The sequence below is a fragment of the Arthrobacter sp. SDTb3-6 genome (assembly GCF_013376095.1).
Taxonomy (GTDB): domain Bacteria; phylum Actinomycetota; class Actinomycetes; order Actinomycetales; family Micrococcaceae; genus Specibacter.
Genome location: NZ_JAAMFN010000002.1, coordinates 1 through 57,671 on the forward strand (window position 1 = coordinate 1; position 57,671 = coordinate 57,671).

The 57,671-nt window shown below is 68.0% G+C and carries 45 protein-coding genes (1 of these 45 running past the window's edge); 23 read left to right on the plus strand and 22 right to left on the minus strand.

Going from position 1 to position 57,671, the window contains the following annotated elements:
• The 4 genes from G6035_RS01005 to G6035_RS01020 form a co-directional block, all read right to left on the minus strand.
• Window positions 1-945 (minus strand): LLM class flavin-dependent oxidoreductase (locus tag G6035_RS01005; RefSeq protein ID WP_176615213.1); only part of this gene is annotated, 945 nt, incomplete at its 3' end.
• A 99-nt stretch (window positions 946-1,044) separates the two neighbouring features.
• The gene (locus G6035_RS01010) at window positions 1,045-1,185 is read right to left on the minus strand and encodes a hypothetical protein (protein ID WP_176615214.1); all 141 of its coding nucleotides are present in this window, start codon (window positions 1,183-1,185) and stop codon (window positions 1,045-1,047) included.
• A 230-nt stretch (window positions 1,186-1,415) separates the two neighbouring features.
• Complete coding sequence (locus G6035_RS01015) at window positions 1,416-3,161, minus strand: ABC transporter ATP-binding protein (protein WP_176615366.1); 1,746 nt, start codon at window positions 3,159-3,161, stop codon at window positions 1,416-1,418.
• Window positions 3,161-4,981: an ABC transporter ATP-binding protein gene (locus G6035_RS01020; protein ID WP_176615215.1), complete on the minus strand. Its 1,821-nt coding sequence runs from the start codon at window positions 4,979-4,981 to the stop codon at window positions 3,161-3,163. Before G6035_RS01020 ends, G6035_RS01015 begins: the two co-directional genes overlap by 1 nt.
• 282 nt (window positions 4,982-5,263) lie before the next feature.
• On the opposite strand from G6035_RS01020, the gene G6035_RS01025 reads away from it, so the two are divergent.
• Window positions 5,264-6,226, plus strand: a complete 963-nt coding sequence (locus tag G6035_RS01025; RefSeq protein ID WP_176615216.1) for a sugar-binding transcriptional regulator — start codon at window positions 5,264-5,266, stop codon at window positions 6,224-6,226.
• Between the two features lie 110 nt (window positions 6,227-6,336).
• On the opposite strand, the gene G6035_RS01030 is transcribed toward G6035_RS01025, so the two are convergent.
• Entirely contained in the window at window positions 6,337-7,344 is a 1,008-nt protein-coding gene (locus G6035_RS01030) for a 1-aminocyclopropane-1-carboxylate deaminase (RefSeq protein WP_176615217.1), read from the minus strand.
• Window positions 7,345-7,470: 126 nt separating this feature from the next.
• Here G6035_RS01030 and G6035_RS01035 point away from each other — a divergent pair, with 126 nt between their 5' ends.
• Window positions 7,471-8,124: a GntR family transcriptional regulator gene (locus G6035_RS01035; protein WP_176615218.1), complete on the plus strand. Its 654-nt coding sequence runs from the start codon at window positions 7,471-7,473 to the stop codon at window positions 8,122-8,124.
• Window positions 8,125-8,273: 149 nt separating this feature from the next.
• Here the strand turns inward: G6035_RS01035 and G6035_RS01040 are convergent, their stop codons facing one another.
• The gene (locus G6035_RS01040) at window positions 8,274-9,314 is read right to left on the minus strand and encodes a LacI family DNA-binding transcriptional regulator (RefSeq protein WP_176615219.1); all 1,041 of its coding nucleotides are present in this window, start codon (window positions 9,312-9,314) and stop codon (window positions 8,274-8,276) included.
• Between the two features lie 182 nt (window positions 9,315-9,496).
• Between G6035_RS01040 and G6035_RS01045 the strand changes: the two genes are divergently transcribed.
• Genes G6035_RS01045 through G6035_RS01075 form a run of 7 tightly spaced genes read left to right on the plus strand, consistent with a single transcriptional unit; the run spans window position 9,497 to window position 16,771 of the window.
• On the plus strand, window positions 9,497-10,822 hold the full coding sequence (locus tag G6035_RS01045) for an extracellular solute-binding protein (protein ID WP_176615220.1): 1,326 nt from the start codon (window positions 9,497-9,499) through the stop codon (window positions 10,820-10,822).
• Between the two features lie 11 nt (window positions 10,823-10,833).
• Complete coding sequence (locus tag G6035_RS01050; RefSeq protein ID WP_176615367.1) at window positions 10,834-11,796, plus strand: carbohydrate ABC transporter permease; 963 nt, start codon at window positions 10,834-10,836, stop codon at window positions 11,794-11,796.
• A 1-nt stretch (window position 11,797) separates the two neighbouring features.
• Window positions 11,798-12,691 carry a carbohydrate ABC transporter permease gene (locus G6035_RS01055; RefSeq protein WP_176615221.1) on the plus strand — a complete coding sequence of 298 codons (894 nt, stop codon included), beginning with the start codon at window positions 11,798-11,800 and terminating at the stop codon, window positions 12,689-12,691.
• Window positions 12,692-12,730: 39 nt separating this feature from the next.
• On the plus strand, window positions 12,731-13,951 hold the full coding sequence (locus tag G6035_RS01060; RefSeq protein WP_176615222.1) for a Gfo/Idh/MocA family protein: 1,221 nt from the start codon (window positions 12,731-12,733) through the stop codon (window positions 13,949-13,951).
• Window positions 13,948-14,952 (plus strand): sugar phosphate isomerase/epimerase, encoded by a 1,005-nt coding sequence (locus tag G6035_RS01065; protein ID WP_176615223.1) that lies wholly within the window; start codon window positions 13,948-13,950, stop codon window positions 14,950-14,952. Before G6035_RS01060 ends, G6035_RS01065 begins: the two co-directional genes overlap by 4 nt.
• A 23-nt stretch (window positions 14,953-14,975) precedes the next feature.
• Entirely contained in the window at window positions 14,976-15,674 is a 699-nt protein-coding gene (locus tag G6035_RS01070) for a ThuA domain-containing protein (RefSeq protein ID WP_176615224.1), read from the plus strand.
• Window positions 15,659-16,771 carry a Gfo/Idh/MocA family protein gene (locus G6035_RS01075; protein ID WP_371130761.1) on the plus strand — a complete coding sequence of 371 codons (1,113 nt, stop codon included), beginning with the start codon at window positions 15,659-15,661 and terminating at the stop codon, window positions 16,769-16,771. The genes G6035_RS01070 and G6035_RS01075 overlap by 16 nt, the downstream gene beginning before the upstream one ends.
• Before the next feature lie 43 nt (window positions 16,772-16,814).
• Here G6035_RS01075 and G6035_RS01080 read toward each other — a convergent pair whose 3' ends face one another.
• Both G6035_RS01080 and G6035_RS01085 read right to left on the minus strand, forming a co-directional pair.
• Entirely contained in the window at window positions 16,815-17,993 is a 1,179-nt protein-coding gene (locus G6035_RS01080) for an ROK family transcriptional regulator (protein ID WP_176615226.1), read from the minus strand.
• 27 nt (window positions 17,994-18,020) lie between these two features.
• Entirely contained in the window at window positions 18,021-19,295 is a 1,275-nt protein-coding gene (locus G6035_RS01085; RefSeq protein WP_176615227.1) for a D-arabinono-1,4-lactone oxidase, read from the minus strand.
• A gap of 192 nt (window positions 19,296-19,487) precedes the next feature.
• Here G6035_RS01085 and xylA point away from each other — a divergent pair, with 192 nt between their 5' ends.
• Complete coding sequence (xylA, locus tag G6035_RS01090) at window positions 19,488-20,678, plus strand: xylose isomerase (RefSeq protein ID WP_176615228.1); 1,191 nt, start codon at window positions 19,488-19,490, stop codon at window positions 20,676-20,678.
• A 2-nt stretch (window positions 20,679-20,680) separates the two neighbouring features.
• A complete protein-coding gene (locus tag G6035_RS01095) occupies window positions 20,681-22,165 on the plus strand; it encodes an FGGY family carbohydrate kinase (RefSeq protein ID WP_176615229.1) in 1,485 nt (494 codons plus the stop codon).
• Window positions 22,166-22,216: 51 nt separating this feature from the next.
• On the opposite strand, the gene G6035_RS01100 is transcribed toward G6035_RS01095, so the two are convergent.
• Complete coding sequence (locus tag G6035_RS01100) at window positions 22,217-22,735, minus strand: MarR family winged helix-turn-helix transcriptional regulator (RefSeq protein WP_176615230.1); 519 nt, start codon at window positions 22,733-22,735, stop codon at window positions 22,217-22,219.
• An 88-nt stretch (window positions 22,736-22,823) separates the two neighbouring features.
• Here G6035_RS01100 and G6035_RS01105 point away from each other — a divergent pair, with 88 nt between their 5' ends.
• A complete protein-coding gene (locus G6035_RS01105; RefSeq protein WP_176615231.1) occupies window positions 22,824-23,495 on the plus strand; it encodes an NADPH-dependent F420 reductase in 672 nt (223 codons plus the stop codon).
• A 5-nt stretch (window positions 23,496-23,500) separates the two neighbouring features.
• On the opposite strand, the gene G6035_RS01110 is transcribed toward G6035_RS01105, so the two are convergent.
• A complete protein-coding gene (locus G6035_RS01110; protein WP_176615232.1) occupies window positions 23,501-24,043 on the minus strand; it encodes an OsmC family protein in 543 nt (180 codons plus the stop codon).
• Between the two features lie 741 nt (window positions 24,044-24,784).
• Between G6035_RS01110 and G6035_RS01115 the strand changes: the two genes are divergently transcribed.
• From G6035_RS01115 to G6035_RS01125, 3 genes are all read left to right on the plus strand, one after another.
• The gene (locus G6035_RS01115; RefSeq protein ID WP_176615233.1) at window positions 24,785-26,419 is read left to right on the plus strand and encodes an ABC-F family ATP-binding cassette domain-containing protein; all 1,635 of its coding nucleotides are present in this window, start codon (window positions 24,785-24,787) and stop codon (window positions 26,417-26,419) included.
• Window positions 26,420-26,492: 73 nt separating this feature from the next.
• The gene (locus G6035_RS01120) at window positions 26,493-26,954 is read left to right on the plus strand and encodes a hypothetical protein (RefSeq protein WP_176615234.1); all 462 of its coding nucleotides are present in this window, start codon (window positions 26,493-26,495) and stop codon (window positions 26,952-26,954) included.
• A 199-nt stretch (window positions 26,955-27,153) separates the two neighbouring features.
• Window positions 27,154-27,621 (plus strand): UPF0158 family protein, encoded by a 468-nt coding sequence (locus G6035_RS01125; protein WP_176615235.1) that lies wholly within the window; start codon window positions 27,154-27,156, stop codon window positions 27,619-27,621.
• Between the two features lie 89 nt (window positions 27,622-27,710).
• Here G6035_RS01125 and G6035_RS01130 read toward each other — a convergent pair whose 3' ends face one another.
• The 9 genes from G6035_RS01130 to G6035_RS01170 form a co-directional block, all read right to left on the minus strand.
• Window positions 27,711-29,384, minus strand: coding sequence for a ribonuclease J (locus tag G6035_RS01130; protein WP_256127649.1), 1,674 nt, complete (start codon window positions 29,382-29,384; stop codon window positions 27,711-27,713).
• Window positions 29,385-29,574: 190 nt separating this feature from the next.
• On the minus strand, window positions 29,575-30,258 hold the full coding sequence (locus tag G6035_RS01135; protein WP_176615236.1) for a response regulator: 684 nt from the start codon (window positions 30,256-30,258) through the stop codon (window positions 29,575-29,577).
• Window positions 30,255-31,952 (minus strand): sensor histidine kinase, encoded by a 1,698-nt coding sequence (locus G6035_RS01140; protein WP_256127650.1) that lies wholly within the window; start codon window positions 31,950-31,952, stop codon window positions 30,255-30,257. Before G6035_RS01140 ends, G6035_RS01135 begins: the two co-directional genes overlap by 4 nt.
• 34 nt (window positions 31,953-31,986) lie before the next feature.
• The gene (locus tag G6035_RS01145) at window positions 31,987-33,210 is read right to left on the minus strand and encodes an MFS transporter (RefSeq protein ID WP_256127662.1); all 1,224 of its coding nucleotides are present in this window, start codon (window positions 33,208-33,210) and stop codon (window positions 31,987-31,989) included.
• A gap of 19 nt (window positions 33,211-33,229) precedes the next feature.
• Window positions 33,230-34,357 (minus strand): ABC transporter ATP-binding protein, encoded by a 1,128-nt coding sequence (locus G6035_RS01150; protein WP_176615238.1) that lies wholly within the window; start codon window positions 34,355-34,357, stop codon window positions 33,230-33,232.
• On the minus strand, window positions 34,350-36,113 hold the full coding sequence (locus G6035_RS01155) for an iron ABC transporter permease (protein ID WP_176615239.1): 1,764 nt from the start codon (window positions 36,111-36,113) through the stop codon (window positions 34,350-34,352). The genes G6035_RS01150 and G6035_RS01155 overlap by 8 nt, the downstream gene beginning before the upstream one ends.
• A 40-nt stretch (window positions 36,114-36,153) precedes the next feature.
• Window positions 36,154-37,314: an ABC transporter substrate-binding protein gene (locus tag G6035_RS01160; RefSeq protein ID WP_218062872.1), complete on the minus strand. Its 1,161-nt coding sequence runs from the start codon at window positions 37,312-37,314 to the stop codon at window positions 36,154-36,156.
• Between the two features lie 112 nt (window positions 37,315-37,426).
• A complete protein-coding gene (locus G6035_RS01165) occupies window positions 37,427-39,121 on the minus strand; it encodes a hypothetical protein (protein WP_176615240.1) in 1,695 nt (564 codons plus the stop codon).
• A 174-nt stretch (window positions 39,122-39,295) separates the two neighbouring features.
• Complete coding sequence (locus G6035_RS01170) at window positions 39,296-41,365, minus strand: PhoX family phosphatase (protein WP_176615241.1); 2,070 nt, start codon at window positions 41,363-41,365, stop codon at window positions 39,296-39,298.
• A 297-nt stretch (window positions 41,366-41,662) separates the two neighbouring features.
• Between G6035_RS01170 and G6035_RS01175 the strand changes: the two genes are divergently transcribed.
• A complete protein-coding gene (locus tag G6035_RS01175) occupies window positions 41,663-43,129 on the plus strand; it encodes an amino acid permease (protein WP_176615242.1) in 1,467 nt (488 codons plus the stop codon).
• A 380-nt stretch (window positions 43,130-43,509) separates the two neighbouring features.
• Window positions 43,510-45,420, plus strand: coding sequence for an FUSC family protein (locus G6035_RS01180; RefSeq protein WP_176615243.1), 1,911 nt, complete (start codon window positions 43,510-43,512; stop codon window positions 45,418-45,420).
• 74 nt (window positions 45,421-45,494) lie between these two features.
• On the opposite strand, the gene G6035_RS01185 is transcribed toward G6035_RS01180, so the two are convergent.
• The 3 genes from G6035_RS01185 to G6035_RS01195 form a co-directional block, all read right to left on the minus strand.
• The gene (locus tag G6035_RS01185; RefSeq protein ID WP_176615244.1) at window positions 45,495-47,027 is read right to left on the minus strand and encodes an MFS transporter; all 1,533 of its coding nucleotides are present in this window, start codon (window positions 47,025-47,027) and stop codon (window positions 45,495-45,497) included.
• A gap of 5 nt (window positions 47,028-47,032) precedes the next feature.
• Window positions 47,033-48,292, minus strand: coding sequence for an amidohydrolase (locus G6035_RS01190; RefSeq protein WP_176615245.1), 1,260 nt, complete (start codon window positions 48,290-48,292; stop codon window positions 47,033-47,035).
• 243 nt (window positions 48,293-48,535) lie between these two features.
• On the minus strand, window positions 48,536-48,988 hold the full coding sequence (locus G6035_RS01195; protein WP_176615246.1) for an OsmC family protein: 453 nt from the start codon (window positions 48,986-48,988) through the stop codon (window positions 48,536-48,538).
• 71 nt (window positions 48,989-49,059) lie between these two features.
• Between G6035_RS01195 and G6035_RS01200 the strand changes: the two genes are divergently transcribed.
• The 6 genes from G6035_RS01200 to G6035_RS01225 form a co-directional block, all read left to right on the plus strand.
• Window positions 49,060-50,472 (plus strand): APC family permease, encoded by a 1,413-nt coding sequence (locus tag G6035_RS01200; RefSeq protein WP_176615247.1) that lies wholly within the window; start codon window positions 49,060-49,062, stop codon window positions 50,470-50,472.
• An 81-nt stretch (window positions 50,473-50,553) separates the two neighbouring features.
• The gene (locus G6035_RS01205; RefSeq protein WP_176615248.1) at window positions 50,554-51,924 is read left to right on the plus strand and encodes an FAD-binding oxidoreductase; all 1,371 of its coding nucleotides are present in this window, start codon (window positions 50,554-50,556) and stop codon (window positions 51,922-51,924) included.
• Between the two features lie 117 nt (window positions 51,925-52,041).
• Complete coding sequence (locus tag G6035_RS01210; protein WP_176615249.1) at window positions 52,042-53,484, plus strand: DUF3375 domain-containing protein; 1,443 nt, start codon at window positions 52,042-52,044, stop codon at window positions 53,482-53,484.
• Window positions 53,481-54,125 (plus strand): DUF4194 domain-containing protein, encoded by a 645-nt coding sequence (locus tag G6035_RS01215; protein ID WP_256127651.1) that lies wholly within the window; start codon window positions 53,481-53,483, stop codon window positions 54,123-54,125. The genes G6035_RS01210 and G6035_RS01215 overlap by 4 nt, the downstream gene beginning before the upstream one ends.
• Window positions 54,122-57,493 (plus strand): ATP-binding protein, encoded by a 3,372-nt coding sequence (locus G6035_RS01220; RefSeq protein ID WP_176615250.1) that lies wholly within the window; start codon window positions 54,122-54,124, stop codon window positions 57,491-57,493. Before G6035_RS01215 ends, G6035_RS01220 begins: the two co-directional genes overlap by 4 nt.
• Window positions 57,483-57,671 carry the start of a Wadjet anti-phage system protein JetD domain-containing protein gene (locus G6035_RS01225; protein ID WP_176615251.1) on the plus strand. 975 nt of this gene lie beyond the right edge of the window, so 189 of the gene's 1,164 nt are visible here — the first part of the coding sequence; its start codon is at window positions 57,483-57,485; its stop codon lies beyond the right edge, outside the window. Before G6035_RS01220 ends, G6035_RS01225 begins: the two co-directional genes overlap by 11 nt.

The window sequence follows — 57,671 nt, forward strand, 5'->3', positions numbered from 1 at the left end:
CATGATGGTGTCCGCCGCCTGCACCGCGGCGTCGGCGGCCAGGTCCCGGGCAATGTCCTCCGGGTCGCCCATGTAGCTCTTGCCGAAGCGGGAGAGCAGCCCGTCAATCATGCCCACCTGGTCCTTGTTTTGGGCCTGCGAGCGCAGCCCGAAGTACATCCGGTCCACGTCGTCCACCACGGGGATGACGCTGCGGCTGACCGAGACACGCGGCGTGAAACCGTGCCCGTGCTCGGCCCATTCGTCGCGGAACACCTGGATCTGTTCGGCCTGGAGCTGGTCGAACGGCACCCCGGTATCCTCCGTCAGCAACGTGGAACTCATCAGGTTCATGCCCTGCCGGGCCGCCCAGACCGCCGTGGCACGCGTGCCGGCACCCCACCAGACGCGCTGGGAAAGTCCTGGCGAGTGCGGTTCGATGCGCAGCAGCCGTTCGCCGCCCATGTAGGCGTGTTCACCCGGCTCGGCCACCCCCGCACCGGAAATCGCATGGCGGAACGCTGCCGTGTGGCGCCGGGCCATGTCGGCAGCCGTCTCGCCGTCCTCCGGGTGGTAGCCAAAGTCGGCCGCACCGTTCGCGGCCGGTTCGGGTGACCCGCGGCTCACGCCGAGCTGCAGCCGGCCGTCGCTGATCAGGTCCGTGGCCGCCGCCTCCTCGGCCATGTAAAGGGGATTTTCGTAGCGCATGTCGATGACGCCGGTGCCGATTTCAATCCGGCTGGTGCGTGCGGCAATGGCGGCCATGAGCGGGAAGGGCGACGCCTGCTGCCGGGCAAAGTGGTGGACGCGGAAAAACGCGCCGTCGATGCCGAGCTCCTCCGCCGCAACGGCCAGGTCAATCCCCTGGTGCAGCGCATCCCGGGCGGAGGCCGTCTGCGAGCCGCGGCCGGTGCCATAGTGGCCGAAGGAGAGAAAGCCTATGCGTTTGGTGCCAATGGTTTCCATAGTCGTCACAACACGGCCCCGCCACGGGCTATTCCATGCGAATGCATGAAAGCCCCCGCGGCGGGGCGTGGCCGGTCAGGCCGGCAGGCTGCACGCAGTTCAGCGCTTCTTCAGGTGGGATACCGGGTCGGCATTTTCGATCGAGGAGCCGCGGGCCTTCTTCTCGGCACGCTTGGCCTTGATGGCGTGTCCCTTGTCCATCTTCTTGTGCTCGTGGTGGTGTGGCTGTTTGTCAGGCATGGTCAGCTCCTTGGTCATCATCTGGCTAGCTACGCACAAGGCCGAGCGGTCCAATGCGCCCCTCATTTGAACGTTACGCCTGTTTGCCCGACACCAAAAGGGGCGGTTCCCGGCAGGCGTCCCGGGTCTCGACAGGCTCGACCGGCGGGCAAGGTCCGGGTCTCGACAGGCGGGGTCTCGACGCGCTCGCAGGGCTCGCTGCTCGACCACCGGCAGGCTCGACCGGCGTCTCAGGACTCCTGGCGCCAGGAGTTCCACAGCGCGGCGTAGGATCCGCCGCGTTCGAGCAGTTCGTCGTGCGAGCCCAGCTCCGTGATGCGGCCCTGGTCCACAACGGCGACCCGGTCGGCGTCGTGCGCGGTGTGCAGGCGGTGCGCAATCGCCACCACGGTGCGCCCCTGCAGCACGGCGCTGAGCGAGAACTCCAGGTGGCGGGCGGCGGCCGGGTCAATCAGCGAGGTCGCCTCGTCCAGCACCAAGGTGTGGGGATCGGCCAGCACCAGCCGGGCCAGCGCCAGTTCCTGCGCCTGCCCGGGCGTCAGGGTGTGGGCGCCGGAGCCCACCTCGGTTTCCAGCCCGTCGGGGAGGGCACGCGCCCAGCCCAGGGCGCCGACGTCGGCCAGGGCCTGTTCCAGCTCGTCATCCGTTGCGCCGGACTTGCCCAGGCGCAGGTTGTCCGCCAGGGTGCCCACGAACACGTGGTGTTCCTGCGTCACCAGCGCCACCTCGCCGTGCAGCTCGTCCAGGGGGCGGTCCACCAGGGGCACGCCGCCCACCGTCACCGTGCCGCCCGTGGGCGGGTGGATGCCGGCGATCAGGCGCCCCAGCGTGGACTTGCCCGCGCCGGAGGGCCCCACCATGGCCAGCCGCTCCCCCGGCCGCAGCACCAGGTCGATCCCGTGCAGCACGTCGTGGCCCGGGCGGTAGGCATAACGGGCACGGTCCACCACCAGTGAGTCGTCGGCGGGGACGGCGTCCGTGGCGATCCTGTCCCCCTGCACGTCGCGGATGCCCACGATGCGGGCCAGCGACGACGCGCCCACCTGGATCTCGTCAATCCACATGATCAGCAGGTCCACGGGGTCAATGAGCTGCAGTGCGTACAGTGCCACGGTGGCCACCATGCCGGCCGTGACGGCACCCTGCGAGGCCAGCCATCCGCCCCACAGCAGCACGCCGGCCACGGGGAGCCAGAAGGAAAATTCGGCCACCGGGAACATCACCGTGCGCAGCCCCAGCGTGTATTTCTCCCGCTCAAAGCAGCCGCGCAGGGCCGCGTCGATGCGGCCGCGCCGGTGTGCACCCAGGCCCAGCGCGTCCACCGTGCGGGCACCCTCAATGGTTTCGGTGATGGCGCCGTTGAGCACGGCATAGCTTTCCCGCTCCGCCAGGTACCCGGCCGTGGCGCGCCGGAGGTACCAGCGGGTCACCGGGACCAGCAGCGGCGCACCCACCAGCAGGGCAACCGCCAGCACGGGGCTGGTAAACACGGCCGCGGCCACCGTCAGCACTATCGTCGCCAGCGACACCAGCACCTGCGGCACGCCAAAGCGCACGGTGTGCGAGACGGCGTCGACGTCGTTCGTGGTGCGCGAGACGAGGTCGCCGGTGCCGGCCTTTTCCACCGTGGAGAGCGGCAGCGAGGTCACCTGCTCCATGAACTCCTCGCGGAGCTGGGCAAAGACCTTCTCCCCCAGCACCATGCCGGTGCGCTGCGCCCACCGGGACAGCAGCGACTGGACCAGCACAAAGCCGGCGAGCGCCAGCGCCACGGCCGCGACAAACCCGGGCGTGGTGCCGCGGGCGACGGCGTCAACGAGGCGCCCCAGCAGGAACGGCCCCGCCAGCCCGGCCACGGCGGCGAGCACGTACAGCCCCACCACAAAGGCGAGCGGCCGGCGGTGCTGGCCCATCAGGCGCAGGCCTTCCGCCCGCACCGTGGCGGAGTCCGCCACGGGCAGCTTGGAACCGCCCATCACTGCACGCCCTTTCCGACCGGTTCGTGGTTGTCCCCGGTATGTTCGACGCCGGTGCCTGAGTTTTCGTTGTTGCCCGCCGGGGTGCCGCCGTCCATCCCCTCCCCGCGGATCACCACCTTGCGGTAGGCCGGGACCGTGTCCAGCAGCTCGCGGTGGGTGCCCCGGGCGCGGATGGTCCCGTGCTCCAGGAACGTCACCGTGTCCATGGCGCCCAGCAGCAGCGGGCTGGCGGTCACCACCACCGTGGTGTTTTCCGCCGTGCTGCGCTTGCGGCGCAGCGCCGCGGCAATGCGCTGTTCGGTGTGGGCGTCCACGGCGCTGGTCGGTTCAATGAGCACGAGCACCTCCGCATCGGTCAGTACGGCACGGGCCAGGGTGAGGCGCTGGCGCTGGCCGCCGGAAAAGCCTCGGCCCTTCTCCGTCACCTCGTCGTCGAGCCCGTTTCCCAGCCCGTCAAAGACGTCGGCGGCGCTGGCCACGTCAAGGGCGGCCATGATCTCTGCGTCGCTGTGGCGCCCGGCCGGGTCCAGTTCCTCGCGCAGCGTGCCGGTGAACAGCTGGGGTTCGGCGTCGGAGACCACAATGCGGGAGCGGACCTCGCGCAACGGCACCAGGTGCAGGGCGGCACCGCCCCAGCGGACCTGCGCCTCCCGCAGCACGGCGTCCTCGAAGCGTCCCAGCCGCCGCGCCAGCTCCGCCGACTCAGCGGGGTCCGCGGACACCACGGCGCTGAGCGTGCCGGGGACGGCCACCACGCCGGTGGCCGTGTCCACCAGGGCGCTCGGCGAGGAGGGCCCCGGGACGGTTGTGCCGGCGTCGTGCACGGCGGACGGGGTGGCCAGGACGTCGATGATGCGCCGGGCACCGACGTGGGCGCGGATGAAGCGGGACACGGCGTCGGCGGCGGTGCGGATGGGCGAGACGAGGAACACGGCGTAGCCATACAGGGCCACGAGCTGGCCCGGCGCGATCTGCCCGGACACGGCCTGCAGCGCGCCGATCCAGGTGAAGGCCACACTGAAGGCGCCGACCACCAGGACCTGCACGGCGTCGAGGTCGGCCAGCGAATAGGCCACCTTGTTTCCGGCCAGCTGCGTGTCCCGCGAGCGCTCCCGGTAGCGCTGGACGAAGATGTGCTCGCCGCCGATCCCGCGCAGCACGCGCAGCCCGGCCACTGTGTCGGCACCCAGCGCCGTCATCTTTCCGGCGGCCTCGCGCTGTTCCTTTTGGCGGCGTTGCAAGGGACGGATGACGAACAGCAGCATGGCGCCGCAGAGCGGGACGCCGAGCAGGACCACCAGGCCCAGCTGCCAGGAGGAGCGGAACACCAGATACGTCACGAGCAGGTAGCCGACAACGGAGCCGGCCAGGCGGGCGCAGACGTCGAAGATCTCGCCAATGCGCATGGCATCCGACGCCGAGGTGGAGACCACCTCGCCGGTGGAGAACTTTTGCGGCAGGGCATCCCCGCTGCGCGTGACCTTGTGCCCCACCAGCTGCGCGGAACGGTACGCGGCCTGCATCCAGCTGCTCACGGCCGTGCGGTGGCGCAGCGTGGCCGCCCCGGACTGGAGCAGCGTCAGGGCCACCAGCAGCGCCACCCACAGGCCCAGGCGCCGGAAGTTGCCACCCACGATCCCCTGGTCCACCGCCAGGCCCAGGACAAACGGGGTCAGCGCCTGGCAGGCGGTCCAGACGGAGCCGTACACCACGCCCGCCAGGAGCGTGGCACCTTCCGCGCGGGCCAGCCACCACAGGAAACGGGCGGGCGAGCGCAGGTCCGGGGAACCGGCGTCGGGATAGGGAAATGCACGCACAATGGCCTTCTAAAAAGTGGGGGGAGGCAGGCAGGACGCGATCCAGCGGTCCGCAGGCGGCGGCGCGATCAGCGTGTGGTGGGTTGGCTGCTGTTCTCTATCTCACAATTACCCACCCTAACGCAAAATATCCGCCAGACGGAAGGGGTTTTGCCGGACCATCCTGGCGGTGCCCCTGCCGGTCCGGCCCTTCCCGGGCGCGCAACCGCGGGGACCATCTCCTAGAATCGTCTGTAGGCTACTGCGCGAACACCGCCGGCCAGACAGGAAAGGGGTGCGGCCTTGGCCACAGACCACGCCTTGCGGCACGACCAGCTGGTGCAAAAAGTGGCACACCTGTACTACATGTCCGGCGCCACCCAACTGGAAATCGCCTCCGCGGAAAACCTCTCCCGCGCCACCGTGTCGCGGCTGCTGGCCGAGGCCAAGCGGCGCGGCGTGGTGCAGATCCGGATCGGCCCGCCGGTGGACAGGATGCCCGAACTGGAGGCCAGGCTGCGGTCCACGTTCAAGCTTGCCGACTGTGTCATCTCCATGGACCGTCCGCGGTCCCTGTATGAGAAGAACAACCGCCTGGGCTACGTGGCCGCCCGTTACCTGGAAACCCACCTCGACGGCGTGCGGCAGCTGGGCGTGGCCGCCAGCCGGACGCTGTCCTCCGTGGCCAAGTCGCTCAGCCCCGGGGTGCGCAGCGAACTGACAGTGATTGACCTGCTCGCCTGCCCGTCACGGCTGGACCGTTCCGGCGACGAACGCATCCACGTCGGCGAACACATCTGCCAGCAGCTGGGCGGGAACTTTGTCCCTGTCCCGGCCAACTTCCTTTACCGTGACCCCGCCGCCCGGCTGAAAGCGCTGGAATCCCCCGAGGTGGCCTACGGGCTGGAGCTGGGGACGCGCAGCGACCTGGCCCTCATCGGGCTCGGCTCCATGCAGCGCTTTGACGGCACCGGCACCTACAGCCCGGTGTCCCCCACCGCCCTGGCAGACCTGGCGGCAGCCGGTGCGGCCGCCCACCTGTGCGGCCATTTCTTTGACCACCAGGGCCGCGAGGTGGTTTCGGAGGTCACGGACCAGCTGGTCGGCATCACCCTCGATGACCTGCTGAAGATCCCGCGCCGCATGATGGTCACCGCCGGGCCGGCCAAGGTGGTGCCGCTGGCGGCGGCCATCCGCGGCGGCTACGTCAACGAACTCGTCACGGACGAATCCACGGCGCGGGAACTGCTCGCCACCTTCCGTTGAGGCCGCCTTCCGTCACGGGTCCGGTATCGCGCGGCGGGCCGTCCGCGGCGCCGGGCCGCGGCGGGAGGACGACGGCGCAACGCACGTGCCGCCGTCGTCCGCCGGGCGGGCTAGCGGAACAGCCCGCTGTAGGCGCTCAGGGCCGGCTGCCCGCCAAGGTGCGCGTACAGGACGTTGCTGGAGGCCGGGATGTCCCGGGACCGCACCAAATCGATCAGCCCGGCCATGGACTTGCCCTCGTAGACGGGGTCCACGATCATCCCTTCAAGTGAGCCGGTGAGGCGGATGGCGTCCAGCGTGGATTCGACCGGGATGCCGTAAAAGTCGCCCGCCCAGCCTTCCAGCACGGTGATTTCCTCCTCGCGCAGTTCGCGCCCCAGCCCGATCAGTTCCGCGGTGTGGCGGGCGATCCGGCCCACCTGCGCACGGGTTTTCTCGATCGTGGCGGACGCGTCAATGCCAATGACGCGGCGCGGGCGATCCTGGCCGGCAAAGCCGGCGATCATGCCGGCATGGGTGGAGCCGGTGACAGTGCAAACCACGATGGTGTCGAAGAAGATGCCCAGTTCGGCCTCCTGCTGCTGGAACTCGTAGGCCCAGTTGGCGAAGCCCAGGCCGCCGAGGCGGTGCTCGGAGGCGCCGGCGGGGATGGGGTACGGCTTGCCGCCGGCGTCCTCGACGTCCTTGATGGCCGCCTCCCAGCTGCTGCGGATGCCGATGTCGAAGCCGGCCGCGTCGAGGCGGACGTCGGCGCCCATGATGCGGGAGAGCTGGATGTTGCCCACGCGGTCGGACAGCGGGTCCGGCCAGTCCACCCAGTTTTCCTGCACCAGGCGGGCCTTCATGCCCAGCTTGGCGGCGACGGCGGCCACCTGGCGGGTGTGGTTGGACTGGTAGCCGCCAATGGAGACCAGGGTATCTGCTCCCTGGGCGATGGCGTCCGGGACGATGTACTCCAGCTTGCGGGTCTTGTTCCCGCCAAAGGCCAGGCCGGAATTGACGTCCTCGCGCTTGGCCCAGATCCTGGCCCCGCCCAGATGCGCGGACAGGCGGGGCAGCTCATGGACCGGGCTGGGTCCAAACGTCAGCGGGTAGCGTTCAAAGTCTGATAGTGCCACGGCAGGTCCTCAGGGTTTGGGAGTGGCGCAGGTCACGCCGTTCTGGTTATGCAATATATTGCATGTTGCGTACAGGGTGTGTCAAGGGTGCCTGGACAGCCCCGGACGCGGGATAGCATGGGCACCATGCCCACCCCCGCGCCCCACGGCATCCACAAGCGCCCCTTGCTCCGCGACGACGTCTACAACTCCATCCGCGACGCCATTGTTGACGGCACCTTTGGCCCCGGCGAACGGCTCAAGGACCCCGAGCTGGAACAGTGGCTGGGCGTCAGCCGCACGCCCATCCGCGAGGCGCTGTTGCGGCTGGAACGTGCGGGGCTGGTCAAGGCGACACCCGGCCGGGCCACCATCGTGGCGCCGCTGGATCCCGCTTCGACCGTCAGCGCCCAGCAGGTGGTGGCGGCCATGCACGAGCTCGCCGTCCGCCTCGCGGTGCCCCTCCTTGGCCGGGAGCAGCTGGCCGCCCTGACCGAGGCGAACGGCCGCTTCGCCCACGCCCTGGAGCACGACGACGCAGACCTCGCCCTGGCTGGCGACGACGCCTTTCACGCCGTGTTTGTCCGTGCGTGCGGGAATGACATGGTGCCGGCCGTCCTGGACCAGGCCCTGCCGCTGCTGCGGCGCGTTGAACGCCGGCGCTTCAGCTCGCACGCGGCGCGCCATTCGGTCACGGCCCACGCCGAGATCATCCGGCTGGCCGGCCTGGGCGACGCCGAGGGCGCGGCCCTGGCCACGCGCAACAACTGGCTCTCGCTGGGGGCCGGGGAGCAGGGCTGAGCGCAGGTCCTGGCCGCGCCTGGCGGCACCCGCCGCTGGTGCGGCCCGGACAAAGCCGGCCGGACTTCCTGCCGGCAACCGTCAAGGTCGAATAGGCGGGCCAGATCCGCGCCCACCAGGATCAAGCGAAATATTGTGCGGGCACAACCCTAGGGGCCCGGCGGAACCGCAGTAGAGTCGCGGACGACCAGTTCGGTGGCCAGCTCCACGTGCAGGGAATCCAGGGTCTCCCCCTTGGCCAGCCTCAATACCGAGCGCAGCGCCGCCCGCCCCATTTCCTTCAGCGGCTGCGCCACCGAGGTCAGCCGGGGCAGGGTCTGCTCCGCCAGGGCCGTGCCATCAAAGCCCACCAGGCTGATGTCCTCGGGGACCCGCACATTTTGGCGCCGGGCTTCATCCAGGACCCCCAGGGCAATGTCATCACTGCCGGCAAAGATGGCGGTCGGCGGTTCCGGCAGGGCGAGAAGGTTCGCGGCGCCCGAGGCGCCAAAAGCCTGGTTGAAACCCCCAGCCAGGGCGTACCCGGGCCTGGCCGGAATCCCGTGGCCCATCAGGGCCGCCAGATAGCCGTGCAGCCGGGCCACGCTGCACTCGGCGGCCTCCGGACCGCCCAGATAGGCTATGCGCTCATGCCCCAGCGCAATGAGGTGCTCCGTGGCCGCCTTCCCGCCGGCCCAGTTGGTGGCGCCGACGCTGACAAAGCCGCTGTGGGGCGGGTTGAGCGGATCAATCACCACCACGGGGATACTGCGGCGCTTGAAGGAATCAAGCTGCTTTCCGGTCACCTCCGACGTGACCAGGACCAGCCCCTTGCGCCCGGATTCCACCATGCGCTGGGCCCACTCTTCATGGTTTGCATTGTGCAGCTTCCGTGGGGTGACGCTGCTCAGCACAATTTCAACCCCCTCGGCGGAGGCGTAGTCGAGGATGCCCGTGAGCACTTCAAGGGAGTACTGGGTGTTGATGCCGTCGAACACCAACTCCACCATGGCCGGCCCCGCGGACCGTGACCGCCGCTGCACGGGCGATTCGTAGCCGAGACGCTCCAGCGCCTCCTGGACGCGGGCGCGGGTGCCGGCGGCGACGTCGTCCCTGCCATTGATCACCTTGGACACCGTGGGCGCCGAAACACCCGCCAGCGCCGCCACGGTGGCCAGCACCGGCTTGGACCGCTGTGATTTCTCGCTCATCACTACCCCTGGATTTCGAAAAGTTTCTTCCCCTGAAGTGTGCATTCTTCCAGTTACTCACGTCAAATTCGCCATTATTTTTCTTGACATGTGATGCGTGACACCGCTACCTTCTACTCAATCGCAGAATTAATTGCGAAATCTTTCGAAACCACGATGACGACCTTTTCAATGGAGACAAGATGGAACAAAATATCGCTTCCCGCCGGTCCTTCCTATCCCTTGCGGTGGTGGCCCCCCTGGCTGCCTGGGGCCTGAGTGCCTGCGGCACCTCGGGGCCCGGAGGTGCGGCCGGCAGCGGCGCCACCATGTGGTCGCTCACCGGCCAGCCGAACGAAGGCATCCGCAAGAACACCATTGACGCCTTCAACAAGGCCAACCCGGACGAAACAATCAAACTGACGTTCTTCCAGAACGATGCCTACAAGACCAAGATCAAGACCGCAATCGGCGCCGGGCAGGCACCCACCATCATCTATGGCTGGGGCGGCGGCACGCTGAAATCGTACGCGGAAGCGGGACAGGTGGAGGACCTCACCAGCTGGTTTGAGGCCAACCCGGACGTAAAGGCGCGGCTTTTCCCATCCGCCTTCGGCGCCGCCACGGTTGACGGCAAGATCTACGCCATCCCCACGCAGACCGTCGCGCCCATCATCTTCTTCTACAACAAGGAACTCTTCGCCAAGGCCAATGTCCAGCCGCCGAAGACCTGGGCCGACCTCATGTCCCTGGTCAAGACCTTCAACGGGATGGGGATCGCCCCGATCTCCCTGGGCGGCCAGTCCCGCTGGACGTCCATGATGTGGCTCGAGTTCATGTTCGACCGCGTGGGCGGCCCCGAAGTCTTCAACGACATCTTCGCCGGCAAGGCCAACGCCTGGTCCAACCCCGCCGCTCTGGAGGCCCTGACCAAGATCCAGGAGCTGGTCTCCGCCAACGGCTTCATCAAGGGCTTCTCCTCCATCACCGCAGACAGCAACGCCGACCAGGCCCTTCTCTACACCGGCAAGGCCGCCATGATGCTCCATGGCGCCTGGACCTACGGGGGCATGAAGAACGACGGCGGCGGGTTTGTCCAGGCGGGAAAGCTCGGTTGGGTGGACTTCCCCACCGTGGAAGGCGGCAAAGGCGACCCCAAGGACACGGTGGGAAACCCTGCCAACTACCAGTCGATCTCCGCCAAGGCCAGCGCCGCCGAGAAGGAAACGGCCAAGAAGTTCTTCAAGGACGGGTTGTTCACCCCGGCCGAGATTGCCGCCTACATCAGCAACGGCGGCGTCCCGATTGTCACCGGGATCGAGGGCAAGCTGGCGGCCACCGACGACAAGGACTTCCTGACGTACGTCTACACGCAAAGCAAGGACGCCCCCAATTTCCAGCAGTCCTGGGACCAGGCCCTGAGCCCCACTGCCGCCGAGGCGCTGCTGAACAACATCGACCAGCTGTTCGTCAAGTCGATCACGCCGGAACAATTCGCCAGCAACATGAACGCGACACTGGGCAAATGAGCGCCCGGCCCATGGCTGCAGTGGCAACCGCCCCGCCGGCGCGCCGCGGCGCCACCAAGGCCGGCCGCACCCCGCAGGCCGGCCCTTCCCCGCAGGCGGGCAAAGGGAAGAACGGGGCCCTGGCCTGGCTGGTCATTCCGGCGCTGGTCTTCTTCGTGGGCTTCGCCGTGCTCCCGCTCATCGGCGTGCTGGTGCTCAGCTTCACCAACTGGGACGGGATCGGCGCCATCTCGCCGGCAGGACTGGCCAACTGGTTCAGCATCTTCTCCGACCCGCTCATGTACAACGCCCTCTGGCTGACGTTCGTCATCATGGTGGTGTCCTGGCTGGTCCAAACCCCCATCAGCCTGCTGCTGGGCACCTTCACGGCGGGAAGCCAGAAATACCGGGCCGTGCTCGCCGTGCTGTACTTTCTGCCGCTCCTGCTCTCCTCCGCGGCGATCGCCATTGCCTACAAGGCGCTCCTGGACCCGAACTTCGGACTGGCTGAAGGCCTGCGCCTGCCGTTCCTGGCCCAGGACTGGCTGGGGCTGCCCGAGCTGGCCCTGGGCGTGGTGATCTTCGTGATTGCCTGGCAGTTCGTCCCGTTCCACACGCTCATTTACCAGGGGGGTGTCCGGCAAATCCCCAAATCCCTCTACGAAGCAGCCGAAATTGATGGCGCCGGGAGGGTCAAGCAGTTCTTTTTCATCACGGTCCCCCAACTGAAATACACCATCATCACCTCCTCCACCCTCATGGTGGTGGGTTCGCTCACGTACTTTGACCTGGTCTTCGTCCTCACCGGAGGCGGGCCCGGCAACTCCACCCGCATCCTGGCCCTGGACATGTACCTGAAGGGCTTCAAGGCCAACCTCATGGGTCCGGCGAGCGCCGTCGCCGTCATCCTGGTGGCGATCGGCCTGGCCCTGGCCTTGCTGTTGCAGCGGATCGGCGGCAAGGACAACTCCGGCAGCCAATTGGAAGGACTGTAACATGGCCAGTGTCTTGTCCAAGGCGGCCACGGCTGAACCGGCCCGCACCAGGCGGACGCCCCGCCGGGCCGGCTTGCGCCTTCGCCGGTTCAACGTCCCCGCGGGAGTGGCCGGCTGGCTGTGGCTGGCCGTCATCATCATCCCCATCTACTACGTCGTCATCACGAGCCTGAAAACCCAGGCAGGCTATTTCGGCCAGAACCCGCTGGCCGTGCCGGCCTCGCCCACCCTGGAAAACTACAAGATGGTGCTGGCAGCGGACTTCGCCAGGTACTTTGTCAACAGCGCGCTCATCACCGTCGGCACCGTGGTCCCGTCCCTGGCGTTCTCCTTCATGGCCTCCTTTGCCATCGTCCGGGGGAGCGGCCGGTTCCTCAAAAGCGTCAATGCGCTGTTCCTGATGGGCCTTGCCATCCCGTTGCAGGCGGTGATCATCCCCATCTACCTGATGATCATCAAGATGCACCTTTACGACAGCCTGCTGGCGATCATCCTGCCGTCCATCGCCTTCGCCATCCCCCTCAGTGTGCTGATCATGGCCAACTTCATCCGCGACGTACCCAATGAACTTTTCGAATCCATGCGGCTGGACGGCTGCAGCGAATGGCAGACGCTGTGGCGCCTGGCCCTCCCCCTGGCCAAGCCGGCCATCGTCACGGTGGCCATCTACAACGGCCTGGGCGTGTGGAACGGCTTCCTGCTCCCGCTGATCCTGACCCAAAGCCCGGAACTGCGCGTCCTGCCACTGGCGTTGTGGACATTCCAAGGTGAATACAGCGTCAACATCCCGGCCGTGCTGGCCTCCGTGGTGCTCACCACCCTGCCCATCCTGGTGCTCTACATTGTGGGCCGGCGCCAGCTGCTCTCCGGCCTGACCGCCGGCTTCAGCAAATAGCCGCCCCACCGGGCACCCCAACCCGAAGGAACCATTCCCATGGAAAAGCACTCTCCGCCCGCGCTGCGGGTGGGCATGGTGGGCTACGCCTTTATGGGCGCCGCCCACTCCCACGCCTGGCGCACGGCACACCGCTTTTTTGACCTGCCCATGACCCCGGAACTGGCGGCCGTCGCCGGCCGGAACAGGGACGCCGTTGAACACGCCGCGGAACGCATGGGCTGGGCGTCCGTTGAAACGGATTGGCGGGCGCTCATTGCACGCGACGACATCGACCTCATCGACATCTGCACCCCCGGCAACACGCACGCGGAAATCGCCATCGCCGCCCTCGAGGCAGGCAAGCACGTATTGTGCGAAAAGCCGCTGGCCAACAGCGTCGCAGAGGCGGAGGAGATGGCCGCCGTCGCGGACGCGGCGGCCCGGAACGGCGTGTTTGCCATGTGCGGCTATTCATACCGGCGCACGCCGGCGGTGGCCCAGATGAAGCGCATGGTCGACGACGGCCGGATCGGCACCGTCCGCCAGGTGCGCGCCCAGTACCTGCAGGACTGGCTGGCCGATCCCCACGCGCCCCTGACCTGGCGCCTGGAGAAGGACAAGTCCGGCTCCGGCGCCCTCGGCGACATCGGTGCACACAGCATCGATGCGGCCCGGTTCGTCACGGGCCTGAACATCACCGGCGTCTCGGCGCTCTTGGAAACGTTTACCAAAGAGCGGCCCGTGGGCGGCGAATTTGTGGGCCTCGGCGGCCACGGCGACGTCACCGCGGACACGCCCCGCGGCCCGGTCACCGTCGACGACGCCGCACTTTTCACGGCCAGGTTCGACGGCGGCGCGATCGGCGTGTTTGAAGCGACCCGCACCGCCCTGGGAAGGAAAAACGCCATGCGGCTGGAGGTCAACGGCACCCTCGGGTCCGTTGCGTTCGACTTTGAGGACATGAACTTCCTGCAGTTTTACGACGGCACCGATGCCGCAGACGCCCGCGGCTTCCACCGGATCATGGTCACCGAACCCGTCCACCCCTATGCGGGCAACTGGTGGCCCACGGGCCACGGACTCGGCTACGAACACGGCTTCACCCACCAGGTGGCAGACCTCGTGACAGCACTGGGCACGGGGACCACGCCCACGCCGTCGTTCTCCGACGCCCTCCAGGTCCAGCGCGTGCTGGCGGCCGTGGAGGAAAGTGCCGCGAACAACAGCACGTGGACAGCCACCCGACAGCACGCCATCACCCTGGAGGACGCACAATGACCCGGCCCATCACCTTGTTCACCGGCCAGTGGGCCGACCTCCCCTTTGAGGAAGTGGCCAGGCTGGCCGGCCAATGGGGCTACGACGGTCTCGAAATTGCCTGCTGGGGCGACCACCTGGACCCGTGGCGTGCCGTGGAGGACGATTCCTACCTGCGGGACAAACTGGACATCCTGGCCCGCAACAACCTGGCCGTCCATGCCATCTCCAACCATCTCAACGGCCAAGCCGTGTGCGACGATCCCATCGACGAGCGCCACGAGGGCATTGTGTCCGCCCGGGTGTGGGGCGACGGCAGTCCCGAAGGCGTGCGCCGGCGCGCCGCGGAGGAGCTGAAGATGACCGCACGGGCCGCGGCCCGGCTTGGCGCCGGGACCGTCACCGGCTTCACCGGCTCGGCCATCTGGAAATGCGTGGCCATGTTCCCGCCCGCCTCCGAAGCCATGATCGAGCGCGGCTACCAGGACTTCGCGGACCGGTGGAACCCCATCATCGACGTCTTTGACGAGGTGGGCGTGAAGTTTGCCCTGGAGGTCCACCCCTCGGAAATCGCCTACGACTACTGGACCGCCCAGCGCACCCTGGAGGCCATTGGCCACCGGGAAGGCTTCGGCCTGAACTTCGACCCGTCCCATTTCATCTGGCAGGACCTTGACCCTGCCGCGTTCCTGTACGACTTTGCCGACCGGATCTACCACGTCCATGTCAAGGAATCCGTCCGGCAGCTGGACGGGCGCAACGGCCGGCTCGGCTCCCACCTGCCGTGGGGCGATCCGCGCCGCGGCTGGGACTTCGTCACGGCAGGCCACGGGGACGTGCCCTGGGAACGGATCTTCCGCATGCTCAACCACATCAACTACACCGGCCCCACCAGTATCGAATGGGAGGACGCCGGCATGGACCGTCGGGTGGGCGGCCCGCAGGGCCTGGCCCTGGTCCGCTCCCTGGCCGGGATCATCCCGCCGGCAGCAGCATTCGACGCCGCATTCGCCACCCGCTGACACCAAGCAAAGGACATCCACCCATGACAAGCACCAAAACCTCACTCGTGGTGCGCGGCGGCTGGGACGGCCACCAGCCGGTTGAGGCCACCGAACTTTTCATTCCGCACCTGGAAGCCAACGGGTACACGGTCCGGGTGGCGGAGGGCCCGGCCGTCTATGCCGACTCCGACTACATGAAAACCGTGGACCTCATCGTCCAGTGCAACACCATGAGCACCATTGAAAAGGAGGAATTTGAGGGCCTGCGTGCGGCCGTCGAGGCGGGCACCGGCCTGGCCGGCTGGCATGGCGGCATTGCCGATTCCTACCGCAACAACTCCGACTACCTGCACCTGATCGGCGGCCAGTTCGCCTGCCACCCGGGCAGGCACCCCGACGAGCGGACAGGGGAACAGCCGGACAACTACGTGCCGTACCGCGTGGACATGCTCCCGGCGGCGGCAGGCCATCCCATCACCGAAGGGATCGGCAGCTTTGAGCTCGTCACCGAGCAGTACTGGGTGCTTGCGGACAGCTACATCGACGTCCTCGCCACCACCACCCAAAAGGTGCGCGAGTGGGACCCGTGGCACCGCGAAGTCACCTCCCCCGCCATCTGGACGCGCGAATGGGGGCAGGGGCGCATCTTCGTCGCCACCCCCGGACACCACGTGGACATCCTGGAAAACCCGAACGTCAAGACCATCATCGAAAGAGGCATGCTGTGGGCCAGCCGCTAAACACCCCCCTGAACATCGGAATCGTCGGCTGCGGCAACATCATTGTCCAGTACCTGGCCACGCTCCCCTCGCTGGACGCCCTCCGGCTGGTGGCCCTGGCCGACCTTGACCCCGCACGGGCGCAGGCAGTGGCGGACGGGCTGCCCGGCGTGCGCGCCCTGGGTGTGCAGGAGCTGATTGCCGACCCCGGGGTGGAGCTGGTCCTGAACCTCACCATCCCCGCCGCCCACGCCGAGGTGGCGCTGGCCGCGATTGCCGCGGGCAAGCACGTGTACGGGGAGAAGCCGCTGGCAGCCACCACGGAGGAGGCCCGGGCAGTGCTGGCGGCCGCGGCCGCCGCCGGCGTCACGGTTGGCAGCGCCCCGGACACGGTGTTGGGCACCGGAACGCAAACCGCGCGCCGGGCCATCGACGACGGCCTGATCGGCAGGCCGATTTCCGCCACGGCCACCATGGTCACCCCGGGCCACGAGCGCTGGCACCCGAACCCCGACTTTTACTACGTTCCCGGCGGCGGCCCGCTGCTGGACATGGGCCCGTACTATGTTTCCGCCCTGGTCACGCTGCTGGGCCCGGTGAAATCGGTGATTGGTGCCGCCAGCCACACCCGAAACTCCCGCGTCATCGGCTCCGGCCCACGCGCCGGCGAGAGCGTCCCGGTCTCCACGGACACCCACGTCACAGGTGTCCTGGTCCATGAGTCCGGGGTGCTGTCCACGCTCGTCATGAGCTTTGACGCCGTCGCCACGCAGGCGGCGAACATTGAGGTCCACGGCGAAACGGGCTCGCTGGTGGTCCCCGATCCGAACCAATTTTCCGGCGCCGTCAAAATTCGCACCCTGGGATCCGAGGACTGGGAGGTCCTCCCCATCTCCGCCGGCTATGCGCAGTCCGCCCGCGGCATCGGCCTGCAGGACCTGGCCCTGACGCCGGACGGCGGGCAGCCGCGGGCCAGCGGGACGCTCGCCTTCCACGCCTTGGACATCATGGAGTCTGTGCTGCGCTCCGCCCGCTCGGGACGGGCCGTGGACGTTGGCAGCCGCTGCGGGCGTCCGGACCCCGTCCCGCTCACGCAACCGGCCGCCGCCGTCGGGTAGCGCACCCTGCGCCGCGTAGCCGGGGAGGAATCCCGGTCCCCGGCTACGCGGCGGAGGGGTCGGCCAAAAGTGGGGCGAAGGCAAGTTCGGCCGCACCCACCATCATGAGGTCGGCCCCGAGGGCCGCCGGGCGGATGGCCACCTGCGCGGCGGGCTCCTCCAGTGCCTGCGCGGCAACGCCCGCCGCCAGTTCGCCCGGCGCCGCTGCATCAAGCGCGGCGAGGAACCCGTCAAGGACAATGGCCTCCGGATTGAAAACATTGACCACGGTGCGCAGGGCAATCGCCAGAAAGCCGAGCTGCCTGCGCACTTCGGCGGCAACCAGGGGGTCCGTGCTGGCGCCCAGGGCGCGGGCCAGCTCGCCTGGCTCACCGGCGTCGAGCCCCAAGAGGTCCAGCAGCGGCGCGCGGCGCACCTCGGTCTGCAGGCACCCGAGGGCGCCGCAGTGGCACCTGGCCCCGTTGCTGCGCACCAGGGTGTGGCCAAACTCCCCCGCGAATCCGGACGCGCCGGCCAGCAGCCGGCCTTCGCTGATGATGCCGCCGCCAATGCCGCTGGCCCCGCCATTGAGGTAGACCGCGTTCCGGGACCCGGCCGCGGCACCGAAGACCAGTTCCGCTTCGGCGGCCAGTGAAGCGTCGTTCGAAACGGCAGTGGGGTAGCCGCACGCGTCCGCGAGCAGTTCCGCCACGGGCTCGCCGTGCCAGCCCAGGTGGGGTGCGTGGCGGACCATGCCGTCGGCCGCGGTGACAAGGCCCGGGACGGCGACGCCGATCCCCACCACCCTGTAATCGGAGTCAAGCTCCCCGCGCATGCCCGCAATGACGGCCGCGGCAATGTTGACGGCCTCGGCGGCGGTGGGAATGCGTCCGGTGTTGTAGCGGATCTTCTTGATGACCCGTCCGCCCAGGCCCACCAGGCCGATCGTGACGGCGTCAACCTCCGGGTTCACCGCCAGCGCGGCCACGCCGGGGTTGGGCCGGACCTCGGGGCTGGGCCGGCCCACCTGCGTCCCGCCCGCCGGCGCGGACTCGAACACCAGCCCGTCGGCCACCAGCTGGCCTATCAGCACACCCACGGTGGAGCGGTTCAGCCCCGTCAGCCTGGTCAGCTGCGCGCGGCTGAGCATGCCGTGCTGGTGCACCAGCGTCAGCAGCCGCGACAGGCTGGTGGTCCGTTGATCCCCGGCGGGCGCGGCGATGCCCTCGGGCTCAATTGTCATGCCCCTATTTTGTCGCATGATCCGAGCTCACCCGGCAAAGACCGCCCGGTCCAGGAAACCGTTACGGAATTTCCCGGTCGGGTCCAGCCGTGCAGCGAGCACCTGAAAGTCTCCAAAACGGGGGTAGAGCGGTGCCAGCTCGGCAGCACGGGCATTGAAGGCCTTCCCCCAGTGCGGCCGGGCGGCAAACGGCGCCAGCGTTTCCTCCACCACGGCAACGGCCTTGTCCACGGCGGACTGGTCCTTGACCCATGTGAAGTGCAGGGCCACACTGTCGCGTTGGTAGGAGGCGCTCAGCCAGAGGTCGTCGGCGGCAACGGAGCGGATCTCCGTCACCTGGAGCACGGGGGAAATCTCCCCGGCCCGGGCGCGCAGGGCGTTGATGGCCGCCGCGGCGTCTTCCCGGGCCACCAGCCACTCGGACTGGATCTCGGCGCCGCTGCTGGGCAGGTAGTCCGCGCGAAAATGGGCCAGGCGGTCTTGCCACGGTCCGGCGGCCCCCAGCTGGGCGGTGCAGTTCACGGCCGCCATGCCGGGGACCGGATGGATGTTCGCCGTGGCTGCCTTGCCGCCGAGGAGCTGCGCGGGGAACTCCGTGGTGCGCCCGTCCCCCAGCCGCTGCTTGAACCACAGCTGGCCGACCTTCTCGCCGTGCCAGTCCGTGAACAGGCTCACCGAGTATGCCCGGCCGGTGACGGCGTCGTAGTCGGCAAGCACCTGGTCCCAGGCCACGTCAAGGTATACGTGTTGGGCAACCTCGAACGCCGGCTCGATCCCCACGGTCACTTCCGTGACAATGCCCAGCGCCCCGAGACCCACCACGTACCCGGCAAAGTCCGCCGTTTCCAGGCGGCCCACCGTGCGGACGTCCCCTGCGGCGTCGATGAAGCGAAGGCCGGCGACGGCGGACGCCAGGTTTCCGTTGCCGTCACCGGAGCCGTGGGTTCCCGTGGCGATGGCGCCGGCGACTGAAATGTGGGGCAGCGAGGCGAGGTTGTGGAGTGCAAAGCCGTGCCTGGCCAGTTCACTGGCCAGGATGCCGTACCGTGTCCCGCCGCTGACGGTTGCGGTCATCGCTGCAGCGTCGATGGTGATGTTGGGTGCCAGAGCGTCCAGGCACACCAGCTCCTCCGCATCGGCAAGGGCATTGAAGGAGTGGCGGGTTCCCAATGCACGCACGGACCCGGCCCCGGCCACCAGCGTCCGTAATTCGTCCTCACAACGCGGATGGTGCACCGCGGCGGCCCCGTACCGGTAGTTTCCCGCCCAATTCATTTCGGTGCTCTTCTGTCCCACGGGCATGTCAGTTTCCTTTGAAGTCTCATCATTTGCTGTTGAAGACAACATAACAGCCGCTAGGTATAAAAACCAGGGATCATTGGTCGCGCATCTCCACATTTCGCAAACAAAAAATGGTTGACAAGGTCAAAGAATGACATAAGTATGGTTACACAACTTATTATTTCGTGAACCCCACCACACCTGGAGGCAACCATGGCCCTTGAACCGACACGCGACGACAAATTTTCCTTCGGCCTGTGGACCGTGGGCTGGGAGGCCCAGGACCAGTTCGGTTCTGCAACACGGCCCCGGCTGGACACCGTGGAGGCTGTCAACCGGCTCAACGACCTGGGGGCCTACGGCCTGACATTCCACGACAACGACCTGTTCCCGTTTGACGCCACCGCCGCCGAACGCCGGCACGAGATCGACCGCCTCAAGAATGCACTGGATTCCACCGGCATGATCGTGCCGATGGTGACCACCAACCTCTTCAGCCACCCGGTTTTCAAGGACGGCGGCTTCACCTCGAATGACCGCGGCGTGCGCCGCTTTGCCCTGCGCAAGGTGATGGACAACCTGGACCTTGCCGCCGAACTCGGTGCGGGCACCTTCGTCATGTGGGGCGGGCGCGAAGGCAGCGAATACGATGCAGCCAAGGACATCCGCGGCGCCCTGGAACGCTACCGCGAGGCCGTGAACCTGCTCGGCGACTACGTCACCGACAAGGGCTACAACATCCGCTTCGCCATCGAGCCCAAGCCGAACGAACCCCGCGGCGACATCCTCCTGCCCACGCTCGGCCATGCCCTGGCCTTCATTGAGACGCTCGAGCGCCCTGAACTTGTGGGCATCAACCCCGAGACCGGCCACGAGCAGATGGCCGGACTGAACTTCACCCACGGAATTGCCCAGGCCCTGTACCAGGGCAAGCTGTTCCACATTGACCTGAACGGCCAGCGCAGCATCAAGTTCGACCAGGACCTGGTGTTCGGCCACGGCGACCTGCAAAACGCCTTTTCCCTCGTGGACCTGTTGGAAAACGGGGGCCCCGGCGGCGGACCTTCCTACACCGGCCCGCGCCACTTCGACTACAAGCCGTCCCGCACCGAAGACATCAACGGCGTCTGGGACTCGGCTGCCGCCAACATGCGCACCTACCTGCTGCTCAAGGAGCGCGCCGCCGCCTTCCGCGCCGACCCCGAGGTCCAGGCCGCCCTGGCCGCATCCCGCGTGGCTGAAATCAATGAACCCACCCTGGAACCGGGCGAAACGTGGGAGGCCCTGCGTGGGGACAGGTCCGCTTATGAGGACTTTGATGCCGATGCCTACTTTGGCGGCAAGGGCTTCGGCTTCGTCAAGCTCCAGCAGCTGTTCATCGAGCACCTGCTCGGGGCACGGTAGCCATGGCGCTCGTTGCCGGGGTCGACTCCTCGACCCAAAGCTGCAAGGTCCTCATCGTCGACTCCGGCACCGGACGCACCATCCGTACAGGCCGCGCGCCCCATCCGCACGGAACGGAAGTCCATCCGTCCTTCTGGTGGGATGCCTTGCTTTCCGCCATCTCCGACGCCGGCGGGCTGGCTGATGTTTCCGCCATCTCCATCGCGGGGCAGCAGCACGGCATGGTCCTGCTGGATGCCGACGGCGTTGTCATCCGCGACGCACTGCTGTGGAACGACACCCGCTCCGCCGGGTCGGCCGACGCACTCGTGGCCGAACTGGGCGCGGCCGGGCTGGCCGACCGCAGCGGCTCCGTGCCCGTGGCGTCGTTCACCATCACCAAGCTCCGGTGGGTCCGGGACAATGAACCCGCCAACGCCGCGCGGGTGGCCGCCGTGGCCCTCCCCCACGACTGGTTGTCATGGCGGCTGCGTGGATATGGACCTACCGGGGGAAGCCCGCTCGGCCCTGATTTGGAACAGCTGGCCACTGACCGCTCTGATGCCAGCGGCACCGGTTACTGGTCGCCGCGCGGGGAAGCATACGACCTGGACTTGTTTGCAGCCGCCTTCGGCCGGCAGGCCCGCGAAGCCGGCTCGCCCGGTCTTGGCGCCGGGGCCGGCGGCCCGGCCGGCAGGCACGTGGTCCTGCCCAGGGTGGCAGCGCCGTCGGACATCATTGGCACTGTCCACGCAGGCCAGGCGGGTGGCCGGAAAGTGGTCGTTGGCGCCGGTGCCGGCGACAATGCAGCCGGTGCACTGGGACTCGGCGCCACGGACGGGGACATGGTCATTTCCCTGGGCACCAGCGGGACCGTGTTTGCCTCAACTCCGGCAGCCGCCAACGATCCTTCGGGGACGGTGGCCGGCTTCGCCGACGCCGGCGGCCGGTTCCTGCCCATCGCCGTGACCCTGAATGCAGCCCGTGTCCTCAGCTCCGTGGCCGGCCTGCTGGGCACCACCCTGGACGGGTTGGCGGAGCTTGCCCTGGCCGCTCAGCCCGGCAGCGGCGGCGTCGTGCTGGTGCCGTATTTTGAGGGCGAGCGCACGCCGAACCTGCCCCTTGCCACGGCGAGCTTCCACGGACTGTCCATTGCCTCGACCACGCGGGAAAACATTGCCCGTGCCGCCATCGAGGGGATGCTGTGCGGGCTGGCGGACGGGCTCGACGCCGTTGCCGGGACCGGCGCGGCGGTGCAACGGCTGCTGCTCATTGGTGGTGCGGCACAAAGCGCGGCGGTGCAGGCGGTGGCGGGGCAGGTTTTCAGCACCCCTGTCACGGTGCCGGAACCCGGCGAATACGTGGCGCGCGGGGCGGCCGTCCAGGCGGCCTGGGCGTTGTCCGGAACGCGTCCCGGGTGGGATCTTGGAACGTTTGCGGCGCCCGTTACGGACCACAGGCCGGAGATTCGCGAGCAGTACGGCCGCGTTGCGGTTCGGTGCCGTTGACGCTGCAGCCTGCCGGGCACTCACGGCCGAAGCGGCCCTTCGGGAGGGGCCCTACGCCCCGTCCTTCTTGAGCATCTGCTCCACCGCTTCACACGCGCCGAGTCCGTGGGCCGGGGTTTCGGGCGCCTGGCAGGCCACGCGCCGCAGCAGGGTGCGGAACAGCTTGCGCTCGTCATCCTCCAGCGCCGCCAGGACCACGTCCTCTACCTGTCCCATGCTGCGCTGCAGTTCGGCAAGCACTTCCGCGCCCCGGGCGGTGGCCACCACGAGGCGGGCGCGGCGGTCGGCGGGGTTGAGCCGGCGCTCCACCAGCCCGGCCTTCACGAAGTCGTCAATCAGGTAGGTCATGACGGTGCGGTCGATCCCCAGGTGTTGGGCCAACGCCAGCTGGTTGGGCAGTTCGCCGCCCACCACGGCTACCAGGACCTGGTAGCCGCGGGCACCGTGCGGGAATCCGCCCATGACGGCGGCGGAGGAATTTTGGTAGTTGCGCACCAGCACGCCCAGCGTCCAGCCAAAGTCCTCCCGGGCACCTGGCGTCACTTCATGAAGGGCGGAACTGTTACTCATACCACCCATCATAAGGCACTACTGCGCTTTACAAAAGATCATATTAGAGTAAGATCGTCTGTATTACAACGTATATGGACGGAGCACAATGACCACCCAGCCACAGACCATCGGCATCCTCGGCGCCGGAAAGGTGGGCACCGGCGTCGCACGCCAGGCCCTGCTGGCCGGCTACCAGGTGTTGATCGCAGGCTCCGGCGACCCCAAGGAAATAGAACTGATCATCTCGGTCATGGCCCCCGGCGCCGTCGCAGTCTCCGCCGCCCAACTCATGGAACAGGCCGATCTCGTGGTGCTCTCCGTGCCGCTGCACAAGTTCCGCACCCTGGATCCGGCAGGGCTGGCCGGCAAGCATGTCATCGACACCATGAACTACTGGCGCGACACGAACGGTGACATGCCGGAGCTGGCGAATGCGCCGTCGAGCTCGGAAATGGTGCTCTCCCACCTCCCCGCAGCCCGCCTGGCCAAGGCCCTGAACCACATCGGCTACCACGAGCTGGAGCTGGATGCCCGCCCGGCCGGTGCACCCGACCGGCGCGCGCTGGCCGTCGCCACGGATGACGACGGCACCCGGGCCCTGGTGCTCGACTTCATCGAGCGGCTGGGCTTTGACGCCGTGGACGCCGGCCCGCTGGCCAACGGCACCGCATTGGAAACCGACACCCCGATCTTCACCGGCTCCTATGACCGGGCCGGCCTGGAAGCCCAGTTGGCCGCGCACCTGGCGGGCGCCCCGGAGTTCGCCCCGGTGGGCTGAGGACCCTAGACCTTCGCCACCACGGCACTGACGGGCGTTTGGTTCGCGAACAGGTCCAGGACCGGGCAGCGGTCCGCGACCACGCGGGCCAGCTCCTCGTAGCGTTCCTGCGTTTCAGGGCCGGAGATATTCACCTTGAGGCGGATGGCGGTGAATCCGGGACGCACGGATTCGTCAATGCCGAACAGTCCGCGGACGTCCAGGTCACCCTCGGCGTCGATCGTGAGTTCGTCAATCGCCAGGCCCAGCTGGTGGGCGTACAGCCTGTACACCACCACCTGGCAGGAAATGAGCGCGCCCAGCGCGTACTCCACGGGGCTGGCGGCTGCATCGTCCCCGGCCAGGCCGGCCGGTTCGTCGACGGTGAACTGGTGATTTCCGGCGCTGATCCGGGTGGCCACCGAACCCACTGCCACGCCCGCCGCCTTGTAGGTCAGCTTGGCATTACCGGCATCCTTCGCGATCCGCCCGGTCCAAAATTCACCGGCTTCGGAAAGCCTGCCGGCGCGGATCGAGTCAAGGTCGGTTGCGATGGTGGTTTCCGGCATGGAGTTCCCTTCGGAATGGCGGCGCGGCGCGCGTCGTGGACAGTGGCGCCCGGCCGTTCCCGCATGGCCGGGCCTTGTTGGGCTCAAGTCTGGCTGCCGCCTCCCGGCCGCCCCAAGGCTTTTGTCATCTCCCGCAACAATGACCGGGCGGGCCGGCGGCAGCGCCCGGTCCCGCACGCCGTTGCGGGCGCCCGTTCCTTATGCGCCGAATTCGCCTGCCGGTTTTGCGCATATGGCCATTCGGCTTCGCTTATGCGCCGAACCCGGACCGGGTTTGGCGCAGCTTGTCCACTGGCGCCAAACCCGCGGCCGGTTGTGCGCATAACAAAAGCGGCCCCAGCTTATGCGCCAAACCCGCCGCGGGTCTGGCGCATAATTGTTGCCGATGCCGGCGCAGGGCCGGGCCGTGCGCACGGTTGCCGGCGCTGCGGCCGCCCAAGAAAAGCAGCGCCGAGGTGGCCGTACGAACCGCCCGCGCCCGTCCCTTATGCGCCGAATTCGCCTGCCGGTTTTGCGCATATGGCCATCCGGCTTCCCTTATGCGCCGAACCCGGACCGGGTTTGGCGCAGCTTGTCCACTGGCGCCAAACCCGCGGCCGGTTGTGCGCATAACAAAAGCGGCCCCGGCTTATTCGCCAAACCCGCCGCGGGTCTTGCGCATAATTGTTGCCGACGCTGGCACATGGCCGGCCCCGGCCGTACGCGGAAATCATCGCACCCCATTCAAAATAGGATTGACCCATGACAGCAACACTCGTGGCCAAGGACCTTTCCGGCGGCCACGCCCACCGCACCCTGTTCAGCAACCTCAGTTTCACCGTCGCCCCGGGGGACGTCGTCGGCGTCGTCGGAGCCAACGGGGCCGGCAAGTCAACGCTCCTGCGGCTGCTGGCCGGCGCGGACAAGCCCCAGGCCGGCACCGTCAGCACGGCACCGCAGGACGCATTCATTGGCTGGCTTCCGCAGGAACACGAGCGCATTGCGGGGGAAACCGTTGCCGGCTACATCGGCCGCCGCACGGGCGCCACCGCAGCCACCGTGGAGATGGAAGGATCGGCCGAGGCTCTGGGCTCGGGCAGCGCCGCCGACGACCGCTACGCCACAGCCCTGGACCACTGGCTGGCCTGCGGCGCCGCCGACCTCGATGAACGCATCCCCGCCACGCTTGCCGAGCTGGGCCTGGACGTGGGACCGGATTCCCTGATGACGGGCCTGTCCGGCGGGCAGGCGGCCCGCGTGGCCCTGGCCGCGCTCCTGCTGAGCCGCTTCGACGTCGTGCTTCTGGACGAACCCACCAACGACCTCGACCTCGCCGGCCTCGCGCGCCTGGAGGAGTTCGTGAAAGGGCTCCGGGGCGGCGTGGTGCTGGTGTCCCACGACCGCGAGTTCCTTTCCCGCTGCGTCACCACGGTGGTGGAGCTGGACCTGGCCCAAAACAAGGTGGCCGTGTACGACGGCGGCTACGACGCGTTCCTTGAGGAGCGCGCCATCGCCCGGCGCCATGCCCGCGAGGCATACGACGAGTTTGCGGACAAGAAGGCGGACTTGGTGTCGCGCGCGCGGACGCAGCGGGAGTGGAGCTCCCAGGGCGTGCGCAATGCCATGAAGAAAAGCCCCGACAATGACAAGATCCGCCGCCGGGCCAGCATGGAATCGTCCGAGAAGCAGGCGCAGAAGGTGCGGCAGATGGAGTCGCGCATTGCCCGGCTGGACGAGGTGGAGGAACCGCGCAAGGAGTGGGCCCTGCAGTTCAGCATCGGAGCGGCGCCGCGATCCAGCTCGGTGGTGGCCACCCTGAACGCCGCGACCGTCCGCCAGGGCCCGTTCACACTGGGCCCGGTGTCGGCGCAGGTCACCGCCGGGGAACGCATCGGCATCACCGGCCCCAACGGCGCCGGGAAGTCCACACTGCTGCGGCTCCTGCTCGGCCGCACCGCCCCGGACGACGGCGGCGCCTCCCTGGGTGCCAGCGTCGCCATCGGTGAAATCGACCAGGCCCGCAGCCAGTTCCCCGAGTCCGAGCCGCTGGGGGCGGCGTTTGAAGCGCTGGTGCCTGAGCTGAACCAGGGCGAGGTGCGCACCCTGCTGGCCAAGTTTGGCCTGAAGGCGGACCAGGTGACCAGCAATGTGGGCGCCCTCTCCCCCGGCGAGCGGACCCGCGCGTCGCTGGCCCTGCTGCAGGCGCGCGGGGTGAACGTGCTGGTGCTGGACGAGCCGACAAACCACCTTGACCTGCCCGCGATCGAGCAGCTGGAGGAAGCCCTGGACAGCTATGACGGCACGCTCCTGCTCGTCTCGCACGACCGCCGGCTGCTGGAAAACGTCCGGCTGGATGCCCGCTGGGACGTCAACAACGGGACCGTCACCCAGCTCTGACCGTGGGCCATTGACATGCGGCGGATTCGGGCGCATTCTAAAAACATAAGTTCTGTTTTTAGATGGAGGAGTCATGGCAACGCATTCAATCCCCGCCCCCTCAACCGGATGGACCTCCCACGCATTGCAGCGTGCCAAGGCCGAGCCCGCCTACGGGGCATTCCTGATGCTGTGGATCGGCTTCATTGCCATCCCGCTGATCATGGGCCTGGACAAGTTCTTCAACGTCCTGACCAACTGGGAAAGCTACCTGGCCCCGTGGATCGAGAACCTGTCCCCGTTCACCGCCCACGGCACCATGATGGTCATTGGGGTCATCGAGATCATCGCGGCCATCGCCGTCTTCCTGCGGCCCCGGTACGCGGCCTTTGTGGTCAGCATCTGGCTTGCCGGCATCATCGTCAACCTGCTCACCTACTCCGGTTTCTACGACGTCGCGCTGCGCGACTTCGGCCTGCTGGTGGCGGCGCTTGCCCTGGCCGTCCTGGCCCGGACCTATACCAAGCCCGGCATTCGGCACGGCGGCATGAAGTAGGCGGCATGTTGTAGGCCGGCGGCTGCCCCCGCCGCGCCACCCGGCGCCGCGGGGGCTGCCGCTGCTTTCAGGGGCCGCCGCTTCCAGGGAGGCGCCGGTTCCAGGGGCGCGCCGCCCTATTGCCTGTCAGGCCACGGCGCGCAATGATGGGAAGTGGGCAGCAGGTGCCTGCCTACAATTTTCGGCCGGAGGCGTTCCCATGCTCCCCTTGAATGTCATTGATCTGGACACGCTTGTCACTGCCCTGGAAAACCAGTTCATGGACTACGACACATTTTTTTGGCTTGACCCCGCCACGGGCCGGATCGCACTGTGGGGCGAGGAGACCGCCGATGAGGCCGAGGCCGAGGGCTGGGACGTGGATGACCGCGGCGGCATCCGGATCGACACCGTCGATTCCTCCGAAGGCTTCCGGGACATGGAGGACTTCATTGCCCGCGTGAAGGAGCCGCAGTGCCGCGCCCGCCTGCAGCGGGCCATCGCCCACAGCAGCCCGTTCCGGCACTTCAAGGACGCCCTCTACAGCTTCCCGAAGCAGCAGACCGCCTGGTATGAATTCCATGACTGGATCATGAAGCAGCGTGCCATCCGGTGGCTGGCCTCCGTGGGCGTGGTGGACACCGGGGAGGCGGACGCCGCCATCGCCCGCCTTCGCGAAGCGACCTGAACCGGCGCCTCTACAGCAAAACGCGTAAGGGCACACCGGCCGGTGTGCCCTTACGCGTTTTGCCTGCCCCGTCCAGGGCTTGAAGCAGCCTAGGCTTCGACGATGATGACCGTGCAGACCGGCTTGCGTCGCAGCGAGCGGTCCGACCAGCGCAGCAGCGCCTCGGAGATCGCCTTTTCGGCGGCCGGGCCCGTCTTGTCCCCGCGCAGCCCGGCAATGGTCTTCTCGACAATTCCGGTGGCCTTGGCCAGTTCCTTTTCGGTGGGGTTGAAGCCCACCGGGAAGTACTCCGGGTCCTCTTCGATGCTGCCCGTGTCCGGGTTGACGATCAGCAGGACGGTAATGGCGCCGTCCTCGGCCAGCCGGAGGCGGTCCTGCAGGGACTCCTCCGTGGCGGCACCGGGGATCATGTTCTCCACGTAGACGTAGGCGGCCGGCACGCTGCCGCTGACCCGTGCCACGCCGTCCTTGAGGTCGATCGTGGTGCCGTCCTCCACAATCAGGGCGCGATTGGGGTCAACGCCGGTGCGCACGGCCAGCTCGGCGTTGGCCTTCAGGTGGCGGTATTCGCCGTGCACCGGCATGACGTTGCGCGGGCGCACCAGGTTGTAGCAGTACACGAGTTCGCCGGCGCTGGCGTGGCCGGAGACGTGCACCTTGGCGTTGCCCTTGTGGATGACGTTGGCGCCCTGCTTGGTGAGGTCGTTGATCAGGCGGTAGATCGAGGATTCGTTGCCGGGCACCAGCGAGCTGGCCAGCAGGACGGTGTCGCCCTCAGTCAGGTTGATCTGGTGGTCGCCGTTGGCCATGCGGGCCAGCGCGGCCATGGGCTCGCCCTGCGAACCGGTGCAGATGAGCACGGCCTTGGTGGGCGGCATCTTCTCAAGTTCCTTGGCGTCGACGAGCATGCCGCGCGGGATCTTCAGGTAGCCGAGTTCGCGCGCCGTGGTCATGTTGCGGACCATGGAGCGGCCCACGAAGGCGATCTTGCGGTTGTACTTGTGCGCGGAGTCGATGATCTGCTGGATGCGGTGGACGTGGCTGGCGAAGCTGGAGACCACCACGCGGCGCGGGGCCGTGCGCATGACGTTGTCGATGGCCGGGGCCAGGTCCGCCTCGGCGGCCAGGAAGCCCGGGACCTCGGCGTTGGTGGAGTCGGGCATGAACAGGTCCACGCCCTCCTCGCCCAGGCGGGCGAAGCCGGCCAGGTCGGTGATGCGCTTGTCCAGCGGGAACTGGTCCATCTTGAAGTCGCCGGTTTCCAGCACCAGGCCGGCGGGCGTGCGGATCGCGACGGCCAGGCCGTCCGGGATGGAGTGGTTCACGGCCAGGAATTCAATGTCGAAGGGACCGTAGGTGCGGCGGTCGCCTTCCTTGACCTGGACCAGCTTGGCCTTGATCCGGTGCTCTTCCAGCTTGGTCTTCAGGAACGCCAGCGTCAGCTTGGCGGAGATGACGGGGATGTCCCCGCGCTGCTTGAGCAGGTACGGCACGCCGCCAATGTGGTCTTCGTGGCCGTGCGTGAGCACCAGGCCCACCACGTCCTGCCAGCGGCCCTTGAGGTAGGAGAAATCGGGCAGGATGACGTCCACGCCCGGGTGGTTTTCTTCGGGAAAGAGCACGCCGCAGTCAACGATCAGCAGCTTGCCCCCGTATTCGAAGACGGTCATGTTGCGGCCGATCTCCCCCAGTCCGCCAAGGGCGACGATGCGCATGGCACCGTTGGCGAGGGCGGGCGGGGTCTGGCGGGCGGTTCTTCTCATGGGTTCCGTTCTCTGTCATGCGGGTCAACGGCAGACCGCACCGGTCGGTGCCGATGTGCTGCCTCTAAAGGTGCGACGGCGTGCGGCCTGGGCCTGCGCGGAGTCGCGAAAAAGTCTGGGGGACCGTGGTCCAGCCTTGATTTTACCACCGCGGCCGCAGATGGACGGGCCCGCGAGTCGGGCGCCGCCGCTAGGACCCGCTGCGGTAGCGGTTTTCGGGGCGGCCGGCGCCGTAGCGCGGCGTCAGGGTGGCCCGGCCGACGTCGACCAGGTGTTCGAGGTAGCGGCGGACGCCGACGCGGGACATGCCCACCCGCCCGGCCAGTTCGGCGGCGGAGACGTCGGTGCCGGCGGCCTGCAGCGCCAGGTGGACCCGCTGCAGCGTGGCCTCCGAGAGGCCCTTGGGCGGCGGCGCGTACCGCCCGGGCGTGCCGGCGATGAGGGCGTCGACGCTGCGCTGGTCCAGCAGTTTGCCCCGGGAGGTCCGCCGCACGGTGTCGAACTGCCGGGCCACCTCGTCCAGGCGCTCAAACAGGGCAGACGCCATGAACGGCTTGACCAGGTAGTGGCGCACGCCCCGGGCCCGCGCCTGCCGCACGCTTTCCACGTCCCGCGCCGCCGTGACGGCAATGATTTCAAGGCTGCCGCGGAACGGCCCCAGCCGGTCCAGCACCTCCAGGCCGGGGAAGTCCGGCAGGTAAAAGTCAAGAAGCACGACGTCGGGCTTCAGTTCCGCAATGAGGCCCACCGCCTGCGCGCCCGAGTGGGCCTCCCCGACCACCGTGAAGCCCGCGTGCGCGGTGACAAATTCCCGGTTGATGAGTGCCACGCCGGGGTCGTCCTCCACGATGACCACCCGCAACTGGGCGCTCACGGGGTTCCTCCCGCGGAGGCCCCGGCCAGCCCGGCCGGTGCAATGTCCCCGCAGCCGGCGGGCAGGGTGACGGTGAACCTGGCGCCGCACGCTTCCCCTTTCGGCCCCGGGGTGCCGGCGGCCGGCAGGCCCCCGCCAATTTCCACGGTGCCGCCGTGCCGCGTGGCAATGCGCTTCACCAGCGTCAGGCCGATGCCGCGGCCGGTGGACACCGGGCCCGGCCGTGCGGCCTTGGACGTGTAGCCCGGGGTGAAGACCCGTTCCCGCAACGCCTGCGGGATGCCCTCACCGGAGTCGGCCACCGAGACGACAAACGTTCCGGCGCCGTTGGCGGCGGTGCGTTCATTGACGGAGATGGAGATCCGCCCGCCGGCCCCCGTGGCTTCGGCGGCATTGTCGAGCAGGTTGCCGATGATCGTGATCAGGTCCGCGCGCAGGATTTCCGCCGACGGCCGCGACGCGAGCACCGGCAGGGTGGAGTCCGGTTCGATGGTGGTGGTGATGCCGCGTTCCTCCGCACGGGCCTGCTTCATCAGGAGCAGGGCCGCGACTTCCAGTTCCTGGATGCCCGTGCGCCCCGTCACCCCGGACAGTGTTCCGCCGCTGCGTTCGTGCGCGATGAAGGAGACGGCCTGTTCCACGCGTCCGAGTTCAAGCAGGCCGGAAATCACGTGCAGCTTGTTGGCAAAACCGTGGGCCTGGGCGCGCAGCCCGTCGGCAACGCCCTGCACGCCGTCGAGGTCGCGAAGGAGGGTGTGCAGTTCCGTGTTGTCCCGCAGGATGAGGATGGAGCCGATGGCGCGGCCGCTGATCCGGGCGATGTCGCGGCGCACCAGCAGCACCCGTTCCCCGGCGAGCACCAGGGACTGTTCCGCATCGCCGGAATCCAGGAGCCGCACCAGGTCCGCGTCGAGTGAGTCCAGGGCATGCGTCCCCACCAGCTCCCGGCCGTTGGGCAGGGACAGCAGGCGCACGGCGGCATCGTTGATGAGCGCGATGCGGCCGCGGTCGTCCACGGCGACAACGCCTTCGCGCACGCCGTGCAGGATGGCCTCCCTTTCTTCGAGCAGGCCGGCAATCTGTTCAGGTTCCAGGCCAAAGATGCGCTTCCGGATCACCAGCGTCACCCACGCGGCCCCAATGACGCCGAGCACCGCGGCAATCCCGATGGTGAGGAACAGCCAGCCGGAATTTGCCAGGTACTGGGCGCGCAGGTCCGATTCCAGCACGCCCACCGAAACCGCGCCGATGACGGCGTGTCGGGCGTCGAAGATGGGCACCTTGACACGCCAGGACCGCCCCAGCGTGCCGGTCTGCGTGCCCACATACACATCGCCCGAAAGCACCCCGCCGGGGTCGGTGGAGACGTGTCCGCCAATTTTCCCGGGGTCGGGGTGCGAGTAGCGGATGCCGTCCTTGTTCATCACCACGGCGTAGGCAATCCCGGAGGATTTGCTGACCAGTTCGGCAACGGGCTGGATGGTTGCGCTGGGATCGGCGTCGTCGAACGCATCAATGACCACCGGCATGGTCGACACCGACTGGGCGACGCCGATCATCCGGTCGCGGTAGTTGTCCCTGAGCTGGTGTTCCTGCAAAAAACTGGCGACGGCGCCGGTCCCGACCACGGTGACGAGCACAATCACGACCTGCAGCATCAGGAGCTGGGCCCGCAGGGTCATCCGTCGTCGCATGCCCTTATTTTGCCAGAGGCGCCCGGGCGCGCGTTCAGGCGCGCGCCGGTTCATCGTCCCCGTCCTCCTCCGCGCTTTGGGCATGCCCGACGGCGGCCCCGGACCAGGCTCCCCCGGCCAGCATGATGCCGGTCGCCACAAAGACGCCGGCTGCCCCGGTGGCGGCCGAGAGCGCGCCCAGCAGGGAGGGCAGGACCGTCTGGCCCAGCCGGTTGCTGGCCAGGCGCAGCGACATCGCCAGCCCGCGCGTGCCCGGCGTTGCCAGTTCGGCAATCCAGGACATGGTGATGGGCTGGCAGGTGCCGATGGCGAACCCGTACACGGCCGCGAGCGCCAGCAGCACGGCGATGTGCAGCGGCAGCGCAAACAGGAGCAGCGCAGCAGCGGAGACCCCGATGGTCCACACCATGAGCCGGCGCCGACCCAGCAGCCGGACCATGGGACCCAGGAACAGCCGGGAGAACATGGAGAACATGGACCTGGCCACCAGCATGGCGCTGACCACGACGGCGGCGATCCCGCGCTGGTGCCCCAGGGCCGGCAGGTAGGCCAGGAACAGGTCCACCGAGGCCAGCACCAGGCTGCCCGCCACGAGGGCCCGGACCAGGCCCGGCGTGCGGAGCAGGCCTGCGGCGGCGGGAAGCATGCGCACCCGCTCCCCCGCGGCGGCAGCGTGCCGCACCGAACCGGGGACGAGGAAGGAGATGCCCAGCAGAACGGCGCCCAATGCCCCGCACACCACGAAGATGACGGCCACAGGTGGTGTCTCGGGCGTGCCGCCCGGCAGCGCCAGCAGGAGCGGGCCGATGGTTTGGCCCAGCGCCGAGGCAAAGGTGAAGTGCCCGAACTTGGAGTCGTACTGCCCCCGGCTGGTGGTGTTGGCGACAATGGCCTGTTCGCCGATCACCGAGAGCAGGTGGCCGATGCCCAGGAACATGGTGGCCAGCAGCAGCACGCCCACCGAGCCGCCGCCGAAGATCGCCAGGAGTGCCGCCATGACCAGGGCGGCCGCACCGGCGAGCAGGGAGGCGCGTTCGCCGGTGCGGTCGATGACGTGGCCTGCCGGCAGGGCAAGGATCAGCGCCGGCACGGCAAACGCGGCAACCACCACGCCCAAAAGGGCCTGGGAGCCGCCCACGTCCAACACTGCGTAGGACACGGTCGGACGCATGGCGAAGGTGATGGCCTGGAGGACCACGGCGTGCGCCAGCAAATACATGGCTGCGTGCGGGCGTCCCGTCGCCTTCCCCATCGTCATTCCCCTCACGCCCGGCAGCTCACGAGGCGACCGTCATCAGTTCCTGCGCCTCGGCCGAGGGAACGCTGGCGCCGGCGTAGAGGAGCGCGTCGGCGGCGTCGAACACGAGCCGCACCTCGCCGTCGAGGTTGCCGGCGGGCGAGATCACCTGGACCACGTTGGTGCCCAGCTTCAGGCCGTACTCGTAGCGGGAGCCCACATAGGAACGGGTGAGCACCGTGGTGTCGAGCACGTTCGAGCCGCCGGCGGTGTCCGTGGCCGTCGTGACGGCCAGGCGTTCGGGCCGGATGGCCACCGTCACGGGTTCGCCCGGGTTCAGGGCCAGGGTGCTGGCCACCTTGACAACATGTCCGGTGTTTTCCAGGCGGACGTGGGCGATCCCGCCGCGCGTTTCCTCCAGTGTTCCGGTGAAGAAGTTGCAGCTGCCCACGAAGGCGGCGACGGCGGCGGTGGCCGGTTTTTCGTAAATCTCCGCCGGCGTGCCGATCTGGGTCATGTTGCCCTCAAACATGACCGCGATCCGGTCGCTGAGGGACAGCGCCTCGTCCTGGTCGTGCGTGACGTAGACGGTGGTGATGCCCAGCTCCACCTGCAGGCGCTTGAGCCACGCCCGGGACTGTTCGCGCAGCTTGGCGTCCAGGTTGGACAGCGGCTCGTCCAGCAGCAGGACCGACGGCGAGTAGACGAGTGCGCGGGCCAGCGCCACGCGCTGCTGCTGGCCGCCGGAGAGCTGGTGGGGGTAGCGGTCCTTGAGGTGGGCCAGGCCCACCGTGTCCAGCGCCTCGTGGATGCGGGCCGCCTTTTCCTCCCTGGAGGCCTTGCGGATGGCCAGCGGCATCACCAGGTTGGCCTCCACCGTCATGTGCGGCCAGAGGGCGTAGGACTGGAAGACCATTCCGAGGTTGCGTTCCTCGGTGGGCACGTGGAGCCTGGCGGCCGAGTCGACAAACGGCACGCCGCCGACGGTGATGGCGCCGGAGGTGGGCGACTCGAGCCCGGCAACGCAGTTGAGGGTGGTGGACTTCCCGCAGCCGCTGGGGCCCAGGAGCGTGAAGAACTCACCCTCCCTGATGGTGAAATTGATGTCGTTCAGGACGGTGACGTCGCCAAACCTTTTGTGCAGACCTGAGACGTGTACTTCAGGCATCGGTGTGTCCCTTCATGAACAGGTTCGCCACGGCGACGAACACGGCGGTGATGGCAATTTGGATGGTGGCCAGAGCGGCAACGGAGCCGGTGTTGCCCTGGACCCAGAGGTCGAGCATGGTGGTGCCGATGACGCCGGTGTTGGCGGAGGACAGGAACAGCGCGGCGGAGTATTCCTTCATCATGGTCACGAACACCAGGATCAGCGCCCCCACGAAGGCGGGCCGCAGCAGGGTGCGCAGGATGCGGAAGAACGCGCCGAACCAGTCCGCGCCCGAGGTGCGGGCCGCGTCGTCGAGCTCGCGGCCGATCTGCATGATGGCCGGGGCGATGGACCCGAAGGCCGTGGGCAGCGCACGCAGGCCGAAGGCGATGATGACGGCCATCAGCGTCCCCTGGATCCAGCCCCCGCCGGGCGTGAGGGCAAAGGCCCAGAAGAAGCCGATGCCGACGATGATGCCCGGCATGGCCTGGGGGGCGAGCGCCAGGTATTCAACACTGCGGGCAAACCTGAACGGCGAGCGCCGGGCAACCAGGACCCCCAGCAGTGCCAGGACGCTGACCAGCACCGCGCCCACGGCCGCCACGGTGACGCTGTTGGTGATGGACTGGACGTAGACCGGGAAGGTAAAGACGCGCCGGTAGTTCGACAGCGTCAACGTGTCCAGGGGGTTTTGCAGCGGGGTGAAGATCATGGTGAAGGACCGGAAGACCAGGCCCAGGATGGGCAGCAGGGCGCCAAAGATGATGTAGATGACGATGGCAACGGCGGCAATCCAGCGGACCCAGCCCAGGTCAAGGAGGCGCGGGCGGGTGGCCTTGCCGCGGACGGAAATGAACCGCTGGGCGTTCTTGAGCACCTTCGCCTGGATGGCCACGGTGCCGATGGTCACGGCCAGGATCAGCGTCGAGGCCGCCCCCAGGATGCCATAGTCCGGCTGGATGGACTGCAGCCCGTTGGTGTACAGGAAGGTCGAGAACACCTCGATGCGCACCGGCGTGCCGTAAAGCAGGGGCACGCTGAGCGTTTCCAGCGACATGCTGAAGATGAGGATGGAGCTGTAGACGATGGGCGGGCGCAGCATGGGCACCACCACCTGGAAAAGGATGCGGACCGGGCCGGCCCCGCAGACGCGGGCGGCGCTCTCCAGCGAGGCATCGGACTGCCGCAGCGCGTTGGCGCAGAAAACGTAGGCGATGGGGGCCAGCCCCACGGCCTCGGTGACGGCCATGCCGCCCAGCGAATACAGGTTCCACGGCACAAATCCGAGGAGCTCGCGCAGCTGGACGCTGATGAAGCCGGCCGGGCCGTACAGGGTGATCCAGCCGAACCCGAGGATGAGCGAGGAGATGAAGAAGGGCCACTGCATCGACAGGCCCAGGATCCGCCCGAACGGCAGGCGGGTGCGGACCACCAGCACCGCCATCGGAATGGCGATCACCAGCGTCAGCACCGTGGTTCCGATGGCGAAGATGGCGGTGTTGACGACCACTTGGCCGAAGCCGGCGTCCGTGAACAGCTTGACGTAGTTGCCGGCTGTCAGGATCCCGCCGGCCTCGTACAGCGGGCGGTCGCGGAAGGACTGGCAGAAAATCGGGACGATCGGGGCGACCACAAAGATGGCCAAGAGGATGAAGATGCCGTACTGCACGATCTGCCCCCGGCCGACGCCGAAGACCCGGGGGTACTTCGGCGCCGGCAGGGCGGACCGGCCGGCCGGCGCGTGGACTGCACGTTCCGTGCGGGTGGTGGTCATTGCTAAGCCTGCCTGCTGACTGTCGATAAGGGAACGGATGCTATGCGCCGAGCCGGGCATTCCACTTGGACACAAAGGCCGTGACGTCGGCATCCGGGACCACCTTGTAGGGCACGCGGATGATCCCGTCCTTGCCGGCCAGCTTCTCCACCTCCTGGTAGGTGTGGAGGCCTTCGGTGAGCTTCACGTTTTCCCGGTAGGAGCTCAGTCCGCCCTCGGCGACGGCGTTCTGGCCGGTCTCGGAGAGCACGAAGTCAAGGAACAGCTTTGCCGTGGCCGGGTGCGGCGCCTTGGGGGTGATGCCGATGCCGCGGCCCAGGACCACGGTGCCGTCCTTGGGCAGGACAAACTTGATGAGGCCGCCGCTGGCCTTCTCGGCCGGGTAGCCCACGGCGGAGCTGATGAAGAACCCGGCCAGGTACTCCCCGGACAGGATCTTTTCCTTCTGCGTGCCGGAGGAGGTTTCCGGGCGGGCCAGCGGCAAGACCTTGTCAAGGCCGGGCCACGCAGCGGGGTTTCCCTCGGTGAAGGCGTGGGAGACGGTGAAGCCCCAGGCCCCCTTGACGTCGCGGGTGGTGATTTTGTTCTTGTATTTTCCGGAGTCCGCGCCGGCCATCGCGGCCAGGTCGGCGATGCCCGTCGGGGCTTCCTTCATGAGCGCGGAGTTGTAGGCGATGCCCACGGGGTCCAGGGACATGGCCCAGACGTTGGGCATGAGCTGGGCGAACTCCGGCAGCTGCTTCGTTTCCGGTGAATCGTAGGCCAGGAGGGTGCCCGGCTTGGATGCGTAGTCCGCCCAGGCCTGCACCGCGTTGGAGACCAGCATGTCCGCCGGGGCCTTGCCGGTGGCCGACTCGCTGAGCTGGCGCTGGAACACCTCGTCGCTGTCCAGGTTGGCCGCGGACACCTTGGTCCAGGGGTACCGGGCGCTGAAGTCGCGCAGGATCGGCGCCCAGTTTTCCTGGTCGGTGTTGGAGTAGATGGTGAGCGCGCCGCCCTCGGCCTTTGACGCGTCAATGAGCTTGGAGTAGTCGGCCGGGTAGTAGCTGGGCTTCCCGGAACCGGCCGCCGCCGGCTTGTCCCCTCCGCTGCCGCCGCAGCCCGCCAGCGTTGCCGCCAGGGTGGCCGCACCCAGGGCGCCCAGGCCCATGACGCCGCGCCGGCTCAGTGAAGCGGAAGAAAAAGATGATGTGCCAAACATGGTTCACTCCCTTGTGATGTGGAACACGGATTGTTCTCTTGTTCATGTTCCGGGGAGCTGCCGGGCACATCAATCTTTTGGTCGTATTGGTACAAAGCGGCCGGCGCCTGGCCTAGGCCCGGCGCCGCCCGCTGCGGCGCAGGAGCAGCAGCACCACGAAGAACCCGACCACCAGGGCCCCCAGAAGGGCCAGGGCGGGCGCCGTCGCGGGAGACGAGACGGCCCCGGCCGGCGTGACGGCGGAGACCCCCGAGTAGAGGTCCGCGGTTCCGTTGGCCACCTTGCCGTTGCCGCTGGCCAGCTGGGCCGCGCCGTCGGACAGCGCCTTGCTGCCGGCAAGCAGTCCGGAGCCGGGCTGGCCGGGCGTTCCGGCCACGCCCTGCTCAAGCTGCCCGGTGCCGTCGGAGAGCTTCGCAGAGCCGTCCTGCAGGTGTTTCGTGGCATAAAGCAGGCCGGGGTGTTCGGGGTCGCCGGGGACGCCGTTCATGCCCGTCACCAGCTTTGAGGTGCCGTCGGAGAGCTTTTGCGATCCGGTGGACAGTGCCGCGGTGCCGGCAGCCAGGGCCTTGGCGCCGTTCAGCAGGCCGGGATTGGCCGGATCGCCCGCGGCCCCGAAAATGCCTGCGGCCAGTTTTTGCGTTCCGTCGTGGAGTGCGGTGGAGCCGTCGGCGAGCTGCTGCGTGCCGGCGGCCAGCTTCGTGGCACCGGCGGCAAGCTGCCGGGTGCCGCCCACCAGGCTTGGCCTGGAAGGATCGTTCGGGTTGCCGTTCAGGCCGTCGGCAATCTGCTGGGTGCCGGCGGCCAGCTGCCCGGATCCGGCCGCCAGTTGCTGCGTGCCGAGGACCACGCCGGGGTTGGCGGGGTCCGTGCTGTTCAGCTTCTGGTCCAGCACGCCAAAGCCGGCGGCGAGGGCATGCCCTCCGGCGTTCAGCTGCCGGGTCCCGTCCGACAACTGCTGGCTGCCATCCGCGAGCTGCTGGAGCTGGGCCAGCATCAGGCCGACGGGAACCAGCGGGTTGGCCTTGGCGTAGGCCAGCAGCTGGTGGGTGCCGTCGTTGACCTTGCCGGCGCCGTCGGCCACCTTCGTGGTCCCTGCGGCCAGCTGGTTGGCCCCGTCCGCCAGGTTCTGCGGATCCGTCCCCGAGGACGACGGCGTGAGCGCCGCCGAAAGCTGTGCGGCCCCTGCCGCCAGGCCCTGTGCGCCGGCAGCAACCTGGTGCGCGCCGGCATTGGCTGCCGTTGCGCCGGCACCGAGCTTCGCCGCTCCGGCCGCCGCCGTGGCCAGGCCTGCATCCAATTGGTGGGCTCCGGCGTTGACCTGGCCGGCACCGTCGGCCAGCGCGGACGCGCCGTTGTCCAGGGCCGTGGCGCCGGGGGCCAGCTGCGACTCAATGCCGCCTGCGAGCTGGGCGGCGCCCGCATTCAGGGCTGCCCCGCCATTCGCCACCTGGTTGGCGCCGTCCGACACGGCGAAGACGCCCGGGGCAAGTTTGCCGTGCACGTCCGTGGAGGTCTTGGCCGCGCCCTGGGCCAGCGCCTGCGCACCCGCGTTGGCGGCCTTCATGCCGGGCGCCAGCTTGTCCTTGACGCCGTCGTGAAGCTCGGTTGCCCCCGCGGACAGCTTGGCGGCCCCGGCGGAGGTGAGCTTGGTGCCGTCCTGCAGCTGCGAGGCCCCGTTGGCGATCTTCGTGGTGACCAGCGCAAAGAAGACGATGAGCGCCAGCACCACGAGGATCAGGACAACGTGGGCGAAGTAGTGGTGCTTGACGGATTTTGGCACCAGGGCGCCGGGAGTGCTTGAAGACATGGGCGGTTCCTCACGGATGGACGGTTGTGTGATGTGCATAACACTTAAAGCTACTGACGAGTAACTTACCGTACCGGCAACCGCCCGCGTCAACCTGTCTGTGAAAATCAGCCAAAAAAGAAGCCGTTGGCGGCCGCCCCCAACGCGTCAGCCAACGGCACTTTGGCGGCTGTGTCAGCTGCCCGCGGCACCCATGGGGAAGATCTGGACCACCGACGGGCGCGGGGCGCGCACCTGGCCCGGGGCCGGCGTCGCACCGGCCGGGACGTAGTCGGGGAAGAGGGAGGCCTGCGCCGTGTACGTCCCCTCCTCGCCCGGGTGCTGGACGGCCACGAAGGCCATGGATTCGTCGTCGTGGATGACGGGCCCGCAGGTTTCGGCGTTGCGCGGCATGGAGGCAAATTGCTGCACGTTGCCGCGGTTCCGGCCCTCCAGGCCCACCTTGAACAGGCCGTCGTTGTAGCCGATGGCCGACGGCGCCCCGTCGGTGGAGATCCACAGGTTCCCCTGGGTGTCGAAGGCCAGGTTGTCCGGGCAGGAGATGGGGCTGACCCGGGCGGCCGGGAAGCCGCTGAAATAGGTCCCGGTGTTGGTGGCCGGGTCGCCGCAGAGCATCAGCAGCGTCCAGTTGAACGTGGTGGCGGTGGTGTCGCCGCGGTTCTCGGTGATTTCGACGATGTGGCCGTCACGGTTTCCGGTGCGCGGGTTGGCCTCGTCCGCCGCGGCCTGGCCGGGAAGCCCGCGCTTGCTGTTGTTGGTGCAGGCGACGTACACCTTTCCGGTGCGCAGGTTCGGCTGGACGTCCTCGCAGCGGTCCATCTTGGTGGCGCCGGCAAGGTCGGCGGCCAGGCGGGTGTACGCGAGGACCTCCTCGACCCCCATGCCCGCGACGGCGCTCCTGCCGTTGACCACCAGCGGCAGCCACGTGCCGGAGCCGTCGAAGGCGCTGTCGGCGGGGACCGTGCCGGAGCCGTCGATTTCACCGGCTGAATTGCCGGCGAACTGTGCCACGTAGAGGTCGCCCTCGGCCAGCAGGGTCATGTTGTGGGCCTTGTTGTTCTTCTTGTACTTGTTCTTCGAGACGAACTTGTACAGGTAGTCGAAGCGTTCGTCGTCGCCCGAGTACGCCACCACCTTGCCGTTCCCGGCGACGATGACGTTGGCACCCTCGTGCTTGAAGCGGCCCAGGCTGGTGTGCTTTTTGGGGACCGAGTTGGGGTCTTCCGGATCGATTTCCACGATGTAGCCGAAGCGGTTGGGCTCGTTGCGGAAGTCTTCACCGCGGGCGTCAAAGCGGGGGTCGTCCAGCTCCCAGCCCATGGCCGTGGCCTTGTCGGCCAGGCCATAGCGGCGGTCCTGCGCGGAGGTGCCGCCGGCACGGAAGAAGCCGTTGAAGTTCTCCTCGCCGGAAAGGATGGTGCCCCACGGGGTGGTGCCGCCGGAGCAGTTGCCGAGCGTGCCGCGCACAAACCGGCCGGCGGGGTCGGCCGCGGTCTTGACGAGGCCGGAGCCGGCGAGCGGGCCGGTCAGTTCAAAGGTGGTTTCGGCGGTGATGCGGCGGTTGGGCCGGCCGCCGCGGACGTACGTCCAGGGTTGGCCCCTGTGGGCGCGTTCGAGTTCCACCACACTCATGCCCACGGCGTTGCGGAAGATCGCGCGGCGCTGCGCTTCCTCCGCCGCGGAGGCGGGGGCGGCCGGGAACATGATCTGCGGGTTCACGTATTCGTGGTTGCAGACCAGCAGGCCCTTTTTGCCGTTGGGCCGGCGCAGGATCTCGGTGTAGTCGTTGTTGTAGCCGAACTGGCCGGCCTGTGACTCCGGCACCTGCCCGGCGAAGTCAAAGTCCGGCGCGCCGGAAAACAGCGGGTCGCCCCAGCGGATGACCGGCGCCCAGCTGTAGCCGTCCGGGACGTTGAAGGCGTCCACGGCCGCGTCGACCGGCTTGATCGGCGCAAAGGCGAGCTTGCCGCCCTGGTGGGTGCCGGCGTCGTACGTGCCCTGCCGGCCCCGCGCTGCGGGTGGGCCCTGGAGCACGACGGCGGCACTCAGTGCCCCCGCCAGGCCCAGTCCCAGCGCGGAACGTCGGGAGAACTCGGCCGAGGCGATGTCGCGGAAGTAGCTGTTGGCGGAGGTGTTGCAGACGGCCTTGGCGCAGGCGTTGTCGCATTTCAGGTTGCAGGTGACGGCGCTGCGCTTGCCACGGGTGTGGCCGAGCATGGGCAGGAGCTTCTTCAGGTCATTCATGGCGTGCCTTCTTCCGGATGCGGGTGCGGTGCCTGCAACGGTGCCAAGGCGAAGGTAAGTGCCGGTGCCCCCACGCTGAACGGAACATTAACGGGCCGCGAAGCCTGCATGGGGAACGCCCGGCGCCGGGCTGGAACAATGGATTAGCACAGCTTACGAATACTGCTTAAGAGAAGTCACTTTTCATAATCGATCACGGACGGCAAAATGGGGTGGCAGTTGTTTACATCACGTGACGGCATGGCCGGGGCCACATTCCACCAGCCCGATGCCGCCGTCCACTAAGGAGACCCACGCATGGCCACACCCGCAAACCCGCAGTCAGTATGGCGGCGCAAACCCATTGCCCAGATGGAATCCGAAAGTGCCAAGAGTGGATTGCTCAAGTCCCTGGGGCTGTGGCAGCTGACGGCGATCGGCGTCGGCGGCATCATCGGCGTCGGCATCTTCTCACTCGCAGGGCTGGTGGCCCACGGCGACCCGAACAACCCCGGCGTGGGGCCGGCCGTGCTGATCTCCTTCCTCATTGCCGGCCTGGCCTCCGCCGCCGCAGCCCTGTCCTACGCGGAATTCGCCGGCATGATCCCGCGGGCCGGGTCTGCCTACACCTACGGTTACGTGGCACTCGGGGAGTTGACCGGCTGGTTCATCGGCTGGGACCTGCTGCTGGAGTACATTGCCATCGTTGCCGTCGTCGCCATTGGCATCTCCGGCTACATCAATGCCTTCCTCGGCGGCTTCGGCATGCACCTGCCGCATCTCATTTCCGCCACTGCGGAGGACGGCGGCATGATCAACCTGCCGGCCATCCTGGTCTGCCTGCTGGTCACCTGGATCCTCAGCCGTGGCACGAAGGCACTGGGGCGCTTCGAGCTGGCGGCCGTGGCCATCAAGATTGTGCTGATCCTGTTCATCGTCGGCCTGGGCATGTTCTACGTCAACGCCCACAACTACAACCCGTTCATGCCCAGCGGCTTCGGGCCCGTGGTCACCGGCGCGGCCACGGTGTTCTTCGCCGTGTTCGGCTACGACGCCATGAGCACGGCTGCAGAGGAGGCCGTGGACGGCAAAAAGCACATGCCCAAGGCCATCATCCTGTCCCTGGTGATTGCCATGCTGCTCTACGTTGCCGCCACCCTGGTGCTGACCGGCATGCAGAACTACAAGGACATCGACCCCACGGCCGGGTTTGCCTCCGCCTTCACCGGCGTGGGGCTGCCCGTGATTGCCAGCATCATCTCCGTGTTTGCCGTGCTGTCCATCCTGACCGTGATGCTGACGTTCCTGCTCGGGGTCAGCCGCGTCTGGTTCTCCATGAGCCGCGACGGCCTGCTGCCCAAGTGGTTCTCCAAGGTGGACAACCGCGGCACGCCCAAGCGCGTGACGTGGATTGCCGGGCTGGGTTCGGCCTTCCTGGCCGGCATCTTCCCCATCCGCCTGGTGGCCGACCTGACCAACATCGGCATCCTGGCCGCATTTGTGGTGGTTTGCATTTCGGTGATCGTGTTCCGCTACACCAAGCCGGACGCGCCCCGCACCTTCCGGCTGCCGTTCATGCCCGTGGTCCCGGCGGTGGGCGTGTTGTTCTCGCTGTTCCTGATCTGGCAGCTGTCCTGGGAAACCAAGCTGCGCTTTGTGGTGTGGCTGGCGGTGGGCCTGGTCATCTACTTCACCTACAGCCGCAAGCACTCGCTGATGAACCCGGGCAGCCCGCGGCACGCCGAACTTGACGCCGTCCCGAGTGGGGAGGCTGCGGCCAAGTAACCGGCGGAACGCGCCAAAGCCAGGACAGCCTGCCTGCCTGCCTGGTCAGGGCAGCAGGACGGGTCGGGCGCCACGGGCACCAGGTGTTGCAGGCAGCCGGGCAACGCCGCCACGGTCAGTGGACGTGCTTGTGGTGCCCCCCGTAAATGGCGATGATGCTCATGATTACCGTGACGACAATCATGCCAAGGCCTATGTATCCGAGTGTCAATGTGTCCATGACCCATCAAATCCTTAGTCCACGCCGGCCATCCAGCCGGCTGGCGGACGGTTCCCTGGATTGTCCCGCTGATGCCCGCCTACCTCCATCATGCACCCGCCGGGCCAATGTCTCCAGCGCTGGGACGGAACGGGGAGGCCCCGGTGGCATGATGGGATTCATGAACCAGCCCTCCGGCGTGGCCGACGCGAACCCGGCGCCTCCCCCTCCCCCGCACGGCCTGCGCGCGCTGTTCAGCATCAAGGAGGCCCCGAGCCGCTGGTCGGTGGCGGTGCGGGCGGCGATCTGCGCCGGGGCGCCCCTGGTGGCCGGCTGGCTGACCGGGCTGACGGCCTTCGGCCTGATGGCCAGCCTCGGGGCATTCACCTCCCTCTACGGCAGCGGCCGGCCCTACTTGAACCGAGCCCGGTACCTGGCGCTGGTGGCACTGTCCTTCGCGGCTGCCGTGGCATTGGGCCTGACGGTGGAAACCATTCCGTGGCTCGTGATCCCGACCGTGGTGGTGATCGCCATGGTGTCCACCTACATCTGCAGCGCCCTGCGTGTGGGCGGCCCCGGGGCCTACATGTTCACCCTGACATGCGCTGCCGGGACCGCGCTGCCCGCCGCCGGGATGGCCCCGTGGCAGGCCGGCCTGTTGGTCCTCTCCGGGGGCGCCTTCGCCTGGGTGGTGCACATGGTGCCGGCGCTGTTCCTGCCGCGCGGACCTGAAAAACGCGCCGTTGCCGCCGCCGGCCGGGCCGTCGCCGCCTACGCGCGGGCTGCGGGCACGCCACGCCAGCGCGGCGCCCGGCACCGTGCCGCCCTGGCGTTGAGCGCGGCCTGGGCTGCGCTGGTGACCTACCAGCCAACACACATGTGGCAGGGGGCCACCCTGAACCGGCTGCAACGGATCAACCAGCAGCTCCACCGGCTGTTCGCCAAGACCGTGCGGGACACTGCGGGCGGGGAAGCGCCAGGGCCGGAGGTGGCCGACCAGGCGGTGCGCCTGGGCTTCGCCGCCGCCAAGGCCCCCACCGCACACTGGCACGGCGGTTCGATCCCCCTGGGCGCCCCCGGCCCCTGGGAGGCCCTGCGCGACGGCCTGCGGCGCGGATCCGTTTCGCAGCTGGTGGTCCTGCGCGTGGGCGTGGCCGCGCTGGTGGCGGGTGTCGCGGCCGGACTGCTGGACCTTGAACGCGCCTACTGGGCCGTGGCCGCCTCCGTGTTGATCCTGCACGCCGGCATGGACTGGACGCGCACCCTCCAGCGCGGCGCCGAACGGCTCCTGGGCACCTGGGCCGGGCTCCTGCTGGCCGGCCTGGTGCTGCTGGTGCGCCCCCAGGGCCCCTGGCTGGCCCTGGTGGTCATGGCCGTACAGTTCACCATCGAGTCAACCGTGATGCGCAATTACGCGCTGGCAGCCGTGTTCATCACCACCGCCGCCATCACCATCGCCTCCGGCGGGCGGCAGGTCGCTGACATTCCGGGGCTGCTGCTGGCCCGCGGCGTGGACACGACCATCGGCTGCGTCATCGCCTTGCTGGTGTTCGTCGCCCTGACCCCGCGCGCCACGCTGACCCGGATCCCGGCGGCCATGGCCGCCATATTGGCTGCCGCCGGACCGGTGGTCGACTTCCTGGCCGCCGACCAGGCCGCGAGCCGGCCCGCACACCATGCCCGCCGCAAGCTGCAGGCCGCAGTCTTTGCCATGGACGAGAGCTATGCCACGGCCGTGGGCGGATCCGCGGTCCAGCGCCGTGCGGCCGAACGCTGCTGGGCCGCCGTGTCCGCCGCGCAGGGCCTGGCCTATTCCCTCCTGGCAGCCTGCTGGATGCTCGAACAGCACGACGGCGGCGCCGCCGGGGAGCTTGCCGCCGAACTTTCCGCCGAGCTCGGGCCGGGCACCGGCGGCGCCGAAACCATCCGCGGGGCGTTCACCACGCTGGCAACGGCCATCCACACCGGCAAGGCACCCGGCCCGCTGCGCGAGCTGCCGCGGTTCCTGCGTAAGGAAACAACCGCCCTGGCCGAGTCCCTGCCGCTGTCCCCCGCTGAAGGTGCCGCGGCATCCGGCCAAGCCGCGGGCTGACAGGACAGGCACGGCCAGAGCGCCCAGCCGGACCGGCGGCCGGGCCCGCCGGGCCGCCGTCGAGGTTCCGCCTGTCAGTTGCCGAAGGCCGCCGGGGCCACCTCGCCGGGACGGGCCTGCTCCTCATGCCCGGGCCGCTTGGACGGGACGGCGACAATGATGGAGGCAATGGCCACCACCACCATGAACACGTTGAACAGCAGGCCCACCGCGCCGCCGAAGCGCAGTGCCACGTTGTCCTGGCGTCCAATGAACAGCCCCCAGGACTCGATCAGCTTGGGGTCCACGGCCTGGGCGGCCACGTACAGGGCCGCGGAGATGGCCACGCCGATGGCACTGCCCAGCGAGGAGGCCATCTTGTAGATGCCGGACGCCGCCCCCACCTGCGCGTCCGGGACATTGGAAAGCGCGGCGTCCGTGGACGGCGTGGCATAAAACCCCAGCCCGATCCCGAACAGGGTGAACCCGATGACGGTCAGCACAATGTACTGCCCGATCAGCAGGAATGTCATGGAGCACATCAGGATCCCCACGCCGGTGATGATGCTGCCCCACAGCATGGGCTTCTTGGGGCCAAAGCGCTGCAACAGCTTCTCCCCGACCCGGATGGTGGCCAGGATGGCGATCAGGTAGCCCAGGGTCAGCAGCCCGGACTGCAGCGAGGACATGCCGGCCGCCACCTGGACCAGGCCCAGGGAAACGATGAGCGTGCCGGCCGCGCCGTTGAGCAGGAAGTTGGACAAGGTGGCGCCGGTGAAGGTGCCGTTCTTGAACAGTTTCAGGTCCACAAACGCCGTGGACCGGCTCATCTCGATCTGCAGGAATGCCAGGGCGAACACCACGAAGACGGCCACCAGAGTGATCCCGACCCAGCTGAGCCAGCCGATGTTGGGGCCCTGGGAGATGTAGATGTTGATGGCCACCAGCATGATGACGAAGCACACCAGCCCACCCCAGTCGAAACGCCGGGCCGGCGCCCCCGGCTGCACGGCGGCCCGGGACTCCGGCGTGCCGCGGACCAGCAGCAGGGCCACGATGGAGAGCACAATCGAGATCCAGAAGATGGCGCGCCAGCCGAGGAAGGACGACGCCATGAGCCCGCCGAAGAGCGAGCAGAAGCCGGATCCGCCCCAGGACCCGATGGACCAGAAGGACAGCGCCCGCTGCAGGTCCTTGCCCTGGTAGTAACTCTTGACCAGCGCCATGGTGGAGGGCATGATGCACGCGGCGGACAGGCCCTGGACAATGCGGCCGCCCAGCAGCAGGCCGGAGGTGAGTACCCCGGCATTGGCGGGTGTGAGGGCGATCATGAGCGAGCCGATGATGCTCAGCACGATGCCGGCATTCATGATCTTCACCCGGCCGATGCGGTCGGCCAGCCCACCGGCGACGACGATGAAGATGCCGGAGAACAAGGACGTGATGGACACGGCCAGGTTGCCCACAGTCCGCTCAATGCCCAGCCCGCCCTGGATCCCCGGGATGACGTTAAGCAGCGTCTGGGCGAACAGCCAGAAGTTGATGACGGCCAGGACAATGCCCAACAGCCACTTGTCGGTGGGTTTCCAGTCCGTGTGGACGGCGGCCGACGGCGATGCAGCGGTCATGGCATTCACTCCCCCTTGGCGAGGAAGGCAAGCGCCGCCACGACCTGGGCCTTGGTGGCCGCCCCGATCGTGGGGTCGATGGCGGGGGCAAAGTACGGTGAGTGGTTTGCCGGGATGTCCTGCGCCACCGTCCCTTTTGCCACGGCCGCACGGTAGGTGTCCGAGGGCACGGACCCCACAGTCCAGTACACATAGGGCACCCCGAAGGCGTCCGGCAGCCGGCTGAAGTCCTCCGACGCCGTCGCCGGGGCCGTGTGGTAGACCGTGCCTTCCTTGAAACTGGCGTTGAAGGCGTCCGTGACCTTGGCGTTCGCGCCGGCGTCGTTGGTGGTCAGCGGGTACTGGTCGTAGTACTCAAACTCGGGTTCCTTCGGCGAACCGGACGCAGCGCATTCGCCGCGCACAATCCGCTCGATCGAGGCGATGATGCGGCCGCGCAGCGCGGTGTCGTAGGTGCGGATGTTCAGCAGCAGCACGGCGCGGTCGGCGATGATGTTGGACTTGGTCCCGGCGTTGGAGGCGCCCACCGTGACCACGGCAAACTGGCCGGGCATGGTCTCGCGCGAAACGATGGTCTGCAGCTTCAGCACGATCGAGGCGGCGAGCACCACGGGGTCCACGGAGTTGTGCGGCATGGAGCCGTGCGCGCCGCGGCCGTGGACGGTGATCTTGACCGAGTCCCCGGCGGAAAGGATGGGCCCGGCCGTGGTGCCGATGGTCCCGGCCTCGGTCGCCATCACGTGCTGGGCCAGCGCGACGTCGGGCCGGGGCACCTTGGCGACCAGTCCGTCGTCGATCATGGCACGGGCGCCGGCGGCGACTTCCTCGGCCGGCTGGAACAGTGCAATGTACGTCCCGGACCAGGCGTCGCGCCGGTCCGCGAGCAGCTTGGCGGCGCCCAGGAGGGCGGTGATGTGCATGTCGTGGCCGCAGGCGTGCATGACGCCCACGGAGGTGCCGTCGCTGTCGGTGGCAGTGGCCGTGGAGGCGTAGTCCAGGCCGGTGGCCTCCGTGACGGGCAGGGCGTCGATGTCGGCGCGGGCCAGCACGGACGTGCCCGGTCCGTTCTCCATGACGCCGACGACGCCGGTGCCCCCGATGCGCTGGACCGCGTACCCCCAGCCGGTGAGCTTTTCCTCAATGACCTTGGCCGTGGCAAATTCCTGCAGGCTCAGTTCGGGCTGGCGGTGGAAATCCTTGTACATGTCCCGGAGCCAGGGGAGTTCCTTCTCCAGCGCTGCGAGTGCTTCATTGACGTCCGGCATGCTTCCACCTCACTGCTTGGCCGGCACCTTGCGGCACTCCGGCGACGACGTTTCGTGGGCGTTCAGCCCATGTTGCGAGCTCAAAACGGCGGAACCTGTCCCCGATTGCTACGTTATTGCGTGCCGTGGACCGTGTCCAGCGTGGGGCGGGACCGGCGCGGCCCGGCCGAATTGGCGGTTCCGGTGGCACAGGGAACCGCCTGCGAAGGGTGTCGCGGCCGCCGCGCCGGCGACGGGCGGCGCTCAGCCCTCCGCTTCCCCGACCGTGACGTTGACCTCGTGCGAGACGGCCGTGCCGTGTTCCACCGTCCGTGACACCGTGCAGTATTTGTCATGCGAGAGCTCAACGAGCCGGTCCACCATGCCTGCGGCCTTTCGCCCTTCCTCGGTGTCGGGAAAGGCCACATTGAAGGACAGGTGCAGCCCGTCGACACGGTTGGCACCGTCCTCGACCACCTTGTGGCCGCTCGCCCCGACCCGGAACGCCGTGGGCTCGGCGCTGCGTGCCGTCACCGTGTCGACGTCGATCGACGAGCAGCCCGCGATGGCGGCCAGCAGCAGTTCGACGGGGCTGAGCAGCCCTTCGCCGTGCCCAAACTCAATTTCCGCGCCCGCGGCGTTGCGCGCCACATAGCGCGCGGTGTCGGTGCGGACCAGCTCGACGGATCGGAGGGTGGGGTCGTCTTTTTCACTCATGTGCCCATCATGCCACCAGCGGCGGGGCGGCCGTACCGGCAACGGGCCGGGCATGCGGCAGAATGTTTTCCATGGACGTTAAGGCTTCCGCCCCGACCGGCGGATCGTTGCGGCGCAGCATCTCGCTGGGGCAGCTCATCTTTTTCGGGCTCGTTTTCATCGGGCCCGCCGCTGCGGTGGGGATCTTCGGCACCCTGGATGCGAAGTCCTCGGGAGCGGTGGCCACCGTCTATGTGGTCGCCACCCTCGTCATGGCCTTCACGGCCGCCAGCTACATGCGCATGTCGCGGGAAGTGCCGCGGGCCGGTTCGGTCTTTGCCTACGCGGGGACGGGCATCGGCCCGCGGGCCGGATACGTCTCCGGCTGGATGATCCTGCTCGACTACCTGCTCATCCCCTCCGTGGCCTACATGTTTACCGGGATCGCCCTGAACTCACTGTTTCCGGCCGTGCCCATCTGGGCGTTTGTGGCCGTGGCGGTTGTCGCCACCACGGCCCTCAACCTGGCCGGGGTGACTGTCGCATCCACGGTGATCACCGCCGTCGTGCTCCTGGAAGTGGCGGTGCTTCTGGTGGTGCTGGCCTGCGGCACCTGGGTCCTGTCGGTGCACGGGCCCACGCGCCCCTGGCTGAGCCCATTCACCGGCGTGGGCGGCTTCTCGGTCACCGCCGTGATGGCTGCCGTGTCCGTTGCCGTCCTTTCCTTCCTGGGCTTCGATGCGCTGGCCACCTTCGCCGAGGAGGCCAAGGGCAGTGTCCGGCTGGTGGGCAGGGCCACCATGCTGTGCCTGGTCATCGCCGGCGTCCTGTTCGTCGCACAAAGCTACGTCGGCGCGCTGCTCTCCCCCACCACGCCTGCGCAGCTGGCCGCCCATCCGGGGCTCGAGGGTGCCGCCTACTACACCGCCGTCGGGAACAGCATCGGCCCCTGGCTGCATTGGCTGCTGGCCCTGTCCAAGGCCGCCGGCGCCGCCTTCGCCGCCATGGTGGGCCAGGGGGCCGGCAGCCGCATCATCATGGACATGGCCCGCGAACGCCGTGTTCCGCGCGCGCTGGCGAAAGTATCCGTGCGCACAGGGGTGCCCGTGCGCAGCATCCTGGTCACCGCCGCCGGGAACATTGTGGTGGCCCTGTGGGCGGCCACCCGCGGCGACGGCCTGGACATCCTCAGCTCGGCAGTGAACGTCGGGGCCCTGACGGCGTTCATCCTGCTCCATGTGTCGGTGATCGGCTACTTCCTCGTCAAGAAACTGGCCCCCGGGAACTGGTTCCTCCACGGCGCCGTCCCCGCCGTCGGGGCGGTCCTGCTGGTCCTGGTCCTGGCCTCCGCCACCCCCCTGGCCCTGGAGGTGGGGCTGGGCTGGTTTGTGCTGGGGCTGGTGGTGGCAGCCATCATGTACCGGCGGCGGGCGGCCTCCGGGCGCGCAGCGTCCGGGCAGGCGGAGTCCGGGCAGGCACCACCCGGGGCGGACGTCCCCTCCTGACAGGCTGTGCCGGACGGCCCGGGCGGGCACGGCCGGCCGGAAGCCTTGCGGTCCGCGCCCGCATGGGCAAAGGTGGTTTCCATGGCTACCCTCCCAAGCGGCGGCGGCGCCCAGGCCCTGCTGTCCGCGTGCCGAAACGCCTCGACCGACCCGGATGCACGGGCCCGTGCCAGCACGGACCGGTCCGGTTACGTGCCCGGCAGCGTTCCTGACGGCGTCGTCTACGCGGAAACGGTGGACGACGTCGTCGAGGCACTGCGGCTGGCCACCCGTTTCCGCGTGCCCATTGTGCCGCGCGGGGCAGGCACCGGCCTGGCCGGCGGGTCCTCGGCCACGGCGGGGAGCGTTGTGCTCGATGTCAGCCGGATGAACCGGATCCTCTCGATTGACCCGGAAGAGCAGCAGGCCGTGGTCCAGCCGGGCGTGCTCAATGCCGAGGTGAACGCCGCCACGGCCCGGTACGGGCTTTTCTATGCCCCCGACCCGGCCAGCACGGCCATCTGCTCCATCGGCGGCAACGTGGCCACGAACGCCGGCGGGATGTGGTGCGCCAAGTACGGGGTGACCCGCGAGTCCGTGCTCTCACTGCAGGTGGTGCTGGCGGACGGGCGGATCCTGAAAACCGGCCGGAACACCATCAAGGGGGTTAGCGGCTACGACCTGAACGCTCTGCTCATCGGCTCGGAGGGGACCCTCGGCGTGGTGGTTGAGGCCACCCTGCGGCTGCTCGCCAAGCCGCTGCACACCGCCACCGTGGCGGCTTACTTCGCGGACGCCCAGGCCGCCGCCCGGGCCGCCTCCGCCATCATCGCGGCCCGGATCCAGCCGGCCATCCTGGAGTTCATCGACGGCGGCACCCTCGCCGCCGTCGATGCGATGATGGGCACTGACCACAGCAGCCGGGGCAACGCCTTTTTGCTCGCCCAGGTCGACGGCCACGGCGCCCTGCTCGAACAGCAGGTGCTGGTCGAGGCGGTCACCCCGTTCGCGACGTCCGTGGAACAGACCGACGACGACGTCCGGGCCGCCGATCTGGTCGCCGCCCGGCGCAACGCCATCCCCGCCCTGCAGCAGCTGGGCCGGGTCTCGATCGGGGACATCGGAGTCCCCCGCAAACGCCTGGCCGAGGCGGTTGCGGGACTGGCCGGCATCGCGGAGCGGACCGGAGTGAAGATCTTCGTGATTGCCCACGCCGCGGACGGCAACCTGCACCCCATGGTGGTGGTGGGCCCCGACGAATCCATCACCGAGGGCCCGGCCAAGGCCGCCCTGGGCGAGATGTTCCACCTGGCCAGGCGGCTCGGCGGCACCCTGACCGGCGAACACGGCATCGGCCTGCTCAAACAGGACTGGCTGGAGGAGGAAGTCGGCAGCCTCTCCCTGGAACTGCAGCACAAGATCAAGGCCGCCTTTGACCCGCTGGGCATCCTGAACCCCGGCAAGGGCATATAGGGGTCCGGGCTTCCAGGCACCCTGGCGGGGTGTCCGCCGTCGTACGCCGTTGAAGGTTTGTCAGCCCCTGCACCTACGATTGATCATGGAAGGCTGCAAGGACTATGGAGCGGTGCCATGGACTATTTTTCGATCAACTCCCTGCGTGAGACGCACGCGGGATGGTCGCTGCTGCGCGCCCAAAACGCCCCCCTGGCGCTCACGTTCTTCATGGCCGCCTTCACCGGCCCCAACCAGCGCAACCTGGGCCGGCAGGATCTGGTCGACGTCCTGGACGACGTCCTGTTCAGCCTGCGGGACCCGCTGGGAGCGGACCGCTTCCCACGTTCCGCCGCCGAGTACCTCGACGACTGGGCGGAACCGGAAAAGGCCTGGCTGCGCAAGTTCTACACGGACAACCGCGACGAGCCCGTCTATGACCTCACGCCCGCCACCGAGGATGTGATCCGGTGGGTTGAAGCGTTGCGGGGACGGGATTTTGTGCCGACACAGTCGCGCCTCTCCAGCATCTTCAACCTGCTCAAGGCCCTGGTCCACGGTTCCGAAACGGACCCCGCCGCGCGGCTGGCGGAACTCCAGCGCCAGCGCGATGACATCGACGCCCAGATGGAGCGGATCCGTTCCGGCGAGATCCCCGTCATGAGCGGTCCCGAGGCGGTGGACCACTTCCACCAGCTCACCACCCAGGCCAAGGACCTCCTGGCCGATTTCCGTGAAGTGGAGGCGAACTTCCGCAAACTGGACCGGAGCCTGCGCGAGCAAATTTCCCTGTGGGAAGGCAGCCAGGGCGATCTTCTGGAGTCCATCTTTTCCTCGCAGCAGGACATCAGCGGTTCCCTGCAGGGCCGCACCTTCCAGGGATTCTGGGACTACCTGATGTCCCCGGGCCTGCGCACCGAACTCCACGAACTCCTGGAACGGGCCACCGGCATCAAGGCCCTCGCCCAACAGGACGGCCTGCACTCGATCGTGTCCATGCAGAACGACTGGCTGCCCGCCGTCGAACAAACCCAGGCCACCGTCCGCCAGCTTTCCGCCCAAATCCGCCGCCTGCTGGATGACAAGGTCTTCCTGGAAAACAAGCGCATCATGGCCTTGATCCGCAACATCGAGTCCAACGCCGTCACGGTCCGGGCCAATCCGCCTTCGGGGCCCTTTGCGGAGCTGTCCGGCCACGACGTCCCCGTCGTGCTCCCCTTCGAGCGTCCCCTCTACGAACCGAGCCGGCAGGTGGCCATCCGGGACGGCGTCGACGTTGCCGAGGACCTGGACGTGGACGCCAACGCGCTCTTCACCCAATTCCATGTGGACCCGCACCGCCTGGAGTCCAACATCGACCAGGTGCTGGCCGGCGCAGAACAGGCCACGCTGGCGGACGTCACTGATGCCTTCCCCCTCAGCCAGGGCCTGGCCGAACTGGTCAGCTACTTCCAACTGGCCACCGAATCCACGTGGGCCACCATCGACTCCGACCGCTCCCAAACCTTGTCCTGGACCCTGCCGGACGGCAGCCTGCGCGAGGCCACCGTCGACCAAATCATCTTTGTGAGGCCATCATGACCACAGTTCCCGCCGACGCCGGCATGGATTCCGCAGACGCACCGGACACCGGCACGACGCCTGACGGCCTGCCCCTGGCCGTCACCCGGCTGTTCAAGGGCGTGGTCTACCGCGACGCCGACGAAAAACTGTGGCAGCGGCTCATGGAACTCTCCGCCCAGGCCCGGGACTACGTGGCCGTGCTGGGCCTGGAACTGGTCCTCGACGACACCGAGGGCTACGCCTTCCTGCGCTCCAGCCCCGACGCCGACCCCGAGCTGCCCCGCCTCATCCCCCGCCGCCAGCTGACCTTCAACGTCAGCCTGCTGCTGGCCCTGCTGCGTGCCCGGCTGGCCGAATTTGACGCGCAAAACAGCGAAACGCGGCTCATCATGACGGCCGAACAGATCGGGGACATGGTCTCCGTCTTCCTGCCCGAATCCAGCAACGAGGCCCGCATCCAGGACCAGCTGGCCGGCAACATCAAAAAAGTCACCGAGCTGGGCTTCCTGCGCAAACTCCGCGGGCAGGATGCCACCTACGAGGTGGCGCGCATCCTCAAGGCCTTTGTGGACGCCCAGTGGCTGGAAGAATTCGACGCCCGCCTTGCCGATTACCGTTCCGCCCTGACCGGGGCCCAGCCTGAAAGGGCCACCGCATGAGCACCCAAGCAGGGCTTTTCAGCCTCGACGACCTGACCGAGGACGACGCCGGAACCCGCCCGGGCTTCCGGCTGCACCGTTTGGAGCTGCTGAACTGGGGCACCTTTAACAAGAGCGTGCGCACCTTCCGGCTCGACGGAGAGAACAGCCTGCTCACCGGCGACATCGGCTCGGGCAAGTCCACCGTTGTGGACGCCATCACCACGCTGTTGCTCCCGGCCAACAAGATTGAATACAACAAGGCCGCCGGGGCGCAAAAGAAGGAACGCAGCCTCATGTCCTATGTGCGCGGCTTCCACAAAAGCGCCCGCAGCGGCATTGGCGACACCTCCCGCCCGGTTGCCCTCCGCGGCCCGGGCAGCTTCTCCGTGGTGCTGGGCGTGTTCCACAACGCGGCACTCGAGAAAACCGTCACGCTGGCCATCACACTGTGGGCCACGCAGGAAGCCGGCCAGCCCACGCGCTTCTATTCCATCGCCGAGGGCGAACAGTCCATCAAGAGCGGCTTCTCCGACTTTGGCACCGACATGGCCAAGCTCAAGCGGCGGCTGCGCAACGACGGCGTGGCGGTCTTCGATGTCTTCGAAAAGTATGCCGCGGCGTTCAAGCGCCACTTCGGCATCGGCTCGGCCCAGGCCATGGACCTGTTCCACCGCACGGTGTCCATGAAGCAGGTGGAAAACATCACCCACTTTGTGCGCACCAACATGCTCGAAGAGGACGATGTTGACACCCGCATCAAGAACCTGCTGCACCACTTTGACGACCTGAAGAAGGCCCACGACGCCGTGCTGCGGGCCAAGGACCAGATCCGAATGCTGGAGCCCGTCCGCGACAACGCCGCCCGGCACCAGGCCCTGACCACGGACTACAAGCACGCCCACGTGCAGCGGGAGCAGCTTTCGCCCTGGTTCACCACCAAAAAGCTGGAGCTCAGCGAGGCGCACCTGCAGGAGCTGGAACGGGCCGCCGTCAGGGTGGCGGCGGAACAAAACGCTCTGACCGCAGAGGTGGGCGGGCTCACCCGGGAGCTGGCGGATCTTCGCGACGACATCCGCAACAGCGGCGGCGGCCGGATCGCCGCCATCGACGGCGAACTTGCCCGGCTGGCCATCGAGTCCGGTGCCCAGCGCGAACGCTACAAGTCCTACTCCGAGGCGGCGACGGTCCTGGGGCTGTTTGAGCCGGAAGACCAGGTGGTCTTTGATGCGAACGCGGCCGCCCTGCCCGGGGTGGAAAAGCATCTGGGAGAGGCCAACACTCAGCTGCAGGGGCAGCGCACCGCACTGGACCGGCTCCGCTCCGAGGCCTCGGAGCAGGCGGGGGACCACAAATCCGAACTGAAGAGCCTGCTGAACAGGCAAAACCTGCTGCCCGGCTGGCTGGTCGCACTGCGCCAAAAACTGTGCGCCGGCACGGGCATTGCCGAATCCGAGCTGCCGTTTGCCGGCGAACTGCTGCGCGTGCGCGAATCCGAGGCGGCCTGGGAAGGCGCAGCGGAGCGCACCCTGCACGGCTTCGCGCTGTCCCTGCTGGTCACCGACGTACACTACCCGGCCGTGAGTGACTGGGTGGACAGCCACAACCTGCGGGCCCGGCTGGTCTACCTGAAGGTGGGCGCGAACCCCACGCCCCGCCACGCCGCCGCGAACACGCTGGCCGGAAAGATCGGCATCAAGCCCGGCACCTCCTTCCGGGAGTTCCTGCTCGACGAACTGGGCCGCCGCTTTGACCACCAGTGCTGCGAAACCATGGCAGACTTCCGCCGCTACCCAAAGGCCCTGACCATCAACGGCCAGCTCAAGGGCGGCGGCCGCCACGAAAAGGACGACCGCAAGGAACTCACCGACCGCTCCAGCTACGTCCTGGGCTGGGACAACCACGACAAAATTGCCCGCCTCCGTTCGGCCCTCGAGGAGGCCGAGGGCCGTCTGCGCACCGCCACGGACGGGCTGGGCCGCATCGACTCCCAACTGGGCAACCTGGGACGCCAGCAGCGGCTCATCGGCACCGTGACCGCCGTCGCCAGTTTTGCCAGCCTCGACTGGCACGCCACGGCACGGACCATGGCGGACCTGGCCCAGGAAAAGACCGCGCTGGAATCCTCCAGCGACATCCTGCGCGAGCTCACCGAACGCGAAACCGCCACCAACACCCGCCTGGCCAAGGCCAACGACAAACTCAGCGCCCTGGAGAGGCGCATCGGCTCCCACGAGGCCGAGAGCAAGGCCCTGGCCGAACAGATCGCGGACTGCCGGGACTTGCTGGCGCAGGCACCCCTGACGGACGACGCCGGCCTGCTGGCCGGGTTGGGCACGCTGGCCCGGGCGGCACTCGAGTCGGAGGAGTTGACGTACAAGAACACCGCCAAGATTGAAAGCAAGGTCCGGGAGAAACTGCAGGCCGCCCTCGACGCCCTGCAACTGCGGGCGGGCCGCGCGGCAGAGACAACCATCAGGTTCATGACCGACTTCCGCAACAAATACCCCGCCGAGAGCACCGAACTGGACGCGACATTGGAAGCCGCCGGGGAGTTCAACACCATCCTGCAGCAGCTGGTCGACAACGATCTCCCGCGCTTCGCCGCAAAGTTCAAGGAGTCGCTGACCCAAAACACGATCCACGAGATTGTGGCGTTCAACGCGTTCCTGGATTCCCGGCGCCAGGACATCGTCTCGCGCATCGGCGAAATCAACGAGTCCCTGGCCCGGATTGAATACAACCCGGGAAGGCACATCCAGCTGGAACCGCAGGCCACGTCCGACGCCGAGGTGCGCGAGTTCGGCAGCGAACTGCGGGCGTGTTCGGAAGGCACCATCGGCGCTGCGGAACAGTATTCGGAGCAAAAGTTCCTGCAGGTGGAGGCCCTCGTGGAGCGCTTCCGCGGGCGGCCGGGCCTGACGAACCTCGACGAACGCTGGACCGCCAAGGTCACCGACGTGCGCAACTGGTTCACGTTCTCGGCGTCGGAAAAGTGGACGGAGACGGGCGAGGAACACGAGCATTTCACCGATTCCGGGGGCAAGTCCGGCGGGCAGAAGGAAAAGCTGGCGTACACCATCCTGGCCGCCGCCCTGGCGTTCCAGTTCGGCATCGCGGCCGGCCCGGCCAACCAGCGTTCCTTCCGTTTTGTGGTGATCGACGAGGCATTTGGCCGCGGTTCCGACGAGTCCGCCAAGTACGGGCTGGAACTGTTCAAGCGGCTCAAGCTCCAGCTCCTGATTGTCACGCCGCTGCAAAAGATCCATGTCATTGAACCGTTTGTGGCCAATGTGGGCTTCGTGGCCAACGAGTCCGGCGATGACTCCCAGCTGCGCAACATGACCATCCATGAATACCGGGCCGAACGGGACAGGCGTGGCAGCTAAGCCGCTGGCCTGGACGTCACCGGCGGAACTGCATGCGGCAGCGCTGCGGTCCTGGAACAGCGGTGAGCTGCTCCGTGAGGCGGCGGCGCCGTCGGGCCTCCACCCGCGGCGGCGGGCCATCAGGCACCCGAACGCCACGCAGCTGCGCACCCATTACACGGAGGCCGCAGCCTGGGCG

Excerpts from the sequence above, each read along its gene's own strand:
- G6035_RS01195 (WP_176615246.1), bottom strand. The coding sequence starts at position 48,988 with ATGAGTGAAAAAGACGACCCCACCCTCCGATCCGTCGAGCTGGTCCGC.
- G6035_RS01155 (WP_176615239.1), bottom strand. The coding sequence starts at position 36,113 with ATGACCACCACCCGCACGGAACGTGCAGTCCACGCGCCGGCCGGCCGG.
- G6035_RS01210 (WP_176615249.1), top strand. The coding sequence starts at position 52,042 with ATGGACTATTTTTCGATCAACTCCCTGCGTGAGACGCACGCGGGATGG.
- G6035_RS01185 (WP_176615244.1), bottom strand. The coding sequence starts at position 47,027 with ATGACCGCTGCATCGCCGTCGGCCGCCGTCCACACGGACTGGAAACCC.
- G6035_RS01080 (WP_176615226.1), bottom strand. The coding sequence starts at position 17,993 with ATGACAATTGAGCCCGAGGGCATCGCCGCGCCCGCCGGGGATCAACGG.
- G6035_RS01200 (WP_176615247.1), top strand. The coding sequence starts at position 49,060 with ATGGACGTTAAGGCTTCCGCCCCGACCGGCGGATCGTTGCGGCGCAGC.
- G6035_RS01015 (WP_176615366.1), bottom strand. The coding sequence starts at position 3,161 with ATGGGCGGTTCCAAGCTGCCCGTGGCGGACTCCGCCACGGTGCGGGCG.
- G6035_RS01065 (WP_176615223.1), top strand. The coding sequence starts at position 13,948 with ATGACCCGGCCCATCACCTTGTTCACCGGCCAGTGGGCCGACCTCCCC.
- G6035_RS01060 (WP_176615222.1), top strand. The coding sequence starts at position 12,731 with ATGGAAAAGCACTCTCCGCCCGCGCTGCGGGTGGGCATGGTGGGCTAC.
- G6035_RS01120 (WP_176615234.1), top strand. The coding sequence starts at position 26,493 with ATGGCAACGCATTCAATCCCCGCCCCCTCAACCGGATGGACCTCCCAC.
- G6035_RS01050 (WP_176615367.1), top strand. The coding sequence starts at position 10,834 with ATGGCTGCAGTGGCAACCGCCCCGCCGGCGCGCCGCGGCGCCACCAAG.
- G6035_RS01085 (WP_176615227.1), bottom strand. The coding sequence starts at position 19,295 with ATGCCCGTGGGACAGAAGAGCACCGAAATGAATTGGGCGGGAAACTAC.
- G6035_RS01040 (WP_176615219.1), bottom strand. The coding sequence starts at position 9,314 with ATGAGCGAGAAATCACAGCGGTCCAAGCCGGTGCTGGCCACCGTGGCG.
- G6035_RS01215 (WP_256127651.1), top strand. The coding sequence starts at position 53,481 with ATGACCACAGTTCCCGCCGACGCCGGCATGGATTCCGCAGACGCACCG.
- G6035_RS01190 (WP_176615245.1), bottom strand. The coding sequence starts at position 48,292 with ATGCCGGACGTCAATGAAGCACTCGCAGCGCTGGAGAAGGAACTCCCC.
- G6035_RS01160 (WP_218062872.1), bottom strand. The coding sequence starts at position 37,314 with ATGTTTGGCACATCATCTTTTTCTTCCGCTTCACTGAGCCGGCGCGGC.
- G6035_RS01170 (WP_176615241.1), bottom strand. The coding sequence starts at position 41,365 with ATGAATGACCTGAAGAAGCTCCTGCCCATGCTCGGCCACACCCGTGGC.
- xylA (WP_176615228.1), top strand. The coding sequence starts at position 19,488 with ATGGCCCTTGAACCGACACGCGACGACAAATTTTCCTTCGGCCTGTGG.
- G6035_RS01130 (WP_256127649.1), bottom strand. The coding sequence starts at position 29,384 with ATGAGAAGAACCGCCCGCCAGACCCCGCCCGCCCTCGCCAACGGTGCC.
- G6035_RS01140 (WP_256127650.1), bottom strand. The coding sequence starts at position 31,952 with ATGCGACGACGGATGACCCTGCGGGCCCAGCTCCTGATGCTGCAGGTC.
- G6035_RS01010 (WP_176615214.1), bottom strand. The coding sequence starts at position 1,185 with ATGCCTGACAAACAGCCACACCACCACGAGCACAAGAAGATGGACAAG.
- G6035_RS01180 (WP_176615243.1), top strand. The coding sequence starts at position 43,510 with ATGAACCAGCCCTCCGGCGTGGCCGACGCGAACCCGGCGCCTCCCCCT.
- G6035_RS01035 (WP_176615218.1), top strand. The coding sequence starts at position 7,471 with ATGCCCACCCCCGCGCCCCACGGCATCCACAAGCGCCCCTTGCTCCGC.
- G6035_RS01045 (WP_176615220.1), top strand. The coding sequence starts at position 9,497 with ATGGAACAAAATATCGCTTCCCGCCGGTCCTTCCTATCCCTTGCGGTG.
- G6035_RS01145 (WP_256127662.1), bottom strand. The coding sequence starts at position 33,210 with ATGACGATGGGGAAGGCGACGGGACGCCCGCACGCAGCCATGTATTTG.
- G6035_RS01110 (WP_176615232.1), bottom strand. The coding sequence starts at position 24,043 with ATGCCGGAAACCACCATCGCAACCGACCTTGACTCGATCCGCGCCGGC.
- G6035_RS01220 (WP_176615250.1), top strand. The coding sequence starts at position 54,122 with ATGAGCACCCAAGCAGGGCTTTTCAGCCTCGACGACCTGACCGAGGAC.
- G6035_RS01175 (WP_176615242.1), top strand. The coding sequence starts at position 41,663 with ATGGCCACACCCGCAAACCCGCAGTCAGTATGGCGGCGCAAACCCATT.
- G6035_RS01070 (WP_176615224.1), top strand. The coding sequence starts at position 14,976 with ATGACAAGCACCAAAACCTCACTCGTGGTGCGCGGCGGCTGGGACGGC.
- G6035_RS01100 (WP_176615230.1), bottom strand. The coding sequence starts at position 22,735 with ATGAGTAACAGTTCCGCCCTTCATGAAGTGACGCCAGGTGCCCGGGAG.
- G6035_RS01125 (WP_176615235.1), top strand. The coding sequence starts at position 27,154 with ATGCTCCCCTTGAATGTCATTGATCTGGACACGCTTGTCACTGCCCTG.
- G6035_RS01105 (WP_176615231.1), top strand. The coding sequence starts at position 22,824 with ATGACCACCCAGCCACAGACCATCGGCATCCTCGGCGCCGGAAAGGTG.
- G6035_RS01095 (WP_176615229.1), top strand. The coding sequence starts at position 20,681 with ATGGCGCTCGTTGCCGGGGTCGACTCCTCGACCCAAAGCTGCAAGGTC.
- G6035_RS01165 (WP_176615240.1), bottom strand. The coding sequence starts at position 39,121 with ATGTCTTCAAGCACTCCCGGCGCCCTGGTGCCAAAATCCGTCAAGCAC.
- G6035_RS01205 (WP_176615248.1), top strand. The coding sequence starts at position 50,554 with ATGGCTACCCTCCCAAGCGGCGGCGGCGCCCAGGCCCTGCTGTCCGCG.
- G6035_RS01115 (WP_176615233.1), top strand. The coding sequence starts at position 24,785 with ATGACAGCAACACTCGTGGCCAAGGACCTTTCCGGCGGCCACGCCCAC.
- G6035_RS01150 (WP_176615238.1), bottom strand. The coding sequence starts at position 34,357 with ATGCCTGAAGTACACGTCTCAGGTCTGCACAAAAGGTTTGGCGACGTC.
- G6035_RS01055 (WP_176615221.1), top strand. The coding sequence starts at position 11,798 with ATGGCCAGTGTCTTGTCCAAGGCGGCCACGGCTGAACCGGCCCGCACC.